Raw genomic sequence first — 57,247 nt, 5'->3', positions numbered from 1 at the left:
TGCCGCCCTGCCCTTCAAAATTAATGCTGCCATCTTTAACCGAATCGGCTATATCGAGAATGCGGACTTATTCTAATAAAAGCCATTCGTCAGCCATTCGAATTTAACAATCGTTGACCCTCACCCAGCCGATTCATTTCCTATAATCCAGACCAATTCGGGGTGACGGAATAAATCATCCGGTCATCCGTTTGTCTTCAACCCACTTGAACGGGATCCTTACATGAATCTTTCTCAGCGTCTGGCTGCAGAGGTATTCGGCACGTTCTGGCTGGTGCTCGGCGGGTGCGGAAGCGCCGTGCTGGCCGCAGCCTTTCCGGGCCTCGGCATCGGCTTCGCCGGCGTCGCGCTCGCCTTCGGCCTGACCGTGCTGACGATGGCATTCGCGATTGGCCATATTTCGGGTTGCCACCTGAATCCGGCCGTCAGCGTGGGCCTGACGGTCGCCGGCCGCTTCCCGGCACGCGATCTCGCGCCGTATATCGTTGCGCAGGTCGTCGGCGCGACGCTCGGTGCGTTCGTGCTGTACCTGATCGCGACCGGCAAGCCGGGCTTCGACGTCGTCGGCAGCGGCTTTGCGACGAACGGCTTCGGCGAGCGCTCGCCCGGCCACTACTCGCTCGGCGCGGCGTTCATCTGCGAAGTCGTGATGACGGGCTTCTTCCTGTTCGTGATTCTCGGCGCCACCGACAAGCGCGCGCCGGCCGGCTTCGCGCCGATCGCGATCGGCCTGTGCCTGACGTTGATCCACCTGATCTCGATCCCGGTCACCAACACGTCGGTGAACCCGGCCCGCTCGACCGGCCCCGCGCTGTTCGTGGGCGGCGAGGCGATCGGCCAGCTGTGGCTGTTCTGGGTCGCGCCGATCATCGGCGCGGCAATTGCGGGGATCGTCTACCCGCTGATCGCGGGGCGCGACGATGCCGTCGGCCTCGTGCCCGCATCCGCTCGCACCAGCGAATAAAACACTACGGGGTCACGCGAGCAGAGCAGCGAGCCTCACGCTGTCGAACAACATCGAGGCAGGTAATTTGAACGGGCGCCGCTGGCGCCCGTTTTTCATGGCCGCTCAGGAAGCGGTGACGCCGTCGAGCGTACCTTCCAGCGCGAACAGCGTGCGCAGGTGGCGGGCGACGCCCGCATCGAAGTTGTTGCCGATCCGCGGAATGTGCGGCAGGTGCGCGATCAGGTCGGGGTTCGCGTTGTTCATCATGAACGCGTGGCCGGCCGTTTCGAGCAGGTCGATGTCGTTCATGTTGTCGCCGAACGCGATGCAGTGGCCGGCGTCGACGCCGAGTCGCGCGAGCACCGTACGCAGCGCGCGGCCCTTCGACACGTTGGCGGTCATCACTTCGAGACAGTCGGGCAGCGAGTACGTGACGTACAGCGCATCGCCGAACCGCACGCGCATCTGCTCTGCAACCACCGCCAGATCGGCCGGCTCGCCGATGTACAGCACCTTCGCGATGTCGGCGCCGTCGTGCGCGGCCATGTCGATCACGTCGTACCGGAAGCCCGAATCCTGGTGGAATTCGAGCAGGTGCGGCGCGTCGCGGTCGATCAGCCAGCCGCGGTCGGTGAACAGGTTGACGATCACGCGCCCGTGCGCACCGGTCACGCCCGGCTGCACGAGGCCGCGGACGATCGCGGGATCGATGTCCTGCGCATGGATCGCCGTGTCGTCCGGCGCATGCACGCGCGCGCCGTTCGACGTGATCAGGTACGGCCGGATGCCCAGCACGTCGCGGATGCCGGCGACGTCCGCGTAGTGACGCCCCGTCGCGATCACGAACTGCAGGCCGTCGCGGTCGAGCCGGCGGACAGTCTCGATCGTGTACGGATCGAGCTGGTGGTCGCTGTTCAGCAGGGTGCCGTCGAGATCGGTGGCGATGACTTTGTACATGGGGATGGGGGAGTGGCGCGCAGGACGCTGCGGAGCCGCCATTTTAACGTCGTGCCCGGCCGGGCGCCGGGCGGTTGGGGGAATGGGCGCGACGCCCTGTTCTCCCCGCTCCGACCGGCTCGACCGTTCACCCTGCTTCAGCCGCCCTCAACGCCTGCAGCGCGAGCCGCAACGCGCCGTGCGCGGAATCGTCGAGCGGCGCGCGCAGCCGCGCCGCATGGCGTGCCGGCACGGCCGGTGCCAGCGCGTCGGCCAGCCCGCCGCACAGCGCGACCGGCAGCGCCTGCTGCGGATCGAGCGCGTCGATCATCTTGCCGATCTCGTCGCCGGCCTGCGCGATCAGCGCCGCCGCATAAGAATGGTCGCAGTGCGCGAACACGATCGGCGCGAGGCGCGCGTAGATCGTCTGGTTCGCATCGCACGACCACTGGACGAGCGCGTCGCGATCGTGCGCGCCCGTTTCCGCGAGCAGCGCGCCGGCAAACGCGTCACGCGGCACGCGGCCGTCGAGCGCCTGCTGCGCGTACGCGAGCGCGCGCATGCCGAGCCACGCGCCGCTCGCCTCATCGCCGGACGGAAAGCCGAAGCCGCCCGCGATGCGGCAGTCGCCCGCGGCGTCGAGCGCCGCCGCGATGCTGCCCGTACCGAGCGCGACGATGAGCCCCGGCGCACCGCCGTGCGCGCCGACGACGGTCGTATAGGCGTCGCTCTCGATCGCCAGCGCGTCGAGCGGCGCCTGCGCGCGGAACGCGGCGAGCCACGCGGCATTGTTGACACCCGCGAGCCCGCAGCCGAGCGCGCACTGCGACCAGTCGAACGCGAGCCCCGCCCGCGTGAATGCGTCGGCACAGGCCGCGCCGATCGATGCCCACGCGCGCTCGATGCCGAGGCCGAGCCCCGACGGGCCGCCGCGCCCCTGCGCGAGTTCGCGCCCGTGCCGGTCGGCGAGTACCGCGCGGGTGCCCGTGCCGCCGCCGTCGATGCCGATCGCAAAAAGGAATGCCGTCATGCGTTGATCCTGCTGATTCGAACAGGCGCCAAGCTTAACCGGATCGGTGCCGCGCGCCCATCTGCCGTTCGGCCAGCTATACCGTGAATGGGCCTTCCGCTATGCTGGCACGATCGAATCGACACTGGAACGAGGCCGGCGATGTCGCAGCGGTGCAACTGGGTAAAGACGGAAGCGGATGCTCACTATCACGATACCGAGTGGGGCGTGCCGTCGCATGACGATCGCCATCTGTTCGAGATGCTGATTCTGGAAGGCGCGCAGGCGGGACTGTCGTGGTCGACGATCCTGAACAAGCGCGCCGGCTACCGCGAGGCGTTCGCCGACTTCGATGTCGACGCGGTCGCGCGCTTCACGCCGAAGCGCATCGAGAAGCTGCTCGAGAACCCCGGCATCGTCCGCAATCGCGCGAAGGTCGAATCCGCGGTGACCAATGCACGGGCCGTGCAGCGCATTCGCGAGGATCACGGATCGCTCGCGCAATTCCTGTGGTCGTTCGTCGACCACACGCCGGTCCAGAACGCGTGGCAGTCGTATCGCGACGCGCCCGCATCGACTGCCCAGTCGGATGCGCTCAGCAAGGCGCTGAAGGAGTACGGCTGCAAGTTCGTCGGCTCGACGATCTGCTATGCCCTGATGCAGGCAACCGGGATGGTCAACGACCATGAGACCGGTTGCCCGTGTCACGCCCAATGCGCGGCGCTCGGCGGCAAGCAGCAGCCGGCACGGCGCCGCAAGGCGGGCTGACGGCGACGAAGCTCACGGGCCGGTCGGCTTGGCGCGCACCGGCACGTCAGCACGCGCCGCCAGGTGATCCGCGCAAGGCGAGCCCGAACGCGGCGCCGATTTCCCGGTGAGCACGTCGGCGGCCTTGCCCGTTGGCCGCCGTTGGAACCGCCGTGCCGCCATGCCGCCATGCCGCCATTCGACCGTCTGGCAGTCGATCGGCCACTTTTCCGCCACGATCTGCAATCTTTTCCGGCCCCGAAAAGCAAAACGGCGGAGCGGCTTCTTTCGAAGCACGCTCCGCCGTTTCGCGGCGAACCGTAGACGCTCTTAGTGGAGCTTCTTCGGCAGCATCTGGCTGCGCAGGCGCTTGTGCAGGCGCTTGACGGCTGCTGCCTTCTTGCGCTTGCGGACTGCGGTCGGCTTTTCGTAGGACTGGCGTTCGCGCAGTTCAGCGATCAGGCCATTTTTTTCGATAGCACGGCGAAAGCGGCGAATCGCCACTTCGAACGGCTCGTTTTCCTTCAGAAGAATCGTCGTCATGTCGTTCCTAAATTGCTTAAACGGTCAAAAACGTAGCGGCCAAGCGCCACGCACCGGCCATCCGGGCGTCCCCACAACAGGCGAAACGAGCGGAAATACGGCCTCGGAGGCCGGAAAAGAGAGGCACAAAGCACCGCGGGTACGCTTCACAAGCCGCGTGCAGCGCCGCGTTTGACTGCCAGCAGGAATGCCGAGACGGCATAGGCGTGACAGAAAATCTCAATTCAGCCCGCCATGATATCAGGTAAACATAGCTTCGCCTACCGGTTTACCACTTTTCCGTCGCAATCACGCATCGCAGGCGTTCGAACGCCTATCCGGCCTTGCTGCGAGCCGTTCGAGCCCTTTAAATGCGCGCCGAACTCTACCCAGACGCACCGCAACGCTGTGCTTCCTCACGACAAAATCGAGCCAAATCTTCGGCGCCCCTTCGATTTGGTTTCGAACCACCGAAGTCTGGCTCCGAGGCGGCCAATACTGAATGCACGCGCCCTTGGGGCTAGCAGGCGTTGCGCGCTTTCGACTTACTAGTAACAGGAAAATCGGCTGCCGGCTGCAAGCCCAGCGGCTACCGCGCCGTCTGCCATCTCCCAACCTATCCGTAGTACCCGCCCTCAAAAATGGGATTGATGTCCGCACCTCGTCGCTGAAACGCGATCCTCGTCCCGTCATTTCTCCGGCTTCAACGGTACTCCTTGTCAAAAAACCGAATCTGCCACATGCCTCGCCCTACCGCGCCCGGGATTCAACAGGCCAGTCATTCGTCCGATACGGCATCGTCGGTACGTCGACCGGCTGCCGCGTGGTGGCGCGGCAGGTGCCGCACACCGAACGACAGCGCTTATACAGGCGTCGAGGCCATGTTCGGCAAACCGCAGAGCCAGTTCGACCAGCCGGTACGCCAAAGCAACTTCGCATCTGCCCCTAAAGTTTCGTCGCATGGTCGCCGACAACCAAGAAAGGCGGGCGACGCAGGATGCCAAAAAGCGCGACGCCGAACACGAAACAGCCAAATTTAAACCGGGCGTTTTTCCAAAAACGAGGATAGAAATGCTGAATATCAACACCAACCTTTATTCGCAAACGGCGCAAACCAACCTGTCGAATACGCAGAACGCGCTGTCGCAGGCAATCAACCGCCTGTCGTCGGGCAAGCGCATCAATTCGGCAGCCGATGACGCAGCCGGCCTCGCAATCTCGACGACGATGACGGCGTCGATCAACGCGTACAACCAAGGCGTCGCGAACGCGAACAACGCGGTGTCGATGGCTCAAACTGCTTCGAGCGGCCTCTCGGCAATCACCGCCAACCTGCAACGTATCCGCCAACTGGCAGTTCAGGCTTCGGACGATTCGATCGGCACGGCCGCCCAGGCCAATCTTAATACCGAGGTGCAAGCGCGCCTCGGGGAAATTGACCGTATCGCCGGTCAAACGACCTACAACGGCATCAAACTGCTCGACGGCACCGCAGGCGCAAATCTGACGTTCCAGATCGGTGAAAAAGCAGGTCAGCAACTGAAAATGGATTTGAGCGCTGCCTATGACTCGGCAACGTTGACTGTGACCGGCGATGTCACATCCACGACGAACGCGCAAACCTTGATGGGCCAAGTCGATGCCGCCCTCAAAACGGTCAACACCGAGCAAGCCCAACTCGGCTCGAACATCAACATCTTCCAGGCCGCCATCTCGCAAACGACGTCGCAATCGACCAACCTGAGCGCCGCAAGCGCACAGATCACCGACGCGAACTTCGCACAGGAAACCGCCAACCTGTCGAAGGCTCAAGTGCTGCAGCAAGCTGGCATCTCGGTGCTCGCGCAAGCGAACTCGATGCCGCAGCAGGTTCTGAAGCTCCTGAACTAATCGTTCGGCAAGACGCTCACGTCGCGCATTTAGAAATGCGCAACGCGGGCGTCGATGCAGCAGCAAAAAGATGCTTACCCGGGGAAGGCGCCTTCGGGTAAGCATTTTGCACGTCGCGCTGTACATCAGGCACCGCGATGTCGATGCGCCTGACGGCGCACCTTTCAACAGACGGAGTCCTCGATGTCGACGACGAACATTTCCAGCACCACGGCCAACAGCGCGCTGACACAGGCGGCGCAGTCCATCATCAGCGGAGTGACGAACTCGAACACGGACACGTCCGCACTCGTTTCCGCGATGGTTACGGCCAAGATGGCCGCACAGACCACGCAGAACGTCAACCGGCAAAATCTCGACAACACCACGCTGTCGGCCATCGGCTCGCTCAAGTCGGCACTGTCCTCCCTGCAATCGGCGCTGTCCGGGCTCACCGACGGATCGGCTCTGGCGAAAACCACCGCCACCGCGAGCGGCAGCGGCCTGAGCGCCACCACGTCGACGGGCTCGGTCGCCGGCAGCTATTCGATTGCGGTAACGCAAGTCGCCACCGCGCAGAAGCTTGCACTGACAGCGGGCGTGCAGCCGTCCACCAAACAGCTCGGGACGGGCAGCCTCACCATCACGCTCGGCAGCGGCGCGCCGATGACCGTCGGAATCAACACCGGCAACAACACGCTCGCGGGCATCGCCAGCGCAATCAATTCGGCGAGTGGCAATCCCGGCGTGACCGCCACCGTCGTTACCGGCACGGATGGGTCGCACCTCGTGCTGACCTCGAACGTGACAGGGGCGGCGAACACGATCCAGGTATCGACCAATTCGACGGACGGGCTGGCCAGCCTCGCGACCGTCGACAGCTCGGGCGTCGCAACAAACAACTACGTCGAGAAAAACAACGCACAAGACGCGATGCTCAGCATCGACGGCATCACCAATATCCAGAGCGCCAGCAACACGATCACCGGCGCCATTACAGGCGTGACGCTCAACCTCGCCACGTCGGCGGCAAACACGACCCAAACCCTCACGGTCGCGGCGGACAACACGTCAGCGACCAACGCGATCAACGGCTTCGTCTCGGCATACAACTCATTCGTGAGCACCGCATCGTCGCTGTCGAGTTTCGACTCGACCGCCGCTGCCGGCAGCCAGGGCGGGCCGCTCATCGGCGATTCGATGCTGAATTCGATCGTCGGCTCGCTTGCGACAGCCCTTTCCAAGGGCGTAACAAGCGGCAGCAGCACCGTGAGCCTGAGCGCGATCGGCATCAACCTGACGCCGAACGGCACGCTCAGCGTCGATAGTGCGGCTTTGTCGAACGCCCTGACGTCCAATTCGGCGTCGGTAGCGACCGCCTTCAACGCGACAAATGGCATCGGCGCAGTGCTGAACAACAACATCACGTCGTATCTGCAGACGGGTGGGATCATCGATACGCGCGTCAACGCGCTGAACAGCGACCTCGCCGACGCGAAGACGCAAGCGAAGACCCTGCAAGCGTATGCGAATCAGTTGACCGATCAGTACAATGCGCAATTCACCGCCCTCAATACGCTCATGGCGCAGATGCAGAACAACTCGCAGTATCTGACGCAGTTGTTCGGCGGCACCAATAGCGCCGGCGCACTCGCCACCAACAAGTCATAAGGCCCACCGGATGTATCGAGCCGCGCGGTACTTTTGAAATGGCACTGGAGTGATCGTCACGATGGATCAACCCACATTACTCGCACGCGTGTGGCAACTGACGCAGGCAATCGAACATGCCGCGACGATGGCGGACTGGTGCGGCGCGGCGCGTCTCGCGGAAGCGCGCTCGCCCCTGCTGATGTCGCTGAGCGCACCGCAAACGCCCGATGCGCTGGCGATCATCCGCCGCATACAGGCGATCGACACAGCCATCGCGGCCGACGCGGAAACGACGCAGCGGGAGTTGCATGCGGAGTTTCAGGCCGCACTCGGACGGACCGAAGCTGCCGGCCGATATCAGCAGATCGCGCAACTGTAACTGCATTGCCACTGCATTGCCGCCAGGTACGTCGCGAGCGGCACTTCGCGCCGGACATTTACCTCCGGCCCGGCCATTCATCGCTTCGTTGCGATGAACGGCGTGCTCCGCACTAGCTCACCGACACCTCATCCCGCGCATGTTTGGCACACATCGTGATGAACGTTTCTTCCAGATTGCGGGCAAAGCCGTGGGGTCACATAGCGACGAAGCGAGCAGACGGTCGCGCAGCTCGTACGAAACGCCAAGGTATAGGCGCGAGCGAGGGACATGACTGCAGCGAAATTGCAGCAAAAAATCAGAAAAACCGTGGAAAAAGTACTGCCTGATAAGCTCGCACCCAGCGCAAGCCCTTGATTTATATAGACTTTCTTGGCGCGCCCGGCTGGGATCGAACCAGCAACCCCTGCCTTCGGAGGGCAGTACTCTATCCATTGAGCTACGGGCGCATATGACAGTGACGACAGCGAAACGACCCCAATAAACTGGCCGCCCACCATTGACAAGACCGCAAGGATACCCGGTTTCCCAAAACGCGTCCACCTTGCCCGCCGAAACCCCGTCAGGCCCGCAATTCGTGCGGGTAAACACGCGCCTTCGCGCCGCTCGCCGTGATGTAAACGTTCCGTCTATAATCGTCCGGACTCATTGGATCGCCAGCCATTTTGCCGTTGCACCGCGCTCACAATTCCTAATCACGGAGACGAGGCAAGCATGAGCGAAGCACCCCACGAATCTCCCGTCAAAACCCCCGGGCAGCTGATTGCCGTCGTCATCGCCTCATTCGCGATTCCGATCGCCCTGATCGTCCTGTTTGCCACTTATGCCAACCATGCGTTCCGTTCGGGCGCGGGCACGGATGCGCTATCCGACGAACAGGTCGCCGCGCGGATCGCACCGCTCGCGAAAGTCGACGTGAAGGACGCCAATGCGCCCCGCACGTACAAGACCGGCGAGGAAGTCTACAAGGCCGTGTGCGTGACCTGTCACGGCACGGGCGCCGCCGGCGCGCCGAAGTTCGGCAACAAGGACGACTGGGCACCGCGCATCTCGCAGGGCTTCGACACGCTGCTGAAAACGGCGCTGTCGGGCAAGGGCGCGATGCCGCCGCGCGGCGGCACGAGCCCCGACGACGTGAGCGACTATGAAATCGCGCGTGCGATCGTCTACATGGCGAACAACGACGGCGCGAACTTCCCCGAACCGGCTGCCCCGGCCGCCAATGCGGCACCGGCGGCGAGCGGCGCGGCGGGTGCGGCAGGCGCTTCGGGCGCCGATGCATCGAACGCGCAGGCCGCCGCTGCAATGGCCGCGATCGCCGCGATTCCGAAGGCCGGCGAAAAGCCCGCGGCCGCGCCGGCCAGCCCCGACGCCGCCTCCGCCGGCAAGGCGCTGTACACGCAGGTCTGCCAGGCGTGCCACGCGGCCGGCGTGCTCGGCGCGCCGAAGTTCGGCAGCAAGGAAGACTGGGCGCCGCGCCTGAAGGACTCGATGGATACCGTCTACAACTACGCGCTGCACGGCAAGGGCGCGATGCCGCCGAAGGGCGGGTCGAGCGCGTCCGACGCCGACGTGAAGGCGGCCGTCGACTACATGGTCAACGCGTCGAAGTAACGCCTGCCGGCCAGAAAAAACCCCCGCGGCGCACACGCATCGCGGAGGTTTCGTTTATCCGGATCGCCGGGGCGTCCGTGCGCCGAAGCGCGCCGCCTCACTTCTGCAACAGCGCCTTCAGGCTCGCGAGCCGGTCCTTCGGCGTCATCGGCGCTTCCTCCGGCGTGGGCGGCGGCGCTTCGTCGAGCCCCATCTCGGGAATGAAGCGCGACGGCTCGCACACGACCGTCTCGCGCGCCCGCTTGCGCTTCTTGCACCAGTTCAGGTGGAGGCTGCGCTGCGCGCGCGTGATCGCGACGTACATCAGCCGGCGCTCCTCCTCGATCCGCTCGTTGTCGATCGGGCCGTCGTCCTCGCTGCCGCCGCGGTGCGGCATGATGCCCTCCTCGACGCCGACCAGGAACACGTGCGGATACTCGAGCCCCTTCGACGCATGGACGGTCGACAGCCGCACGGCATCCGGATCCTCGTCCTTGCCTTCGAGCATCGACATCAGCGCGACGGTCTGGATCAGGCCGAGCAGGTTCTTGCCGGTGTCCGCAAGCCCGTCCGCGTTGTGGAAGCCGTCGGCCTCGCCGTCGACGGCTTCGGTCTCGGGCTTGGTGCCCTTGCGCTTCAGCCATTCGAGGAATTCGAGCACGTTCTGCCACTTCGACTGCGCCTGCCGCTCGTCGAACGCGTCGTACAGGTAGGCCTCGTAGTGAATGGCCTCCATCATGTCGTCGAGCACGACGGTCGCGGGCTCCTTGTCCGCGCGATCGGTCAGGCGCTGGATGAAGTCGCAGAACATCCTGAGCGGCTCGACCTGCCGCGCGGACAGCCGCGCCTCGATCCCGCCCATGTACACGGCCTCGAACAGCGACACCTTCGCCTGGCCCGCGAACGAGCCGAGCGCCTCGAGCGTCGTGTTGCCGATGCCGCGGCGCGGCGTCGTGACCGCGCGGATGAACGCGGGATCGTCGTCGGCGTTCGCGATCAGCCGCAGGTACGCGCACAGGTCCTTGATCTCGGCCTTGTCGAAGAACGACTGGCCACCCGACAGCACGTATGGAATCCGCTCGCGCCGCAGCACCTGCTCGAAGATTCGCGCCTGGAAGTTGCCGCGATACAGGATCGCGTAGTCGCGGAACTGCGCGCGCCGCTCGAACTTGTGCGCGGACAGCCGGAACACGACCGATTCGGCCTCATGCTCCTCGTCGTTGCACGGCGTGACGGTGATCGAGTCGCCCATCCCGTGCTCGGACCACAGCTTCTTCTCGAACAGCTTCGGGTTGTTCGCGATCACGTTGTTGGCAGCGGTCAGGATCCGCACCGTCGACCGGTAGTTCTGCTCGAGCTTGATCACGTGCAGCTTCGGGAAGTCCTTGCCGAGCTGCGCGAGGTTCTCGAGCGTAGCGCCGCGCCAGCCGTAGATCGCCTGGTCGTCGTCGCCCACCGCCGTGAACGCGGCGCGCGGGCCGGCGAGCAACTTCAGCAGCTCGTACTGGCACGCGTTGGTGTCCTGGTATTCGTCGATCAGCAGGTAGCGCAGCTTGTTCTGCCAGCGGTCGCGCACCTGCTCGTTCTTCGCGAACAGCTCGGCCGGCAGGCGGATCAGGTCGTCGAAGTCGACCGCCTGGTATGCATGCAGCGTCGCGACGTAGTTGCGGTAGACCAGCGCCGCCTGGTGCTCGTCCTCGTTGGCCGCGATCGTCATCGCCTCCTCGGGCATGATCAGGCCGTTCTTCCACAGCGAGATGGTGCTCTGGATCTTGCGGATCAGGCCCTTGTCGGTGGTGCCGATCTGCTCCTGGATCATCCCGAAGCAGTCGTCCGAATCCATGATCGAGAACTGCGGCTTCAGGCCGACGTGCTCGGCCTCCTGGCGCAGGATCTGCACGCCGAGCGAGTGGAACGTACACACGGTGAGCTGGTTGACGGGCACCTTGCGGCCTTCCTTGCCGGGCGTGGTGAGCGTCTTGCCCTCGAGCAGCTTCGACACGCGCTCGCGCATTTCGGCGGCGGCCTTGTTCGTGAACGTGACGGCCGCGATGTGGCGCGGCTCGAAGCCTTTCGCTTCGATCAGGTGCGCGATCTTCTGCGTGATCACGCGGGTCTTGCCGCTGCCCGCGCCGGCGAGCACGAGGCAGGGACCGTCGAGGTAGCGCACCGCTTCGTTCTGAGCGGAGTTGAGGCCTGCGGACATGATGGCGGATGATGTTGCGGTTGACGGCGAACGCCGGGAGGATGCCGCGCGCGACGGGCCTGGAATGCAGGCGGACACACGGGGCAGGACGCGCATGTTAACACGTCGGCGACGCGCTTTTCGGGAGCGCCGCCGGACGGGGCCGGGCGGGCAGGCGGTCGTTTCTCGGGCGGCGTGTGCCGGCTTTTCGTGCGGGCAAGCTGCCGTTTCGCCTTCTTGTCGGGTTCTTTATCCAGTCCTCGCCGATCCTTGTCCGGACGGCCAATCCGGCCCCATCCACGGCCCGATCGGTCACAATGGGCGGCCGTCGCGGTGGCAAGCCCGCGGCGGGACGCGCCCCCAACGCCGCCCGCGGGGTCGATGCGCGCAGCGCCCGGCGGTCCGACGCAAATTGCCGGCTGCGGCCGCGCACCTGCCGTGTCCTGCCGAGCATTTTGCCGAACGCGTCGGTGTGCGCCGCCGCGCCATGCCAAAATAGCCGGTCGTCCTCGCGCCCCAGCGGCGCGCCCTCTTTTCGTTTCGTACGCAGCCAGGGATTGCCATGTCGTCATTGCTCAGGATTGGTTTGATGGGTTTCGGTTTCGCCGGCGCGACGTTCCACGCGCCGGTGATCGCCACGAGCGGCCGCACCGAGGTCGCCGCGATCGCGACGGGGCAACCCGATCGCGCGCGCGCCGCCTTTCCGGGCGCCCGCATCGTCCCCGATCTCGACACGCTGCTCGGCCTCGACGATATCGACTGCGTGGTGATCGCCACGCCGAACGACACGCACTTCGCGCTCGCGCGCCAGGTGCTCCAGGCCGGCCGCCACGTCGTCGTCGACAAGCCCGTCACGCTCACGGCCGACGAAGCGCTCGCGCTTGCGCGGCTCGCGAACGCGCGCAGCCGCCTGTTCGCACCGTTCCACAACCGCCGCTGGGACGGCGACTTCCTCACCGTGCGCCGCATCGTCGAATCCGGCGAACTCGGCCGGCTCACCTATTTCGCGTCGCACTTCGACCGCTTCCGGCCGACGCCGCGCACGCGCTGGCGCGAGGAGCCCGCGCGCGGCGGCGGCCTGCTGCTCGATCTCGGCCCGCACCTGATCGATCAGGCGCTCGCGTTGTTCGGGCTGCCGGAAACGGTCAGCGCAACGGTCAAGACACGCCGCGACAACGGCACGGCGCCCGATTTCGTGCACCTGCTGCTCGGCTATCCGGACAAGGACGTCGCGCTGCATGCGAGCGCGCTGTCGGCGATCGAGCCCGCGCGCTTCACGCTGCACGGCACGCGCGGCAGCTACCAGAAGTTCGGGCTCGACACGCAGGAAGACCAGTTGAAGGCCGGCCTCACGCCGGATCACGTCGAGTTCGGCGGCGGCAACCCGCCCGGCGTGCTGCGCGTGCTCGACGGCGAGGTCGAGGTCGAGCGGCCTGTGCCGACGCTCGACGGGCAGTACGCGGAGTTCTATCGCGCGCTCGCCGCGTCGGTCCACGACGGCGCGCCGTTCCCGGTCACGCCGCAGGACGCAGTCGACGTGATGACGATCATCGAGCTCGCCGCGCAGAGCGAGCACGAAGGCCGCCGGGTACCGTTCGTGCGTCGCACCGTCTGACGGCCGCCGGCCGGGTCGTCGCCCCGGCCGCAGCCGCCACCTCGCGCCGCGCCGCGCCCGGCTGCGCGCCCCCGTCAGCCGCCACGGCGCCACGATCCCGAACATTCCGTTACAAATGGTGCGGGAACGAAAGTCAGCGGTCGTCCGGTCTGACGCGTTTCTCAAAAAGTCGATCCGACACCAAACCGTCAGGAGAATGTGATGCAACGGTTGATTCGCGCAGCGGCATGCTGCGTCCTGGTTTCCTCGCTCGCGGCCTGCGTCGTGCAGCCGCAGCGGCCGGCCCGACAGGCGCCCCCGCCCCCGCCGCGGCCGAATCCGCAGGTCGTCGCGAACGATCGCCTGCAGGAGGTCCAGGGCCGGATCGACAACCTGCACCGGCGCATCGACGCGCGCGTGAACGGCGGCTACTACCCGCCGCCGTACGGCGCGCAGCTGCACCACCGCCTCGACGTGATCCGCCAGGAAGCGAACGACATGTCGGGCCAGCACAACGGCGGCCTGTCCGGCGACGAGCAGCGCGTGCTGAACCAGGAACTCGACACGGCCGCGCGCGCGATCGGCGAGTAATCGCGGCCATGCCGGCGCCCGCCGGTGCCGGCAGAAGCGGCGGCGCCGCACGCCGCCGCTTGTCGCGAAGCGACATTCTTTTGCTCAAATTGACAATGCCCACCCGCTCGCGTACAGTCGCCCGCACGCGTCGGGAGAGCGTGTGACCGCGTAGCAGCAACGCCGGTCGCGCCGCCGAAGGGGCACACCCGCAAACTCTCAGGCAAAAGGACCGACCGCGTCGGGGAATCCCGTCCGCGCATTGCGCGGGCCGCACTCCCCGCACTCTGGAGAGCGGCAGTAGCCCGCAGCACATTGGCTGCGCGGGCAGGCTGCCCACCGAAGGGGCGCGCGTTCGCCGGCTCGTGGCCGCGGCGCAATCTCTCAGGTATCGAGGACAGAGGGGCATGTACCGGATCGTTTCGCAGGCCCCAAGGCCGCGACGGTCGGCACATGGCCGTTCTGACCCGCGCGCAAGCGCCTTGCCTGAGGCCTCGATGACTGCACTGAATCAAACCCCGCTCAACGCCGCGCACCGCGCGCTCAATGCCCGCATGGTCGACTTCGGCGGCTGGGACATGCCCGTCAACTACGGCTCGCAGATCGAAGAACACGAAGCCGTGCGCACCGACGCCGGCATGTTCGACGTGTCGCACATGTGCGTCGTCGATTTCACCGGCAGCCGCGTGCGCGCGTTCTTCGAGCACGCGATCGCGAACAACGTCGGCAAGCTCAAGATCCCCGGCAAGGCGCTCTACTCGTGCCTGCTCAATCCGCAGGGCGGCGTCATCGACGACCTGATCGTCTATTACTTCACCGAAGACTTCTTCCGCGTCGTCGTCAACGCCGGCACGGCCGAGAAGGACATCGCGTGGTTCAACCAGCTCAACGAACAAGGCGGCTACGGCCTGACCATCGCGCCGCGCCGCGATTTCGCGATCGTCGCCGTTCAGGGCCCGAACGCCCGTGAAAAGGTCTGGACGACGGTGCCCGCCGCGCGCGCCGCGACCAGCGAGCTGAAGCCGTTCAACGCCGCGCAGGTCGCCGGCACGCCGTTCGGCGACCTCACCGTCGCGCGCACCGGCTACACCGGCGAAGACGGCTTCGAGGTGATCGTCCCGGCCGTGCACGTCGTAGCGCTGTGGAACGCGCTGCAGCAAAACGGCGTGCGCCCGTGCGGGCTTGGCGCGCGCGACACGCTGCGCCTCGAGGCCGGCATGAACCTGTACGGCCAGGACATGGACGACACCGTCTCCCCGCTCGACGCGGGCCTCGCATGGACGGTCGACCTGTCGGCGCCGCGCGAGTTCGTCGGCCGCGCCGCGCTCGAGGCAAACGGCACGCGCGCCGCGTTCGTCGGCCTGATCCTGCAGAAGGAAAACGGCAAGGCGGGCGGCGTGCTGCGCGCGCACCAGAAGGTCGTCACGCCGCACGGCGAAGGCGAGATCACGAGCGGCACGTTCTCGCCGTCGATGCAGGAGTCGATCGCATTCGCGCGCGTGCCGGCGGCCGTCCAGGTCGGCGACACGGTCCACGTGCAGATTCGAGACAAGCAACTTCCCGCGCGCGTGGTAAAACTGCCGTTCGTGCGCAACGGCAAGGTCCTCGCTGCGTAACGACCGGGAGGCGACCGGGAGGCCGCCTGCCGCGAAGCCGGGAAATGGCGCCCGGCGCAACCACACCCGGCGCGCCCCGGCGGCGCGCCAGCATAACGAACACACCCTTTTATCCAGGAGCATCCGATGAGCAACGTCCCGGCCGATCTGAAGTACACCGACGAACACGAGTGGGTCCGCACCGAAGCCGACGGCACGCTGACGGTCGGCATCACCGATCACGCGCAGAGCACGCTCGGCGACATCGTCTTCCTCGAGCTGCCGCAAGTCGGCAAGTCGGTGAACGCGGGCGACGCCGTCGGCGTCGTCGAATCGGTGAAGGCGGCATCCGACATCTACTCGCCGGTGTCCGGCGAAGTCGTCGCCATCAACGAAGAAGCCGCCGACTCGCCGGAAGAAGTGAACAGCGACGCATACGGCGTGTGGCTCTTCAAGATCAAGCTCGCGGCCGGCGCCTCGACCGACAAGCTGATCGACGCTGACGCCTACAGCAAGCTGATCGACTAATTTTCCTTACCCGAACCGCGCGGGGCCGGCCTCGGCCCGCGCGGGACCAGAGTCACGCCATGAAGCTCGAACACCCGGACCGCCTGATGAACCGCACGCCCCTCTCGCTCGCCGCGCTCGAAACGCACGACGCGTTCGCAGAACGCCACATCGGCCCCGATGCCGCCAGCCAGCAGGCCATGCTCGACACGCTCGGCTTCGCGTCGCGCGCCGCCCTGATCGACGCCGTGATCCCGGCCTCGATCCGCCGCGCCGAAACGCTGCCGCTCGGCCCGTTCGCGCAACCGAAGAGCGAGGCCGAAGCCCTCGCCGCGCTGCGCGCCCTGGCGGACAAGAACCAGGTGTTCCGCTCGTATATCGGCCAGGGCTATTACGACTCGCACACGCCGGCCGTGATCCTGCGCAACGTGCTCGAAAACCCGGCGTGGTACACGGCCTACACGCCGTACCAGCCCGAAATTTCCCAGGGTCGCCTCGAGGCGCTCCTGAACTTCCAGCAGATGGTCGCCGACCTCACGGGCCTCGCGATCTCGAACGCATCGCTGCTGGACGAAGCAACCGCCGCGGCCGAAGCGATGACGCTGCTGCAGCGCACCGGCAAGCCGGCGTCGAACGTGTTCTACGTCGCCGACGACGTGCTGCCGCAGACGCTCGAAGTGATCCGCACGCGCGCGCTGCCGATCGGCATCGAGGTCAAGACGGGCCCGGCGGCCGACGCCGCGCAGGCGAACGCGTTCGGCGTGCTGCTCCAGTACCCGGGCGTGTACGGCGACGTGCGCGACTACCGCGCGCTCACCGAAGCGATCCACGCGGCCGGCGGCCATGTGGTCGTCGCGGCCGACCTGCTCGCCCTGACCGTGCTGACGCCGCCCGGCGAATGGGGCGCGGACGTCGCGGTCGGCAACACGCAGCGCTTCGGCGTGCCGATGGGCTTCGGCGGCCCGCACGCCGCGTACATGGCCGTGCGTGACGAATTCAAGCGCCAGATGCCGGGCCGCCTGGTCGGCGTGACCGTCGACGCGCAGGGCAAGCCCGCGCTGCGCCTCGCGCTGCAGACGCGCGAACAGCACATCCGCCGCGAGAAGGCGACGTCGAACGTGTGTACCGCGCAGGCGCTGCTCGCGATCATGGCGAGCATGTACGCGGTCTACCACGGCCCGCACGGCCTGAAGACGATCGCGCTGCGCGTGAACCGCATCGCGGCGCTGTTCGCCGCCGGCGTGAAGCAGCTCGGCTTCGCGACCGTCAACGACACGTTCTTCGACACGCTGACGATCGATACCGGCGCACGCACCGCGCAGGTCCACGAATTCGCGAAGGCCAAGCGCATCAACCTGCGTCGCGTGAGCGACACGCAAGTCGGCGTGTCGGTCGACGAAACGACGACCCGCGACGACCTCGCCGATCTCCTCGCCGTGTTCGCGCAGGCCGCGGGCGGCACCGCGCCGGCCGTGGACGCGCTGGACGCGGGCCTCGGCGGCGTCGCCGTGCTGCCGGCCGGCCTCGAGCGCACGAGCGCGTACCTGACGCACCACGTGTTCAACCGCCACCATTCCGAAACCGAAATGCTGCGCTACCTGCGCAGTCTGTCGGACAAGGATCTCGCGCTCGACCGTTCGATGATCCCGCTCGGTTCGTGCACGATGAAGCTGAACGCGACGTCGGAAATGCTGCCGGTCACGTGGCCCGAATTCGGCCGGATCCATCCGTTCGCGCCGGCCGAGCAGACCGTCGGCTACCGCGAGATGATCGACCAGCTCGAGCAGATGCTCGTCGCCGCGACCGGCTATGCGGCCGTGTCGCTGCAGCCGAACGCCGGCTCGCAGGGCGAATACGCGGGCCTCTTGATCATCCACGCATACCACGCATCGCGCGGCGAAGCGCATCGCGACGTATGCCTGATCCCGGCCTCCGCGCACGGCACGAACCCGGCGTCGGCGCACATGGCCGGCATGAAGGTCGTGGTCGTCGCGTGCGACGCGCAGGGCAACGTCGACATCGCCGACCTGAAGGCGAAGGCCGAGCAGCACGCGAACGATCTCGCGGCGATCATGATCACGTATCCGTCGACGCACGGCGTGTTCGAGCAGAACGTCCGCGAGATCTGCGAGATCGTGCATGCGCACGGCGGCCAGGTGTACGTCGACGGCGCGAACATGAACGCGATGGTCGGCCTGACCGCGCCGGGCCAGTTCGGCGGCGACGTGTCGCACCTGAACCTGCACAAGACCTTCTGCATCCCGCACGGCGGCGGCGGCCCGGGCGTCGGCCCGGTCGCGGTCGGCGCGCACCTCGCGAAGTTCCTGCCGAACCAGCGTTCGACCGGCTACGCGCGTGCGGAAGACGGCATCGGCGCGGTGTCGGCCGCGCCGTACGGCTCGGCGTCGATCCTGCCGATCTCGTGGATGTACATCGCGATGATGGGCGCGAAGAACCTGACCGCCGCGACGGAAACCGCGATCCTCAACGCGAACTACATCGCGAAGCGCCTCGCGCCGCACTATCCGGTGCTGTATTCGGGCCCGGGCGGGCTGGTCGCGCACGAGTGCATTCTCGACCTGCGCCCGCTCAAGGAAACGAGCGGCATCAGCGTCGACGACGTCGCGAAGCGCCTGATGGACTACGGCTTCCATGCGCCGACGATGAGCTTCCCGGTGCCGGGCACGCTGATGGTCGAGCCGACGGAATCGGAATCGCAGGAAGAACTCGACCGCTTCATCGCCGCGATGATCGCGATCCGCGAGGAAATCCGTGCCGTCGAGGAAGGCCGCGCCGACCGCGAGGACAACCCGCTGCGTCACGCGCCGCACACGGCAGCCGTCGTCACCGCGAACGAATGGCCGCACGCGTACTCGCGCGAGCAGGCGGCGTACCCGGTCGCGTCGCTCGGCACGAACAAGTACTGGCCGCCGGTCGGCCGTGCGGACAACGCCTACGGCGACCGCAACCTGTTCTGCTCGTGCGTGCCGGTGTCGGACTACGCATAACGCTGCCCGCGCTCCGGAGTCCGGCCGTGACCACACCGCACGCAACCCTCGGTTGCGTGCGGTTTTTGCGTCCGCTGCCTGCCCGATCGATTCACGCTTGCCCGCCAATCCGGCTAACATCACACGCGATCCAGCCAATCAAGGAGTTCCGCATGGTGCGTCCGATGTTTCCGGGCCAGGGTGCCACGCAGGAGCGGCCGCGCACGCGCCGCGTCGTGCCGCTGCTCGTCGCGTCGCTGTCGTTGGCCGCCGGCCTCGGCACGGCCGGCAGCGCGCGCGCGGCGATGAATTTCTGCGCGGCGCCCGCGTTGCAGGCGAGCGAGACGACGCAGGCCGAGCCGGGCGTGCAGGCACTGATCCGCAGCGTCGACGCGCGCATCGGCGAGCAGCCGAAGGCAATGGCGCGCGTGCACACCGAGGGCACGCTGCCGCACGAAGGCATCTACGACCAGAGCGTCGATGCGCTGAAGGACATGGAGCTGATGCGCGATGCCGCGCTCGCGTGGCGCGTGACCAATGCGCCGCGCTACCTGCAGCTCGTCGACCGCTTCCTGTCCGCGTGGGTGTCGACCTATCAGCCGGGCTTCAACCCGATCGACGAGACGCGCTTCGACAGCCTGATCATCGCGTACGACATGACGGCGAGCGCGCTGCCGGTCAAGACGCGTAACGCGACGGCGGCGTTCATCGCGAAGCTCGGCGCCGGTTACGTCGCGCAGATCGACGCACAGAAGCGCCCGCTCGCCGGCACCTGGCGCAACAACTGGCAGAGCCACCGGATCAAGCTGATCGCGCTGTCCGCGTTCACGCTCGGCGACCGCAAGATGATGAACGCCGCGCAGCGGCTGTTCGTCGAGCATCTCGCCGACAACATCGGCCCGGACGGCAAGACCTGGGATTTCGAGGAACGCGATGCGCTGCATTACGCGGTGTACGACTTGCAACCGCTGGTGACGGCCGCGCTCGCCGCGCGCCGCTTCAACCGCAACTGGCTGCGCGAGCGCGGCGCGAACGGCGCGACGCTCGCGGCCGCGCTCGACTGGCTCGTGCCGTACGCGCTCGGCGAGAAAACGCACGAGGAATTCGTGAATTCGCCGGTGCCGTTCGACGCGAAGCGCCGCGAGGCCGGCTTGCCGGGTTATACGGGGCAGTGGGACCCGAAAAACGCCACCGAACTCTTTCATCTGGCCGCGCGTCTCGACGGGCGCTATGCGCGCGTCGCGCGGCAACTCTCCCCCATGCCGCCCGCATGGCTCGCCGCGTGCCTGCCATTGCAGGCGCGCTAGCATTATTCTTAAAGCAAGGCAGGTATCAAGATGGCAGTCAGCGTGTTTGACCTCTTCAAGATCGGCATCGGCCCGTCCAGTTCGCATACGGTCGGACCGATGCGCGCGGCGCTGATGTTCGTGCAGGGCCTCGAGCGAGACGGGATGCTCGACGCGACGGCCAGTGTGAAGGTCGAGCTGTACGGCTCGCTCGGCGCGACCGGCAAGGGCCACGGCACCGACCGCGGCGTGATGCTCGGCCTGCTCGGCGACGCGCCCGACACCGTCGATCCCGAGACGATCGACGCGCGTCTGGAAGATGTCCGCAAATCGAAGAAGCTCGCGCTGCTCGGCACGCATCCGGTGCCGTTCGTGCTGAAGGAGAACATCGCGTTCTACCGGCAGGCGCTGCCCGAACACCCGAACGGCATGAAGCTGCGCGCGTCCGACGCGAACGGCGACGTGCTGGTCGAGCGCACCTACCTGTCCGTCGGCGGCGGCTTCGTCGTGACGGCCGGTGCGCCGAACACGAAGGTGCTGAGCGCGGCCGAGCAGATGACGCATCCGTTCCGCACCGGCGCCGAGCTGCTCGCGCTGACCGAGTCGACCGGCAAGTCGATCGCGCAGCTGATGTGGGAAAACGAGCGCGCGTGGCACACCGAGGAAGAGACGCGCGACGGGCTGCTGAAGATCTGGGCCGTGATGCAGTCGTGCGTGTCGCGCGGCTGCGGGATCGGCAACCCGGAAGCCGACGGCAACCTGCCCGGCCCGTTCCAGGTCAAGCGCCGTGCGCCGCAGCTGTATCGTGCGCTGACCGGCCATCCGGAGCGCGCGCTGCAGGATCCGCTGTCGATGGTCGACTGGATCAACCTGTATGCGATCGCGGTCAACGAGGAAAACGCGGCCGGCGGCCGCGTCGTCACCGCGCCGACCAACGGCGCGGCCGGCATCATCCCGGCCGTGCTGCACTACTACACGCGCTTCACGCCGGGCGCGAACGAACAGGGCGTGATCGACTTCCTGCTGACCGCCGCCGCGATCGGCATCCTGTACAAGCTCAACGCGTCGATTTCGGGTGCGGAAGTGGGCTGCCAGGGCGAAGTGGGCGTCGCGTGCTCGATGGCGGCCGGCGCGCTCGCGGCCGTGCTCGGCGGCACGCCGCGCCAGGTCGAGAACGCGGCCGAGATCGGGATGGAGCACAACCTCGGCCTCACCTGCGACCCGGTCGGCGGGATGGTGCAGATCCCGTGCATCGAGCGCAACGCGATGGCGTCGGTGAAGGCGGTCAACGCGGCGCGCATGGCGCTGCGCGGCGACGGCTCGCACTACGTGTCGCTCGACTCGGTGATCAAGACGATGCGCGAGACGGGCGCCGACATGAAGACGAAATACAAGGAAACGTCGCGCGGCGGGCTGGCGGTGAATATCGTCGAGTGCTGATGCAGGGTCCGGCGGTCATGCGGGTGGATCGATATCACGCATGACCGTCGGACACCATCACCGCCATCAATCGTTCAGCCAGTTCTCCAGCCGCAATCCCGGATAGCTGACGAAATCCCGCTCGTTGTTGGTCACGAGCGCGACGTCGAGCGACACCGCATGCGCGGCGATCAGCTTGTCGAGATGATCCTTCTTCCGCTGCTCGACGCCGACTTGCGGATATCGGGCATCACGGCCACTGCCGTCGCGCATGCAGCACGCGGAGGATCTCGACGATCCCCTCAGCCGGTCTGATGCGATACACGAGCACGTGGTTCGGCGCGACCACCAGTTCGCGCGTGCCTGCCACTCGCCCTTGCCGATACAGCTCTGCACGGGCCGGCAACGTGGCGGCCCTTTGTTCCAGCGGTTCGTCGAGTTCGATTGCGGCCTGCGGGTCGTCCTCGCCGATGTAGTCCATGATCGCGGCGCGATCCTCGTACGCCTTCGGATTCCAGTGCAGCGCGAAGGTCAAGAAGCATCCCCTCGCCTGCCCGCGAGCCGTTCACGCAGCGCCGCACGGCGCGACGCGAAGTCGGCGCTCACCTCCGCGTCGGGAATCGACGCGCGCGGGTCGTCCAGCGCCTGCTGCACCTGCTCGCGAAACCAGCGATCGTGGGCCGCCGCCTCGTGTGCCGCCCTCATCGCGGCCGCCCGATCGGGCCGGGTCGCCCGACCGGCCGCATCCGGGTCGAACTCCGACGCATCCACATCGAAACGGCTGATGCCGATGTCGCGCAGAAAGCCGACCAGCGTTTCAAAGCGGCGAAACACCCGCACGTCGCGTGCAACATCCACGCCCCCGAGCTCCCCGCGTTCCGACACTTTTCATCGGCCAGCGTGCCGGCGCCCCGACAACAGGCGTAATCTGTACATCCCGCTACCCAGGGAGACGGCAGCCCATGTCGCATTCCAAGGATCTCGAGCCGCGCGCCACCACCGGCGCGCGACTGCTCGTCGATGCGTTGCTCGCCAATCACGTCGAACGCGTGTTCTGCGTGCCGGGCGAGAGCTTTCTCGCCGTACTCGATGCGCTGGCGGACGACACCGCGCGGATCCAGACGGTCGTCTGCCGCCACGAAGCGGCGGCCGCGAACATGGCGGAAGCGGTCGGCAAGCTGACCGGCCGCCCCGGCATCGCGTTCGTCACGCGCGGGCCCGGCGCGACCCACGCGTCGATCGGCGTGCACACCGCATTCCAGGATTCGACGCCGATGATCCTGTTCGTCGGCCAGTGCGCGCGCGAGCACCTCGACCGCGAAGCCTTCCAGGAAATCGACTACCGCCGGATGTTCGGCCAGATGGCGAAATGGGTCGCGCAGATCGACGACCCGCGCCGCATTCCCGAATATCTGAGCCATGCCTTCCACGTCGCGACGTCCGGCCGGCCCGGCCCGGTCGTGCTCGCGCTGCCCGAGGACGTGCTGTCCGACGCGTGCGCGCCGCAGCCCGTCGTGCCGGCCGCGAAACGCGTCGCGGCGTCGCCGTCGGCCGCGCAGGTCGACGAGCTGCGCGAACGGCTCGCGCGCGCCGAGCGGCCGTTCGCGATCGTCGGCGGCAGCGGCTGGACGCCCGACGCATGCGCGAACCTGCGCACCTTCGTCGAGCGCTGGCAACTGCCGGTCGCGTGCGCGTTCCGCTTCCAGGACACCTTCGACAACGCGCACCCGAACTACGCGGGCGACGTCGGCCTCGGGATCAATCCCGCGCTCGCCAAGCGGATCCGCGACGCCGACCTGCTGCTGGTGCTCGGCCCGCGTCTCGGCGAAGCGACGACGGGCGGCTACACGCTGCTCGACATCCCGAAGACGCGCCAGACACTGATCCACGTGCACCAGGGCGCGGACGAGCTCGGCCGCGTGTATGCGGCCGACCTGCCGATCGTGTCCGGGATGCCGGAAATCGCGGCGCCGCTCGCGGCGCTCGAACCGCCGGCGCGCCCCGTGTGGGCCGGCACGGCTGCCGACGCGCACCGCGCGTACCACGAATGGCACGCGCCGCTGCCGATGCCCGGCGACGTCCAACTCGGCGACGTGATGGTGCAGTTGCGCGAGCGCCTGCCGCACGACGCGATCCTGACCAACGGCGCCGGCAACTACGCGATCTGGCTGCATCGCCACTTCGCGTACCGGCACTTTCGCTCGCAGCTCGCGCCGACCAGCGGCGCGATGGGCTACGGGCTGCCCGCGGCGCTCGCCGCGAAGTCGCTGTATCCGTCGCGGGCCGTCGTCGCGCTCGCCGGCGACGGCTGCTTCATGATGGCCGGCAACGAACTCGCGACCGCGATGCAGTACGGGCTGAACATCGTCGCCATCGTCGTCAACAACGGGCATTTCGGCACGATCCGCATGCATCAGGAGCGCAACTATCCGGGGCGCGTGCACGGCACCGGGCTCACGAACCCCGATTTCGCCGCGTATGCGCGCGCGTTCGGCGCGCATGGCGAGACGGTCGAGCGCACCGCCGACTTCGCGCCGGCACTGGAGCGCGCACTGACCTGCGGGCTGCCGGCGCTGATCGAGATCCGCATCCCGCAGGACGCCAGCACGCCGGCCGCGACGCTCGAGCAGATCCGCGAGCAGGGCCGCCGCGCACGCGGCGCGTGATCATGGAAATGCGCGCCGCGCCGGCCGGCCTCGCGCTGTCGCGCGACCACGCGCTGACGCACCCGGGCACGCTGCTCGCGCCCGACGGCACGCTCGTCGCCCCCTACGACCTCGAGCACGGCAGCGGCCCCGCGGAGGATCACGTGCCGGCCGCACCGGCGCTCGGCCTGCTGCACGCCGCCCACCGGCCGTTCCGGCTCGACTACGGCCGCACGGCGGACGTGTACGTGATCAACGGAATGGGCGTCGCGCTCGGCGACTCGGTGATCGGGCTGACCGCGCTCGCCGCGCTGCGCGCGATGCATCCCGGCCTGCGCTTCACGCTCTACCGGCCGGCCCGCGCGCCGCGCTACGTCGACGCGCTGTATGCGCTCGCCGCCGACGTCGTCGCGCCGTCGCGTGCGCTGCCGTGCGCCGCCGACGCACTGCCCGAGCACGCGCCGCGCATCGATCTCGGCAATCACCTGTACTGGCCCGCTTTCGCGCGACAACCGATGATCGACTTCTTCCTCGACGCGCTCGGCACGGACCCGGCCACGGTGCCGGCCACCGCGAAGCGCAATCGCTGGCTCGCGCGGCTGCCCCTGCCCGCCCTGCCGGCCGAATGGCGGCGGCCGTACGTGCTGTTCTGCCCGAGCGCGAGCACCGCGGTGCGCAGCGTGCCGCCGGCGCTGCGCGCGGCTTTCGTGGAGCGGCTCGCGCGGCGTTACGGGCTGCCGGTGGTCGGCTTCGGCCCCGTCGCGCATCCGGCCTATGTCGACGTGAGCCGCGACGCGGCCGATACCGCGCGCTTCATTGCCTGGGTCAGGGGGGCGAGCGTGCTGTTCGCGCCCGACACGGCCGCGCTGCATCTCGCCGACGGTTTCGACGTGCCGACGCTCGGCTGTTTCACGACGATCGGCCCGGCGCTGCGCGTGCGCGACTATCCGCACTGCGTACCGGTCGCGCTCGATGTGCCGGACGCATTGCACGGGCTGCATCGCAGCGAGCGGCCGGACGACCTCGCGGCGGTCGAAGCCGCTTACCGGGCGATCGACTGGGATGCCTTGCCGTGGCCTGCGCCGCGCGAAGCGGCGGCTACCGCCGGATAGGGATGGAGAAAAGGGAGTCGCCCGGATGACCGGACGCACCGCGGCATCCGCGCGCCGCCGCCCGCCTCACCCGGCCGCCACCGTCACCGCCCGCTCGCGCAGCGTCTCCGACGGCCGCTTGCCGAACAGCCGCCGATAGTCGGTCGCGAACTGGCTCAGGTGCCAGAAGCCCCACGCCTCCGCAACGTCCTGCACCGAACCGGCCGCCCGCCCGCACAGGTCGCGCCGCGCGCCGTTCAGCCGCAGCGTGCGCAGATAGGTCGCTGGCGCCATGCCGAGCACGTCCTGGAAACAGTACTGCAGCGTGCGCCGGCTCACGTGCAACTGCTCGCACAGCTCGGGCACGCCGACCGGGCGCGTGCGGTGTGCGAGCACGTACTCGCGCGCCTGCTCGACGATCCAGCGCCGTGTCGACGGGGCGCCGCCCGCGCCGTCGTCAACCGGTTGCGCACACGCGTCGAACAGCGCGGCCAGCACCTCGGCCTGCAGGTCGTCGCGCTGTGCGTCGGGCAGCGGCCCGCCCGCGGCCGCCGCGCCGTCGAGGCGGCCGCCGAGCAGCGCACACAGGCGCGCGAGCCGCATATCGCCGATCTGGATCACGCGCTGCGCGAACAGCCGCTCGTCGAGCGCACGGTGTTCGACTTCCTCCGCGTAGCGGCGCAGCACGTCGCCGCGCACGACCACGCCATAGATCGAGAACTGCGCGGGTGTCAGCAATTCGAATTCGACGTTGCCGGGCCGGAACGCGAGCGCGCCGGGGCCGATGCGGCACGCATCGACCCGCGCGGTGCCGTCGCTCGTCAGCGGGATGCCGAACCAGTACGCGTCGCCGCGCACCTCGCACGCCTGCCGCAGCAGGTGGCTGGTCGATTCGCGAAACAGCTTCATCGTGTCGAGCGGCAGCTCGGTCAGCGTGCCGACGAAGCGGCCGGCCGCGAGCTGGTCGTAGGTCTGCCGCCAGCCGATCAGGTTGCGCGCCTGCTCGTCGGCGTCGTGCGCGACGCTGACCACGGCCTGGCCGGCCAGCGCGTCGTCGCCCTGCGCGCTGCACCGCGTGTCCTCGGCCGTCGGCTCGGCCATGCACTCCACTCGTTGACCCATCATGTTCTCCTCACCCGCCCGGGACCACGTCCAACACGCAAGTCCCGTGCCGATCCGCGTTGTCCGGCGACAAGCCCGTCATTCAACGCCGTGCGGCCGATGCGCGCCATGCGGGCGCACCCGGAGGCGGCATGCCGCGCACCGCGCGGGTGCGGCATGCGTGCCGCCGGCCGCCCGGCGACGCGCTACGCGCCCGGCCGCAACCGCACGACCCGCGTGCCGCAGTTGCCGTACGCCTGCGCGACCGCCAGTTCGACGATCGGACTGCCCGCCGGCCAGGGCGCCGCGTCCGCTTCCGGCAGATCGGTGCGCAACGTCGCGCGGCCGTTGATCCGATAGCGGATGCCGCGCACGAAATCGATGAACAGCAGCCCGACGCCGCAGCCGTCGCACGCCAGCGCATCGAGCCGGTGGCCGCCGTGCGCCGGCAGCGCGAAGCGCAGCGTCTTCGTGTCGATCACGCGCACGACCGGCCATAGATCGCCGTTCGCGTCGCGCATGCCCTGCACGATGTCGCAGGTCATGCGCGACGGGGCCGGGCCGCCGCTCGTCGTGCCGACGAACATGAACGGCTGCGATTCGACGAACTGGCGCACACCGATGCTCAGCCGCGTCGTCACGACGTCGCTCATCCGCTCGGCTTCGTCGGCGACGCCGAAGCGGTGATGCGCGTCGAGCTCGCCCGCGTGAAACACCGGGTGACGCGGATAGGATCCGGGCAGTTCTGACATGCTGGTTTCCGTCGGGGCCATCGGGGTGCGATACGGGCACGATACGGGCGCGAACGCGCACCGGCCGGTGCGAATGCCGACGCCCGTATCGAAGGTCGGAACACGAAAACGGCGAAGTGCCGGACGAACCGGCGCCAGCGCATTGCCGCCTCGCCGCGGACGCCGCCCGACGGCCGAAGGCTGGACAGCCAGCGCCCGACCGCCGCACCTTCCACGGCAAGCCGGCACCGGACGCGTCGCCGCCGTCCGGCACCGGCCGCCGTACCGGGCAGCGTCGCGCTGCCGCCCGGCCGGCCCCGGCACTTCGCCCCCTGCTGCGGCGATCAGAAGAACCCGAGCGCCTCGGCCTGGTAGCTGACCAGCAGGCACTTCGTCTGCTGATAGTTCGACAGCGCCATCTTGTGCGTCTCGCGGCCGATGCCGGACTGCTTGTAGCCGCCGAACGCCGCGTGCGCCGGGTACAGGTGGTAGCAGTTGGTCCACACGCGGCCGGCCTCGACCTCGCGGCCCATCCGGTACGCACGCGTGCCGTTGCGCGTCCACACGCCCGCGCCGAGCCCGTAGAACGTGTCGTTCGCGAGTTCGATCGCCTCCTGCTCGTCCTTGAACGTCATCACCGACGCGACCGGCCCGAAGATCTCTTCCTGGAACACGCGCATCTTGTTGTTGCCGAACAGCATCGTCGGCTTCACGTAATAGCCCGTGCCGAGGTCGGCGGCCGGTGCCGTGCGCTCGCCGCCCGTCAGGCATTGCGCGCCTTCGTCGCGGCCGATGTCGATGTACGACAGGATCTTGTCGAGCTGCTGCTGCGACGCCTGCGCGCCGATCATCGTCTGCAGGTCGAGCGGGTGGCCGCCCTTGATGCGCTCGACGCGCGCGACGGCCTTCTCGATGAAGCGTTCGTAGATCGATTCCTGGATCAGGATCCGCGACGGGCACGTGCACACTTCGCCCTGGTTGAGCGCGAACATCGCGAGGCCTTCGAGCGCCTTGTCGAGGAACGCGTCGTCCTGGTCGAGCACGTCGGCGAAGAAGATGTTCGGGCTCTTGCCGCCCAGTTCGACCGTCGACGGGATCAGGCTCTCGGCCGCCGCGCGCAGGATGTGCTTGCCGACCGGCGTGGAACCGGTGAACGCGATCTTCGCGATCCGCTTGCTGGTCGCGAGCGCCTCGCCCGCTTCCTTGCCGAAGCCGCTGACGATGTTGATCGTGCCGGCCGGGAACAGGTCGCCGATCAGCTCCATCAGCACCAGCACCGACGCGGGCGTCTGCTCGGCCGGCTTCATCACCACGCAGCAGCCGGCCGCGAGCGCCGGTGCGAGCTTCCACGCGGCCATCAGCAGCGGGAAGTTCCACGGGATGATCTGGCCGACGACGCCGAGCGGCTCGTGGAAGTGATACGCGACGGTGTTGTCGTCGATCTCGGAGATGCCGCCTTCCTGCGCGCGGATGCAGCCCGCGAAATAGCGGAAGTGGTCGATCGCGAGCGGCAGGTCGGCCGCCATCGTCTCGCGCAGCGGCTTGCCGTTGTCGATCGTCTCGGCCACCGCGAGCAGCTTCAGGTTCTTTTCCATCCGGTCGGCGGCGGCGAGCAGCAGGTTCGCGCGCTCGGTGACCGACGTCTTGCCCCACTTGCGGCGCGCGGCGTGCGCGGCATCGAGTGCGACCTCGATGTCGTCGGCGCTGGAACGCGGCACGCGGCAGAACGGCTTGCCGTTGATCGGCGACACGTTCTCGAAATACTCGCCCTTCACCGGCGGAACCCACTTGCCGCCGATGTAGTTGTCGTACTGCTGACGGTACGGGTATTCGACGTCGAGGCCCAGTTGTTTCAGGTCAAACGGGTTCATACATGTCTCCTGTTCATCGTGCTTGTGTGAATGCAGCGCCGGTTGGATCGCGCTGCACGGTTTACGCAACATGCGTGCCAAACCGGGCGAGAACGGAACAGGAGCGGTGCGTCCGGGCGCCCGCCGGGGGCGATGCCGGCGCACCGAACACGAGTGTCCCGATTCTGAACACCGGGACGGCACAGCGGGTACGACGGGTGTTCGGATTTTTCACAGCGCAGCTGCGCACGCACCGCTGCGCGTCACGCTCGCCGCATGGCATGTCGCTTGCGTGCGGAACGCGGATCCGCACGCATCGGCCACGCGCCGACCGAACCATGAACCAACCGGGCCCCTTGAGCGACGATGTCGTCGCGTTCATCCATGAACAGGCATTCCTGATCGTCGCGACCGCGAACGCGGCGGGCGACGCCGACTGCTCGTATCGCGGCCGGCAGCCGCGCGCGGATGGTTCGTTCGCCCCGCTCGTCGACCTGCCCGATCGCCGCACGCTCGTGCTGCCCGACTTCGCGGGCAACAACCTGTTCAACACGATCGGCAACCTGCTCGTGAATCCGGCGATCGCGCTGCTGTTCGTCGATTTCGTCCGGCAGACGACGTGGCTCGTGCAGGGGCGCGCGACGATCGACGAAGAGGCGGGAAGCCGCGCGCAGCTGTGGCCGGATGCGCTGCGTTATGTGGTCGTTGACGTGGAAAGCGCGCACGCGCGGGCCGATGCGGAATTGCCGCCGCTCGTGCTGGCGTGAGGCGCCGCACCATGCCGTCGTTGCGGCAAGGCGCGCGTGCCTGGGCCGGTGAGGCGCTGCGGCCGCTCGTGCTGGCGTGAGTTGCCGCACCATGCCGCCGTCGCGGCAAGGCGGGCGCGCATGGGCCGATGAGGCGCTGCGGCCGCTTGCGCAAACGTGACGCGCCGGGTGAGTCGTCGGTGCAGGAGCGCGCCGGCGCCGTTCCCGATGAACGTGTGCCCGGCGACGCAACGCTCTACGGTCATTCGCGCGGGGCCGATCGTCGGTACGCGGATTCGCGCCATCGCAAAATGCCCGGGCGCGCGGTCCGCGATTGTCGACCTGCACGCCCCCGACGACGCCCCGCTCACCGCACACTCACCGCCCGCTTGCTTCCACGCAAGCCGGTTCGGTCCGGCGACGCGCCCGCGCGTCGGTATGCGCCTGTTCGCCGTCATCGCCGCGCGCTTCCGCCACTGCAGGCCGTGCACCGAGAAACGCGAACACCACCACCGCACACAGCACCGTGACGACCGCGAGCCCGATCAGCAGCCGATCGAATGCATGCACATAGCTCGCGAGCAGCGCCGCACGACCGACGCCCGGCAACCCGGCCGCCGCACCGGCGAGATCGCCGGTCGCGAGGCGCGCGGCCGCCCGCAGCGTCGCGTCGGATGTTCCCGTCGCCGCCTGCCGCAAATCGGCGTGCGCGAGGGTCGCCAGCACCGCGCCGGCGATCGCTAACGCGATCCCTTCGCCCGCCACGCGCGTCGTGCTGAAGATCCCGGTCGCCATCCCCGCGCGCTCCTTCGGCACGACGCTGACCGACAGCCCGTCCATCAGCCCCCACGGCATGCCGGCCCCGATGCCGATCGCGAGCATCGGCGCGATCGCCGCCGGCCCCGCGCCGCCGCGCAGCGCGACGCCCAGCCATACGAGGCCCGCCGCCGCGAGCAGGAGCCCGAGCCCCGAGATCACGCCGGCCGACAGCCAGCGCGTGAGCGTCGCCGCGACGAGCGGCACGACGAGCATCGGCGCGGAGATCGCGAGCATCAGCCAGCCCGCGTCGATTTCGCTGAAACCGTCGATGCCGATGAAGCGCAGCGGCAGCACGACGAGCAGCACGATGTAACAGCAGCAGGTCGACACCGGCAGCACCTGCACGCCGACGAAGCGCGGAATCCGGAACAGCGAGAGGTCGAGCATCGGCCGCGCGACGCGCGTCTCGATCGCGACGAATGCGCACGCGCCGAGCGCCGCGCCCGCCAGCAGCACAACGACGAGCGGATGCGTCCAGCCGCGCGCGGGTGCCTCGATCACGCCGAACGTGAACAGCGTGAGCGCGGCGGTGAACGCTGCGGTGCCGGGCCAGTCGAGCCCCGTCGCGTGCGGATCGCGCGACTCGTGCATGCGTGGCAGCCCGAACCCGAGCGACAGCGTGCCGGCCGCCGCGCCCGTGACGAAGATCGCGCGCCAGCCACCGTGCGCGATCAGCGAGCCGGCGAGCACCGGCCCGAACGCGAGCCCGATGCCGAAGGTCGTGCCGAGCAGGCTGAACGCACGCGTGCGCGCCGCGCCGTCGAACTCCTGCGCCAGCGCGGCCGTGCCGCCCGCGAGCGCCGCGGCCGCCGCGAGCCCTTGCGCGCCGCGCAGCAGGTCGACCGCGAGCATCGACGGCGCGAACGCGAGCGCAACCGACATCAGCGTGAAGCCGCCGACGCCAATCGCGAACACGCGCTTGCGGCCGAACTGGTCGGCCAGCGCGCCCGCCGCCATCAGGAAACTGCCGAACGCGAGCATGAACGCGTTGGTGATCCAGTTCATCGCGACCGGGCCGCCGTGCAGGTCGCGGCCGATCGCGGGCGTCGCGACCGCGCCGCCCGAAAACGACAGCGGCAGCGCGACGGCGGCCATGCAGACGGCGGCCAGCACCCACGCGCGCCGGCGTGCCGATGTGGCTGAATCGGCTGAAAACGGGTGATCCATCATTGCTCCTCGAAAAGCCGGCGCGGATGCGCCTCAAGCGCGATCAAGGATAATTTCGATTCAATCACCGAAAAACAATGCGTTGCTCCGTATATAACGGACTAAAATTCCTCAATTCACCGCATCGCATCCGCTCGCCCGCCTACGTCGATGGAAAACCTGAACGGCATCGCCGCCTTCGTCCGCACCGCCGAAGCGCTCAGCTTCGTCGCGGCCGGCCGCGCGCTCGGCATCTCGGCGTCCGCCGTCGGCAAAACGATCGCGCGGCTCGAGCAGTCGCTCGGCGTGCGCCTGTTCAACCGCACGACGCGGCGCGTCACGCTGACCGACGAAGGGCGCCATTTCTACGAACGCTGCCAGCGGATCCTCGAGGATTTTCGCGATGCGGAGGCGACCGTGACGGCCGCCGCGCAGCGCCCGCGCGGCAAGCTGCGCGTGAGCCTGCCGGTGATCGGCTACCGGTTCCTGCTGCCGGTGCTACCCGAATTCAGGCAGCGCTATCCGGACGTCGAGCTCGACCTGGATTTCAACGACCGGATGGTCGATGTCGTCGAAGGCGGCTTCGACGCGGTGATCCGCAGCGGCCCGCTGTCGGATTCGAGCCTGATGTCGCGGCGGCTCGGCCCGTTCGCGTTCGTGCTGTGCGCAACGCCCGCGTATCTCGCGCAGGCCGGCACGCCGCGGGCGCCGCGCGATCTCGAAGCGCACGATTGCGTGCGCTACTGTTTCCCGACCACCGGCAAGCTGCAGGACTGGGCGCCCGCCGCCGACGACGGCACGCCGCTGAAGCTGCGCACCGCGATGACCTGCAACAACATGGAAGCGCTGCGCGGCGCGGTGATGGCGGGGCTCGGCATCGGCTACATGCCCGATTTCCTCGCGCGCGACGCGCTGGACACGGGCGCGCTCGTCACGGTGCTCGACGACTACCGGATCGCGCCGGGGCAGTTCTCGATCGTGTGGCCGTCGAGCCGGCAGCTGTCGCCGAAGCTGCGCGTGTTCGTCGACTTCCTGTGCGAGCGGCTGTTCAAGTAGACAAGTAGACGGACGGCGCGGTCGCGCCATCGATCCTCACCAATCCGGGTCGATCCGAATCAATCCGCGCCGATCCGCTCCGCTTCCGCCTGCGGCAACAGCGCATCGCTGTCGTCCTTCAACCCGACGCCCGTGAGGCCGAGCCGGCGCGCGTGCGTCATCAGGTAATGCAGCTTGTGCGCGGCCGCGGCATGCGGCAGCCCTTCGGGCCGCACGTTCGAGATGCAGTTGCGCAGTGCGTCGTGACAGCCGACCTTCGGCGCCCAGGTCAGGTACACGCCGAGGCTGTCCGGCGAGCTGAGCCCCGGCCGTTCGCCGATCAGCATCGCGACGACCTGCGCGCGCAGCAGTTCGCCGATCTCGTCGCCGAGCGCGACGCGCGCCTGCGTCGCGACCACCACCGGGCCGATCCGCCAGCCGTCCGCTTCGAGCCGCGGGCACACGGCCTGCAGCAGCGGCAGCGCCTGCTTCGCGGCCGCGAACGCCGACAGCCCGTCGCCGACCACGAACACCACCTCCGGCGCGTCGTCGAGCGCCGCGCCGTAGCCGGCCAGCAGCGCGCGTCCGTCATCGGACAGCTTGCGGCCGAGATCGGGCCGGCGCAGGTAATGCTGGCGGTCGGGCGCCGCGCTCTGCACGCCGAGCGTCGCGAAGCCGGCCGCGTCGATCTCGCGGCGCAGCGCGTCCGCGTCGAGCGGCTGGTGCACCGCGTCGCGCGCCTGCGCGTGCGACAGGTTGAACGCGAGCAGCGGCGCGGTCGGCAGGCTGCTGCCCGCGCGGCCGAGCGCGATCCGCGCGTTCGTGAACGACTTCAGCTGCGCCCACGGGTTCTTTTCGACGGCGTCGCTCATGCCGAAATCCCCATCCAGTCGTTCGCGCCCGCGAGCAGCGGCACGCGCGCGCTCGCGGCACGCAGCGCGCCGTGCGCGTCGGCGATCTCCATCGTCTCCAGCCATTCCTCGAACTCGGGCGCGCGGCGCAGGCCGAGCACCTCGCGCACGTAGAGCTGGTCGTGAAACGACGTGCTTTGATAGTTCAGCATCACGTCGTCCGCGCCCGGGATGCCCATGATGAAGTTGATGCCGGCCGCGCCCAGCAGCGTCAGCAGCGTGTCCATGTCGTCCTGGTCGGCTTCCGCGTGATTCGTGTAGCAGATGTCGCAGCCCATCGGCACGCCGAGCAGCTTGCCGCAGAAATGATCCTCGAGCCCCGCGCGGATGATCTGCTTGCCGTCGTACAGGTATTCGGGCCCGATGAAGCCGACCACCGTGTTCACGAGGAACGGATCGAACTTGCGCGCGACCGCATACGCGCGCACCTCGCAGGTCTGCTGGTCGACGCCGAAGTGCGCGTTCGCCGACAGCGCGCTGCCTTGCCCCGTCTCGAAGTACATCAGGTTGTTGCCGACGGTGCCGCGCTTGAGCGACAACGCGGCCTCGCGCGCCTCGCCGAGCAGCGCGAGCGAGATCCCGAAGCTCGCGTTCGCCTTCTCGGTGCCCGCGATCGACTGGAACACCAGGTCGACCGGCGCGCCCTTCTCGATCGCCGCGATCGTGTTGGTCACGTGCGTGAGCACGCACGACTGCGTCGGCACGCCGTAGCGTTCGCGGAATCCGTCGATCATCGCGAGCAGCTTCACGATCGCCGCGAGGCTATCGGTCGCCGGGTTGATGCCGATCATCGCGTCGCCGCAGCCGTACATCAGCCCGTCGAGCATCGACGCGGCAATGCCCTTCACGTCGTCGGTCGGATGGTTCGGCTGCAGCCGCACCGACATCCGGCCGGCCAGCCCGACCGTGTTGCGAAAGCGCGTGACGACGCGGCGCTTGCGCGCGGCCGCGATCAGGTCCTGGTTGCGCATCAGCTTCGACACGGCCGCGACCATCTCGGGCGTGAGGCCCGGCGCGATCCGCTCGAGCGCGGCGCCGTCGGCCGCGGGCGACAGCAGCCAGTTGCGGAAGTCGCCGACGGTGAGGTGCGAGATCTCCGCGAACGCGGCCGCGTCGTGATCGTCGAGGATCAGGCGCGTGACCTCGTCGTGTTCGTACGGAATCAGCGCTTCGTTCAGGAACGCCTTCAGCGGCACGCCCGCGAGCGCGATCTTCGCGGCCACGCGCTCCTCCTCGCTCGCCGCCGCGACGCCGGCGAGCTGGTCGCCCGAGCGCAGCGGGCTCGCCTTCGCGAGCAGCGTCTTCAGGTCCGCGAAACGGTACGTGCGCGGACCGATCGTCTCCGTGTAGGACATCGTTCGAATCTCCTTGCCAGTCCTTGCCTCGCCTGACGCCGACGGCGCGCCCGTTCGACGGGGCGCGCCGCATGCCGTCACGAACGGCCGTTCGGGTCGGCCATCCTCATTCCTCGAGCAGCGCGTCGCCCGGTGCGCTCGCACGCTGCGAACGGGTCGCGAGGAAGTACGCGTAGCCGAGCGCGAGGAACGCGATGAACACCATCGCCACCAGCCCGTTGAAGTACACCATCGTCGCAAGGCAAATCAGGGCTGCAACGATCGCGAACGCCGGGAAGAACGGGTACAGCGGCGCGCGGAACGGTCGCTCCAGGTTCGGCTGCGAGCGGCGCAGCTTGAACAGCGCCGCCATGCTTACGATATACATCACGATCGCGCCGAACACCGACATCGTCACGATGTTCGCGGTGAGCGTCTGGCCGCCGAACTGGATCAGCTCGTCGCTGTAGATCGCGGCGATGCCGACCACGCCGCCCGCGAGAATCGCGCGATGCGGTGTCTTGAAGCGCGGATGCACCTTGCCGAGCCATTCCGGCAGATAACCTTCGCGGGCCAGCGCGAAGATCTGGCGCGAATAGCCGAGGATGATCCCGTGGAACGACGCGACGAGCCCGAACAGCCCGAGCCACACGAGCATGTGCATCCAGCCGCTGTTCGCACCCACGATGTACTTCATCGCCTGCGGCAGCGGGTCGTTGATGTTCGCGAGCTTGGTCCAGTCGCCCGCGCCGCCGGCGAACACCATCACGCCGATCGCGAGCGTGACGAGCGTCAGGATGCCGGCCACGTACGCGATCGGGATCGAGCGCTTCGGGTTCTTCGCCTCCTCGGCGGCCATCGCGACGCCTTCGATCGCGAGGAAGAACCAGATCGCGAACGGGATCGCGGCGAACATGCCGTGGAATGCGCCGACGCTGAAATGATCGGCGCCCGACCAGCCGCCCTTCATGAAGTTGCTCCACGCGAAGCCCGGCGACACGACGCCCATGAACACCAGCAGCTCGAAGATCGCGAACAGCGTGACGACCAGCTCGAACGTCGCGGCGATCTGAACGCCGACGATGTTCAGCGCCATGAACACGAGATACGCGCCCATCGCCGCGTGTTTCGGTTCGAGCCCCGGAAACTGCACGTGCAGGTACGCGCCGATCGCGAGCGCGATCGCGGGCGGCGCGAACACGAACTCGACGAGCGTCGCGGCGCCGGCGAGATAGCCGCCGGCCGGGCCGAACGCGCGGCGCGCATACGCGAACGGGCCGCCCGCGTGCGGGATCGACGTCGTCAGCTCGGTGAAGCTGAAGATGAAGGTGGTGTACATCGCCGCGACGAACAGCGCGGTGACGACGAAGCCCAGCGTGCCGGCGCTCGCCCAGCCGTAGCTCCAGCCGAAGTATTCGCCTGAAATCACGAGGCCGACCGCGATGCCCCACAGTTGCCAGGTCCCGAGCGTCTGCTGCAGCGCGGGCTGGCCGGACGACTTGGCGCCGGCGGCGGGCCGGCCATTCGACTCTGCTTTCATCGGATTCTCCTGAAAGGCGCCGGCCTGCGGGCCCGCGCGACTGAGAATCGATGCTAGAGAGTCATTAAACGACGTGTTATCGAAATTCGGCAAAGATGACGGCTGACGTTTCGCTGACGGCAACGGTGGGCGGTGGGCGGCTCTCCACGAGCGTCATACACACACCGTCCGGCCGCGCGAAGCGGCCGGACGGCCGACGCGTCACCAGCGTTACTGACCGCCGCCGCGCTGGTTGAACCAGCGGTCGAGCAGCTTGCCGGCCGCCTCGCGGCCGCCGAGGCCGAACGACAGCGCGACCGCCACCGCGATCGCGCCGAGCACGAGGCCGAACGCGAGCTGCACGATCTCGTTCGCGATGCCCATCGCGCGCAGCCCCATCGCGAACACCAGGCCGAGGATCGCGAACTGCGCGATCCGTGCGAACAGCACGCTGTGCTCGCGGTCGGCCTGCTCGATCACGCGGCGCGCGAGGCCCGCGAGCCACACGCCGATCACGAGGATCACGCCGCCCGTCAGCACATGGCCGCCGAATTCGATGAACAGCGTGACGACGTCGCGCACCTGCGTGAAGCCGAGCCGGTTCGCGGCCTCCACCGACGCGAACAGCATCGCGAAGAACACGATCAGCCGCGCGACCAGCACCGACGGCTGCAGGATCCCCGAGAACACGCGCTCGACGCCGAGCACGGCCGGCAGCCCGTCGGCGCCGGCGGCTTCCAGCAGCTTCTGCGCGAGCGACGCGACGAAGCGCGCGAAATAGAACGTGACGAGCACGATCACGATCGCCGCGACGATGTCGGGCACCGCGCCGAGGAACTGGTTCAGCATGTTGGTGGCGGGAATCGAGATCGCGTCGATCTTCAGCGCGTCGAGCGCGGAGATCAGCGTCGGCACGAACACGAACACGTAGACGATGGTGCCGATCAGGCTCGACACGCGCACCGGCGTCGGGCTGTCGAGGCCCTGCGTGAGGCGATCGGCGCCTGCGGCAACCAGCAGGTTCGTCACGAGGCCGCGCAGCACGCGCGCGACGACCCAGCCGACGAAGCCGATCACCGCGGCCGCGAACAGGTTCGGCACGATCGCGAGCAGCCTGTCGACCATCCCCTGCACCGGCGACAGCAGGCCGGACAGCGCGAACGACGCGAGAATCGCCGGCAGGAACATCAGGATCACGAGCCAGAACAGCACGTCGCCGAGATAGCCGCTCATCGGCTGCATGCCCGCGCTTTCGGACAGCTTGTCGTCGACCTTGCTCGCCTTCAGTGCACGGTTCGCGAGGCTGCGCAAGAGCGACGCGATCAGCCACGCGATCAGCGTCAGCGCCGCGCCGCCGATCAGGTTCGGCAGGTAGTTGACGATGTGGGTGACGAGCAGCGAGAACGGATTGGACACCGCGTACAGGTTGAGCACGTTGAAGATGCCCACCGCGGTGACGAGCAGCACGAGCCAGAACAGCCCGCCGGCGATGATCCGCTCGACGCGCGCGCCCTGGCCGGTGCTTTCGTTGATCCGCTGATCGACCTTCAGCGCGTTGAGCAGCCGGAGCGCGCCGGCCCGCACCGCGACGGCGATCAGCCAGCCGATCACCAGGATGCCGATCGCGCCGGCAATCTTCGGCAGGTATCCGCCTAGCGTGGTCTGCAGCGACGTGATGAAGCTGGAAGCATCCATTTCTTCTTCTCCCGAAAAACGTGGCGTTGCGATTGAACATCGACGAACTACCTGCGTACTTCGAAAACCGTGCGTTGCCGCCCCAAGCAACTTACCCGAGAAAAATGACGCGATCACCCGATTTCACCGTCTTTAACTTTAGACACATCTCGACGGGGACGAGACCCCATTTCGGCGAAATTAAAAAGGGGCAGATTTTGTTGGCCTACGCATCTCCGCAAGATTTATCAATCGGCGGCGTGCTACCGTGACGTCGATTCCTGCCGGGGGACGCACGCATGACCGTCGACACGAAAGCCGAAACGCCCGCGTGGACCCGCTATGCAGCACGCATCGCGCGCGTTCACGACCACATCCGCACGCACCTCGACGACACGCTCGACCTGAACCGGCTCGCCGACATCGCGTGCCTGTCGCCATATCACTGGCAGCGCGTCTATCGCGCGCTGTACGGCGAGTCGATCGTGCTGACGGTGCGGCGGATGCGGATCGTGCGCGCATCGGAGGACCTCGTCTGCACGGCGCTGCCGCTCGACGCGATCGCCCGGCGCGCCGGCTACGGTTCGACGCACGCGTTCGCACGCGCATTTCGGGATGCTTACGGCGTGCCGCCCGCGCAGCACCGGCGCGCCGGGGTTCACCGGCCGATCTATCCGTTACAGCGAGGAGAGGAGGACATGTTCAAGCATGAAGTCGAGATCCGGCGGCAGCCGGAACTGCGCGGTTACGCGGTGGCGCATACGGGCGCTTACCTGAAGGTCGGCGACGCGTTCGGGCAGATTGGCGCGTGGGTCGGGCAGCACGGGTTGATCGGCCCCGGCGCAAAGATGATCGGGATCTTCTACGACGATCCGGACACCACGCCCGAAGCGCAATTGCGAGCGAAAGCGTGCTTCGTGCCGGCCGGCGGCGCGCCGGACGTCGAGCCGACGCCGCCGGTCGAGCGCATCACGATCGCGGGCGGCGAGTATGCGGTGCTGCTGCATACCGGGCCGTATGCGGACCTCAAGACCGCTTACCAGTGGCTGTACGGCGACTGGCTGCGTCACTCGGGCCGCGATGCCGCCGATGCGCCGCCGTTCGAGCTGTATCTGAATACGCCGATGGATGCGGCGCCGGCAGACCTGCGCACCGAGATTCATTTGCCGCTGCGTTGAGCGGCAGGTCCCGGGTTCGGGGCTCGGGGCTCGGGGCTCGGGGCTCGGGGCTCGGGGCTCGGAGCGAGCCCGCACGCCGTGGCCCGGCGGCGCCCGTTGCAGGCGCCACGCCGCCCTTGGAGATCGGCCGTCACGCCGGCATCGAGGCCGACGATCGAGCCTTACCCGGCCTGCGTGCCGCAGCCCGGACAGAAGCGCGCGTCGGCGGCCAGCGCCGCGTGGCAGCGGCTGCACGCCTTGCCCCGCTGCGCTACACCGCACTGCGCGCAGAATCGCGCATCCGCCGCGTTGATGGCGCCGCAGCCCGCACAGGCGAGCTGACGCAGCGGCACGTTGCTGCCCGTGCCGCCCTGCGCGTCGGCCGACAGCTGCCAGCCCCAGCCGTGACGATCGCGGCCGCGCGCATCGTGGCCGCCATGACCTTCCCGGCCCGGTCCGCCGTGATGCCCGCCGCTACCGTGGCCGCTTCCATGCCCACCGCCATGACCGCCTCCCTGGCCGCCCAGGATCCGTTTCAGAAAGCTCATCGCCCGCTCCTCGTCACTGCGTCCGCGCGCTGTCGAACACGCCCGTCTTCGACAGCAGCCGCAAGCCGTTGCCGACGACGATCAGGCTCGCACCCGCATCGGCGAACACGGCCATCCACATCGTGCCGAGCCCGGCGACCGTCAGGCCGAGGAACACGATCTTCACGCCGAGCGCGAAGCCGATGTTCTGCACCAGCACGCGGTGCGTCGCGCGCGACAGCCGCACGAACGCGGGAATCTTGCGCAGGTCGTCGTCCATCAGCGCGACGTCGGCCGTCTCGATCGCCGTGTCGGTGCCCATCGCGCCCATCGCGAAGCCGATGTCGGCGCGCGCGAGCGCCGGCGCGTCGTTGATCCCGTCGCCGACCATCCCGACCGCGCCCGCGCCGCCCGCCGACAATTCCTCGACCGCCGCGAGCTTGTCCTCGGGCAACTGGTTGCCGCGCGCATCGTCGATGCCGGCCTGCTGCGCGATTGCCTGCGCGGTGTGCGGGTTATCGCCGGTCAGCATCGCGGTGCGGATGCCGAGCGCGTGCAGGTCGGCGATCGCCGCGCGGCTGGTGTCCTTGATCGTGTCGGCCACCGCGAAGATGCCGAGCACGCGCGTGTCGTCGACCAGCATCACGACGCTCTTGCCCTGCCGCTCGAGTGCGTCGAGCTTCGCCTCCAGCGCCGGCGAGCAGCGTTCGAGCTCCTCGACGAGCCGGTGGTTGCCGAGCCAGTAGCGCGCGCCGTCGATCGTGCCGCGCACGCCACGCCCGACGATTGCTTCGAATTCCTCAACATCGGAGAATGCTGCCGTCTGCGCGTCGCGCGCCGCCGCGGCGATCGCCTGCGACACCGGATGATCGGAGCGCGCCGCGAGGCTCGCGCCGAGATGACGCACGCGCGCCGCGTCGACGTCCGTCGCATGCAGGTCGAAATCGGTCTGCACCGGCTTGCCGTGCGTGATCGTGCCGGTCTTGTCGAGCGCGAGCCACGCGAGCTTGCGGCCTTCTTCCAGATACACGCCGCCCTTCACGAGAATCCCGCGCCGCGCCGCGGCCGCGAGCCCCGACACGATCGTCACCGGCGTCGAGATCACCAGCGCGCACGGGCACGCGATCACGAGCAGCACCAGCGCGCGGTAGATCCAGTCGTGCCACGCGCCGCCCATGACGAGCGGCGGCGCCACCGCGACCAGCAGCGCGACCGCGAACACGATCGGCGTATAGACGCGTGCGAACCGGTCGACGAAGCGCTGCGTCGGCGCCTTCGCGCCCTGCGCTTCCTCGACCGCGTGGATGATCCGCGCGAGCGTCGAGTTGGCGGCAACCGCCGTCACGCGATAGTCGAACGAACCCGCTTCGTTGATCGTGCCCGCGTACACCGCATCGCCTGCCGTCTTGTCGACCGGCAGGCTCTCGCCGGTGATCGGCGCCTGGTTCACCGTCGAGCGGCCCGCGACCACTTCGCCGTCCAGCCCGATCCGCTCGCCCGGCTTCACGCGCACGATCGCGCCGAGCGCGACCCGCGCGGCCTCGATCGTGCGCCACGTGCCGTCGATGTCCTGCACGGTCGCGGTGTCCGGTGCGAGCTGCATCAGGCCCTGGATCGCATTGCGCGCGCGATCGAGCGACTTCGCCTCGATCAGCTCGGCGATCGTGAACAGCACCATCACCATCGCGGCTTCCGGCCACTGGCCGATCGCCATCGCGCCCGTCACCGCGATGCTCATCAGCGCGTTGATGTTCAGGTTGCCGTTGCGAACCGCGATCCAGCCTTTCTTGTAGGTGGTCAGCCCGCACGTGAGCACGGCCGCGAGCGCCAGCACCGCCGACAGCCACACCGGCAGGCCGGCCCAGCTCACGGCCTCGGACGCGATCGCGGCGACGCCGGCGACCGCGAGCGGCCACCACGGCTTCGCGGGCGGCGGCGCGACCGGCGTTGCCGGCGCGTCGGCCGACGCGGCCTCCGGCGTCATCCCGAGCGTACGGATCGCGCTTTCGATCGCAGGCTGCGCACCGGCCACGTGGTCGACGGTCAGCATCCGCTGCATCAGGTTGAATTCGAGCGCCGACACCTGCTGCATCCCGCCGAGCTTCTTGCGGATCAGCGTTTCCTCGGTCGGGCAGTCCATCTGCATGATCCGGAACGCGGAGCGCACATGACCCGACGCGGTCGCGCGCGCGGCCGGCAGCGGTGCGAGCGTCAGCGCGGCGGGCGCGCAGCAGGCACCGGCCGCGTGGTCGTGGTCGTGGTCGTGATCGTGATCGTGATCGTGATCGTGATCGTGATCAGCATGGTCATGCGTGGCATGGCCGTGTGCCGCATGGTCGTGCGAGCACGCCGCGCCGTGCCCGTGCCCGTCGTCGTGCGCGTGGCCATGCGCATCGCCATGCCCGTCGCCGTGCGCGTGGCCGGCACGGTCACAGTGGTCGTGCCCGGCGAGGTGCGCCGATGCCTGATCGTGGTCATGGTCGTGGCCGCATCCACGCGACTGCCCGTCGCGCGCCGCCGCGTCGCCGTGCGCGTGCGCGTGCTCGCCGGCCGCCGACGCCGCGTCGCCAACGGTCGCCGCCTGCGGGTCGCGCGCATCGGCGCAGCAGGTCTCGGCGCCGCCGGCATGACGGTGTCGTGGGTCGTGGGTACGCTGCGCGTCGGTCATGACAACCTCCTCTATGGCTTGACGGAGTACAGTTAACACCCTGAAGCCACTACAAGGTCAACCCTTGCAAAGGAGAAAGCCATGAAGATCGGCGAACTGGCCAAGGCGGCCCGCTGCACGCCCGAAACGATCCGCTTCTACGAGAAGGAGGGGTTGATGCCGGATGCGGAGCGCACCGATTCGAACTACCGCAACTACACCGACGTGCACGTCGAGCGGCTGCGCTTCATCCGCAACTGCCGCGCGCTCGACATGGCGCACGACGAAATCCGCGCGCTGCTGCAGCTCACCGACACGCCCGCCGACCCATGCGATTCGATCAACGCGCTGCTCGACGAACACATCGGCCACGTCGATGCGCGCCTCGCGGAACTGACGCATCTGCGCGACCAGCTCACCGAATTGCGCCGCCAGTGTGTCGGCGAACATTCGGTCGAGGACTGTGGAATCGTGCACGGTCTCGCGACGATGGAAACCGTCGCGCCGGCCGCAAAGCGCTCGCACCTCGGCTGAAACCCTTGTCGAATATGATGGTCTAGTTGATACTAGTTATATTCTTACTAGACACAACATAACTATTCATGTCAACAAGCCGCCCGTCTCCGCTCGCACTCGCGGTCCTCGCGACGCTCACTGAAACGCCGATGCATCCATACGGAATGCTGCAGCAGTTGAAGGCGCGCGGCTACGACGAAGTCGTCAACGTGCGGCAGCGCACGAGCCTGTACCAGACGATCGACCGGCTGCTGCGCGACGGGTTGATCGCCGTGCACGACACCGAGCGCGACGGCGCGTTTCCCGAGCGCACGCTGTACACGCTGACCGAAGCCGGACATACGGCCGGCCAGGCATGGCTGCATGCGCTGCTCGCGGAGCCCGCGCGCGAGTTTCCGGCATTCGGCGCCGGCCTCGCGTTCCTGCCGCTGCTCGATGCCGACGATGCACGCCGGCAACTCGAGCGCCGCATCGCAGCGCTCGAAGCCGAACGCGAACGTCTCGAGTCGCTGCGCAACGCCGCGCAGAACGACCAGGTGCCGCGCCTGTTCCTGCTGCACAACGAGCATGCGCTCATGCTGCTGAACGCGGAGCTCGACTGGGCGCGCAGCGTCGTCGAACACGTGAAGATCGGCGCGCTGCGCTGGGTCGACGGCTGACGCGCAGCCATCGGCGCGCGCCGATCAAAGCACCTTGCCGGGGTTGAGCACGCCGACGGGATCGAGCGCGGCCTTCAGGCGCCGCATCAGGCCGATTTCCGCTTCACTGCGCGTGTGCGCGAGATAGGCGCGCTTGAGCATGCCGATGCCGTGCTCCGCCGACACCGAGCCGCCCATGTCCCGGACGACCGTGTAGACGCAGCGATCGATCGCATCGGCGTTGGCGTCGCGCATGCCGTCGAGCGATACGCCGACATGCACGTTGCCGTCGCCGACGTGGCCGAAGCACAGGCACACGATGTCGGGCCAGGCCGCGCGCAACGCCGCTTCGCAGCGCCCGGCGAACAGGCCGAGTTCGCCCGTCGGCAGGCTCACGTCGAAGTTCACCAGATGCGGCAGCGCATCGATTGCGAGGCCCTCGCGCAGCGTCCACAAGTCGCGCGCCTGCCGCTCCGACGTCGCCAGCGCCGCATCGTCCACGAGCCCCGCGTCGATCGCATCCGCCAGGCCGTTTTCCAGCGCCGCGCGCGCATCGCCGCCCGGTGCGCTCGTCGCGCACTCGATCAGCACCGCGAAGCCGCCGTCGCCCGCGAACGGCGCGACGACGCCGGGCGTATGACGCGCCACGTAGTCGTAGAAGGCCGGCCACATCGCTTCGAAACTGACGAGCTCGGGCAGTGCGCGCAGACGGTTCCACAACCCGACCACGGCATCGTAGCCGCGCACGCGACAGAGCGCGGTGGCCGGCGCGGCCAGCTTCGGATGCAGCCGCAGCACGGCACGCGTGACGATGCCGAGCGTGCCTTCGCTGCCGATGAACAGCTGCTTCAGGTCGTAGCCCGCGTTGTTCTTCAGCATCCGGTTCATCGACGACACGACAGTGCCGTCGGCGAGCACGGCTTCCAGGCCGAGCACCTGCTCGCGCATCATGCCGTAGCGGATCGCGCGCGTGCCGCCCGCGTTGGTCGCGAGCATGCCGCCGATCTGGCACGAACCGCGTGCGCCGAGATCGACGCCGAACGTGAAGCCCGCCGCGTCCGCTGCCTCCTGCACCGTCTGCAGCGGCGTCCCGGCGCGCACCGTCATCGTGCCCGCCGCCGCGTCGATCGACTCGACGCCCGCGAAACGCTCCATCGACAGCACGATCTCGCCGCCCAGCGCGACCGCGCCGCGCGCGAGCCCGGTGAGGCCGCCCTGCGGCACGACCGGCTGCCCGAGCCGCGTGCACAGCGCGAGCGTGCGCGACACGTCGTCGACGCTGCGCGGCCGCACCAGCGCACGCGGCCGCACGCCGGCCGGCTCGTTGTACGCGGTGAAGTAGCGCGGATCGATCTCGGCCGCCCGCGTGACCAGCGTGTCACCCAGCGCGGCGACTAGCGCCGCCTCGAGCGCGTCGTCCGCCGGCGCGGCTACATCGTGGCCGCCACGCGCGGCGGCCGTCTCCAGGCTCTGCATCGTGCGCGTCCGCTTACTTGGTGGAGATGTCGATGTCGCCGAAGTACTTCTGGCCGAGCGACTTCACCGTGCCGTCCGCCTTCAGCTTGTCGATCGCCGCATCGAGCTTCCCCTTCAGCGCGTCGTCGCCCTTGCGCAGGCCGAACGCGATCCCGCTGCCGAGAATCCGGTCGTCGCGCACCGGCTGGCCGACGAACGCGAAGCCCTTGCCGTCCGGGCGCGACAGGAAGCCGCGCTGGCCGGCCGGCGCGAGCACCAGCGTCGCGTCGAGGCGGCCCGACACGAGGTCGGCATACACCTGGTTCTGGTCCTGGTACGCGACGATCGACACGCCGGCCGGCTCCCAGTGCGCCTTCGCGTAGGTTTCCTGGATCGACGCCTGGAGCACGCCGACGCGCTTGCCCTTCAGCGCTTCCGGCGTCGGCAGCAGGCCGCTGCCGGTGCGCGCGATCAGCTGCGTCGGCACGCGGTAGATGATCGTCGTGAAGTCGATCGCCTGGCGCCGCTGCTCGGTCGCGTTCATCGCCGAGTTGATCGCGTCGAACTTGCGGCCCTGCAGCGCGGGAATGAGCCCGTCGAACGACGTCTCGACCCACTTGCACGACAGCTTCGCGGTCTGGCAGACGGCATTGCCGACGTCGATGTCGAAGCCCTGCAGGTCGCCGTTCGGCGCCTTCGACTCGAACGGCGGATATTGCGCCTCGAGGCCGAAACGCAGCGTTTGCCCGTCGGCCGATGCCGCGCCGGAGCCGAGCGCGCACGCGAATGCGAACGCGAGTTTGAGGGTGTGTGCATGCTTCATCGTGATCTCCTGGCTGGCCGGTCGGCGCCGCGCTTCGGCACGTGCGCCGGTCCCGTCCGTGACTTTCGGTGCGACGTACACGTCGCCTGCTTGGGTGCGGGCCGCGCCCGCGATTACAGCGAACGCAACCGCCGCGCGCCCTCGATCAGCGTCGCGTCGTCCTTCGAGAAACTGAGGCGGATCACGCCCGCGTCGGTGCCGTCGGTGTAGAACGCCGACAGCGGAATCGTCGCGACGCGCGCATCGCGGATCAGGCGCAGCACGAAGTCGCTGTCGCGCTCGTCCGAGAAGTGGCGGAACCGCGCGAGCATGAAGAACGAGCCTTCGCTCGGCAGCAGCTCGAAGCGCGACCCGGCCAGCTCGCGCGCCAGCAGGTCGCGCTTGGCCTGGTAGAACGCCGACAGGCCGAGATAGCTTTCCGGCCGCGCGAGGATCTCCGCGAACGCGACCTGCATCGGCGTATCGGCCGAAAACACCATGAACTGGTGCACCTTGCGAATCTCGTCCATCAGTTCGGCCGGCGCGACGCAATGCCCGACCCGCCAGCCCGTCACGTTGAACGACTTGCCGAACGACGACACGATCACGCTGCGCTCGGCCAGCTCGCGGTGACGCGCGACGCTCTGGTGCTGCGCACCGTCGAACACGACATGCTCGTAGACCTCGTCCGACAGCACCACGATGCCGGTATCGCGCGTGAGCTGCGCGAGCCGTTCGAGATCGTCGGCGGAGAACACGGTCGCGGTCGGGTTGTGCGGCGTATTGACGACGATCATCCGCGTGCGCGGCGTGATCGCGGCGGCCACTTCGTCCCAGTTCACGCGGAAATGTTCGGGCGACAGCTTGATCGCGACCGGCGTCGCGCCCTGCATCCGCACGATCGGCGCATAGCTGTCGAACGACGGCTCGAAATAGATCACTTCGTCGCCCGGATGCACGAGCGCGCTGATCGCCGCGTAGAGCCCCTCGCTCGCGCTCGCGATCACCGTGATCTCGGTGCCCGGGTCGTAGCGCGTGCCGTACAGCGCCTCGGTCTTCTCCGCGAGCCGTTCGCGCAGCGACGCGAGGCCGGCCATCGGCGCGTACTGGTTGTGGCCGTCGCGCATCGCGCGCGCGACGCCGTCGACGAGCGCCGGATCCGGCGCGAAATTCGGCGCGCCTTGCGACAGGTTCAGCGCATCGTGCTGTGCGGCAAGCTGGCCGATCACCGTGAAGATCGTCGTCCCGACGTCCGGCAGTTTCGAACGGGGCCTGGTGGCGCTTCGCATGAGTTCTCCTTCTGATGTCCTTCGGGCCGGCCCGTGCGATGCGCGCGGCCGGTCTCATCGGGGATGATTTAGCCCGAGCCAATATCGGCGGACAACCGAAAGTTCGTCATGGCGGCCATGCGTTTTTCTCATGAGCGGCCATACGCTTGGCTCGACGCCAAGGCCGAGTGACCGGCAATGCATGCGAATCGGGCATCTCCCTGGACGCGCGCGGCCACGCCGCGCGTCACGCGCCCGCGGCCGCCAGGTAGGCGCTCAGCACGGCCCGCAACTCGCCGCGCAACGCCTCGAGATCCAGTGCTGGCCCGAGCGTGAGCAGCGCCTGGGAGACGCCGCCGTAGCAGACCGCATGCGCCATCCGGGCGATCCCGTCGAGCCGCGCGGCCGGCGGTGGATCGGCGGCCTGCGCGAGCGCGTCGCGCCACAGCGCGACATAGGCGTCGTAATGCCGCCGGTACGCGGCGAGCGGCGACACCTGCCGCTCCAGCGCGAAAAACGCGCTCCACAGCGCGGCGTCGGCGCCGATCGCGTCGACCTGCAGGTCGGCGAGCGCGGCCGCGAGCTCGGCGCGCGGCGCGCCGCGCAGCCCGTGCGCCGCATCGCGCAGCCGGTCGGCCAGCGCCAGCACGCGCCGGTGGATGCACAGCGCGGCGAGGCTCTGCTTGTCGCCGAAGTATTCGTAGAAGGTACCGACGCTCACGCCCGCGACGGCCGCGATCTCGCGAATCGTCGCCTTCGCGTAGCCGCGCTCGAGCAAAAGCTGAACGAAGGCCTGCTGGAGCGCGTCGGACGTGGCCTGCGCGCGCGACTGGCGCGGCCGGCGACGCAGCGCGGGCGCGGGTTGCGCCGCCGGCTGGCCGGGCGGCGCCGGAACCTGAACATGTCGCGGCGGCATATTTGCTACTCTGAAATTCAGCGGAAACGCGTTTGACCGGCAGACCGCGACGCACGAGACCGGAGACAGCCCGATGACCGAATCGACCCAAGACGTCACGAACCAGTTCGACGAACTGGTCGACTATAACCTCTTCGCCACCGACGTCGCGCTGCGCGACGCACTCGCCCGCGCGGGCGCCGACTGGGCCGTGCCGCGGCTCGACGCGTACGGCGCGCGGCTCGGCAGCGCCGACACCGCACAGCTCGCCGACGAAGCGAACCGCCACGCGCCGGAACTGAACGCGTTCGACCGGCGCGGCCGGCGCATCGACCACGTCGACTTCCATCCGGCCTGGCACACGCTGCTCGGCATGTACCGCAACGAAGGCTTCGTATCGCTCGCGTTCCGCGACACGCGCCCCGGCCGCTGGGCCGCGACCGCGGCCGGCTTCTACCTGCACGGCCAGATCGAGGCCGGCACGCTGTGCCCGGCGACGATGACGCAGGCCGCGATTCCGGTGCTGCAGAAGGAGCCCGCGCTGTGGGGCCTGCTGCGCGACAGGCTGTACAGCGACGACTACGATCCGCGCGACGTGCCGGTCGCCGACAAGCGCTCGATCTGGTTCGGCATGGGGATGACGGAGAAACAGGGCGGCTCCGACGTGCGCGCGAACACGACGCTGGCGACCCCGGTCGGCGCGGGCGGGCGCGGCGGCGAATACCGGCTGCGCGGCCACAAGTGGTTCTTCTCCGCGCCGATGTGCGACGCGCACCTGGTCGTCGCGCGCACCGAAGCAGGCAGCCCGTCATGCTTCTACGTGCCGCGCTGGCGGCCCGACGGCACGAAGAACGCGGTCGAGATCCAGCGGCTGAAGAACAAGATCGGCAACCGCAGCAATTCGAGCAGCGAAATCGAGCTGAACGACGCATGGGGGATCATGCTCGGCGACGAAGGCCGCGGCATTCCGACCATCATCGAGATGGCCACCTACACGCGGCTGAACTGCGTGCTCGGCAGCGCCGCGATGCTGCGCCAGGGCGTCGTGCAGGCGATCGCGTACACGCGCCGGCGCCACGCGTTCGGCCGCGCGCTCGCCGAGCAGCCGCTGATGCGCACCGTGCTCGCCGACCTCGCGCTCGAAAGCGAGGCCGCGCTCGTGCTCGCAATGCGCCTCGCCGACGCGTTCGAGCGCGACGACGCGCCGCGCGAACGCGCGTGGAAGCGGATCGTCACGCCCGCCGCGAAATTCTGGGTCTGCAAGCGCGCGGTCGAGCTGACCGGCGAGGTGATGGAGGTGTTCGGCGGCAACGGCTACGTCGACGACGGGCCGATCGCGCGCCTGTTCCGCGAAGCGCCGGTCAACTCGATCTGGGAAGGCTCCGGCAACGTGATGTGCCTCGACGTGCTGCGCGCGGTGTCGCGCGAGCCCGACGCGGCCGCGGCGCTGCTCGCCGAACTGGCCGACCTCGGCGCCGGCGAACCGCGCATCCGCGCGGCGCTCGATACGCTGCGCGCGATGCTCGCGGCGCCGGCCGACACGCTCGAGGCGTCGGCCCGGGTGTTCGCGCAACGGCTCGCGCTGGTCGCGCAGGCGTGCCTGCTGCGGCGCGACGCGCCCGCGTTCGTCGCCGACGCATTCGTCGCCACCCGGCTCGCCGCGCCCGACTGGGGCCGCATCGCGGGCGGCTTCGACCCGCACGCGCTCGACGTCGGCGCGCTGCTGCAGCGCGCGTACCCGGCCTGACACGCCCGCTCGTCCTCCTCGCGTGGAGCCATGATGAACCTCGTCGCCGCCCTCGACCGCGCCGCCCGTGCGACGCCCGACAAGCCGTTCCTGATCCACGACGACACGGCGATCACGTACGCCGCCGCGCGCGAGCGCTCGCATCGCGCGGCGGCCGTGCTGAGCGCACTCGGCGTCGCGGCCGGCGACCGCGTCGCCGCGATGTGCCTGAACACGCCCGCGTTCGTCGACCTGATGTTCGGCGCGTGGCGGCTCGGCGCCGCGTTCGTGCCGATCAACCACAAGCTGCAGGCGCCGGAAGTCGACTACGTGCTCGAGCACAGCGGCAGCAAGGTGCTCCTGTTCGACGCGGCGCTCGCGCCGGTGCTGGCGCGCGTGATCCATCCGGTGCGGCGGCTCGTCACCGAAGGCGACGCCGCCGGCACGCCGAACTTCGACGCGATGTGCGCGGCGATGGACGGCGTCGCGGGCATCGAGCCGGCCGACGGCGACGTCGCGCAGATCCTCTACACGTCCGGCACGACCGGCCGCCCGAAAGGCTGCGTGCACAGCCATCGCACCGTGACGCTCGCAGCGATGCAGGCGGCGCTCGCGACCGGCATCGGCCGTAACGAACGCACGCTGATGGCGATGCCGATCTGGCATTCGTCGCCGCTGAACAACTGGTTCGGCGGCACGCTGTACGCAGGCGGCACCGTCGTGCTGCTGCGCGAATACCATCCGCTGCGCTTCCTGCAGGCCGTCGAGCGCGAACGCGTGACGCTGTATTTCGGCGCGCCGGTGTCGTATACGCTGCCGCTCGACACGATCGAGCGCTTCGCGGCGTTCGACCTGTCGAGCGTGCGCGCATGGCTGTACGGCGGCGGCCCGATCGGCGCCGCGCAGGCCGAACGGCTCGCGCATGCGTATCGCAGCCACGCGTTCTTCCAGGTGTACGGAATGACGGAAACGGGCCCGGCCGGCACCACGCTGTATCCGGACGAGCAGATCGCGAAGGCCGGCTCGATCGGTCGCCAGGGCGGCCCCGGCGTCGACCTGCGGGTCGTGCGGAGCAATGGCGCCGACGCGCTGCCGGGCGACACCGGCGAGATCTGGCTGAAGGCCGACAGCATGATGCTCGGCTATCTCGACGACCCGGCCGCGACGCGCGCCGCGTTCGCGCCGGACGGCTGGTATCGCACCGGCGACATCGCGCGGATCGATCAGGATGGCTACCTGTTCATCGTCGACCGGCTGAAGGACATGATCGTGACGGGTGGCGAGAACGTCTATTCGAAAGAAGTGGAGGACGTGCTCGACGCGCATCCGGACATCGCGGAAGCGGCCGTCGTCGGCGTCCCGCATCCGGAATGGGGCGAGACGGTCGTCGCGCACGTCGTGCTGCGCGCGAGCGCCGCGCCGGATGCGGATGCGCTGCGCGCGTTCTGCGGCGAGCGGCTCGCCGCGTACAAGATCCCGCGCGAATTCGTGTTCGCGGAAACGCTGCCGCGCACGCCGACCGGCAAGCTGCAGAAGTTCCTGCTGCGCACGCGGCGCGAGCGCGAGTAACGCCGAAGCCAAAGAAAAAGCCACCGGACCCGACGGCCCGATGGCTTTTTCGCACGCGATGCGGGACGGGGCATTGCGACGCCCCCGCCCGCGCTCACGCCATGCTTACTTGCCGCCGATGCTCTTCAGCGGCTTCCACTCGCCCTTCTCGACCTTGTACATCGTGATGCCGCCGTTCTTCAGGTCGCCCTTCGCGTCGTACGCGACGTGCGACGACGTGACGCCAGCCATGTCGGTCTTCGCGAGCACCGGCAGGTACTTCGCCGGATCGGTCGAATCGGCCTTCTTCATCGCGTTGAGCATCGCCATCGCGCCGTCGTACGCGTACGGCGAGTACGTCTGCACTTCTTCGCCGAAGCGCTTCTTGTACTTGTCGGCGTAGGTCTTGCCGCCCGGCATTTCTTCCAGCGGCAGGCCTGCCAGCGATGCGATCGTGCCGTCGGCCGCGTTGCCCGCGATCTTCAGGAACGTCGGCGTCTTCACCATTTCGCCGCTCATCAGCGGTGCGGTGATGCCGAGCGTCTTCATCTGCTTGACCATCGGCGCTGCCTGCGAATCCGCGCCGCCGTAGTAGACGAGGTCCGGCTTCGCGGCCTTCAGCTTGGTCAGGATCGCCTTGAAGTCGACCGCCTTGTCGTTCGTGAATTCGCGGTCGACGATCGTCGCGCCGCCGGCCTTCGCGGCCTTCTCGAACTGGTCGGCGAGACCCTGGCCGTAGGCCGTGCGGTCGTCGACGATCGCGATCTTCTTCATGCCGAGATCCTTCGACGCGAAGGTGCCCGCCACCGAGCCCTGCTGCGTGTCGGACGTCATCATGCGGAAGGTCGTCTTGTAACCCTGCTGCGTGTATTCCGGCGCCGTCGCCATCGCGATTTGCGGAATGCCGGCGTTCGCGTAGATGCGCGAAGCGGGAATCGTCGTGCCCGAGTTGAAGTGGCCGAGCATGCCCTTGATGCCGTCGTCGACGAGCTTCTGCGCGACCGTCGTGCCGGTGCGCGGGTCAGCCTGGTCGTCCTGCGTCTCGAGCACGAACTTCACCGGCTTGCCGCCGATCTTCGGGCTGGTCGCGTTGAAGTCTTCCAGCGCGAGCGCGATCCCGTTCTGCATATCCTTGCCGTAGTGAGCCTGGGCGCCCGTCATCGGCCCTGCGTAACCGATCTTCACGTCATCCGCATGGGCCGTCCCCGCCAGCGACATGACGGCGACGAACGTCGCGCCTGCCAGCTTTTTCATCGTGTGTTGCATAGCTTCTCCTTGGTACCAGGGTAAATGGAGCGGCTTCGGGATCGCCTTGCCGCTTCCTTTGATTGATCCGAACGGCAAGGATGGTCAGCCGATCGTCATCAAATTCGCATTGCCGCCCGCCGCGGCCGTATTCACGCTCACCGAGCGCTCGGTCAGCAGGCGCTCGAGCGCGTAGTCTTCCGCGTCGCCGTTCTCGAACGCGCCCGCCGACACGCCCTGCACCGACACGATCGGGCCCGGCCGCTGCGCGACGTCCTTCACGAGCGTCTGCAGCTCGTCGCTGTCGCCTTCGAATAGCACCGCGTCGAACGGCGCGTCGGCCTGCTTGCGCACGGCCGCATGCGCCTTCAGCGCAGCCGGCAACGCGGCCACCAGCGCCTCGCCCGCGGCACCGGCGAACAGTGCGCGGTTGCCGGTCGCCAGCACCGCCGCGAACTGCGCGCGCGCACCGCTCGGCGTTGCCGCGACACACAGCACCGTGCCGCGCGGGCCGAGTGTATACGTGTTTCGCTCGCCGGTCGGGCCGGTCAGCACCGCGGTCGCACCGGCCGGCACCTGCGCCAGGTAGCCGTCGCAGCGGGCGGCCAGCGCCGGTTCGCGCTGCTCGATCAGCCAGTCGCGCAGCGCGGTCAGCGCCGTCGCCGGGTTGCTGCGCTGTTCGCCATCGACCGCGCCGTCCGCGATCAGCGTCTGCGCGAGCGAACGCGGCAGGCCCGACGGACGCGTCGCGAGCAGGCGCTGCAGGTACAGCGCGCCGCCGGCCTTCGGACCCGTGCCCGACAGCCCTTCGCCGCCGAACGGCTGCACGCCGACCACCGCGCCGATCACGTTGCGGTTCACGTAGATGTTGCCGACGTGCGCGTTCGAGATCACGTGCGCGATCGTCTCGTCGATCCGCGTGTGGATGCCGAGCGTCAGGCCGTAACCCGTCGCGCGGATCTGCTCGAGCAGCTTGTCGAGCTGGCTGCGGCGATAGCGCACGACGTGCAGCACGGGGCCGAACACTTCGCGCTTCAGCTCGTCGATGCTGCCGATCTCGATCAGCGTCGGCGGCACGAACGTGCCGTGCGCGCAGGCTTCCGGCGACGGCAGCTGCGTGACGGTGTGGCCCTTGTCCTTCATCGTCGCGACGTGCGTGTCGATCGTCTGCTTCGCTTCGGCGTCGATCACCGGGCCGACGTCGGTCGACAAGCGGTCCGGGTTGCCGAGCGCCAGCTCGTGCATCGCGCCCTTGAGCATCGTCAGCGTGCGATCCGCGACATCGTCCTGCAGACACAGAACGCGCAGCGCCGAACACCGTTGACCGGCCGAGTCGAACGACGACTGCATCACGTCCGCGACGACCTGCTCCGCGAGCGCCGACGAATCGACGATCATCGCGTTCTGGCCGCCCGTTTCCGCGATCAGCGGAATCGGCTTGCCGTCCGGGTCGAGGCGCGCGGACAGCGTCTTGTTGATCAGGCGCGCGACTTCGGTCGAGCCGGTGAACATCACCGCGCGCGTGCGCGGATCGGCGACCAGCGCCGCACCGACGGTCTCGCCGGTGCCCGGCAGCAGCTGCACCGCGCCGGCCGGCACGCCGGCCTCGCGCAGCAGGCGCACGGCCTGGGCCGCGATCAGCGGCGTCTGCTCGGCCGGCTTCGCGAGCACCGTGTTGCCGGCCGCGAGCGCGGCGGCGACCTGCCCCATGAAGATCGCGAGCGGGAAGTTCCACGGGCTGATGCAGACCACGGGGCCGAGCGGACGGTGCGTGTCGTTCGAGAATTCGTCGCGGATCTGCGCCGCGTAGTAGCGCAGGAAGTCGACCGCTTCGCGGATTTCGGCGATCGCGTTCGGCAGCGACTTGCCGGCTTCGCGCACGATCAGGCCCATCAGCGTGTGCATCTGCGCTTCGAGCAGGTCGGCCGCGCGCACCAGGCAGTCGGCACGCGCATCGACCGGCGTCGCCTGCCAGATCGGTGCGGCGGCGACTGCGTGCGCGAGCGCCGCGCTCACGTGTTCGGCCGTCGCCTCGCTGACCGTGCCGACGATGTCGCGCTGATCGGCCGGGTTGCGCACGTCGCGCGCCGTGGCGTCGGCGAGCGCGTCGTCGGCGAGCATCGGCGCCGCGCGCCACGGATGATGCGCGCTCGCGAGCAGCGCGGACGACAGCGACGCGAGACGGTGTTCGTTCGACAGGTCGAGGCCCATCGAGTTGGGACGCTCGTCGCCATACAGGTGGCGCGGCAGCGGAATCTTCGCGTGCGGCGCGCCGAGCGGCACGACCTTCGACGCCTCGTCGACCGGATCGGCGACCAGTTCCTTCACCGACACGGTTTTATCCGCGATGCGGTTCACGAACGACGTGTTCGCGCCGTTTTCCAGCAGGCGGCGCACCAGGTACGCGAGCAGCGTTTCATGCGTGCCGACCGGCGCATACACGCGGCACGGACGGTTCAGCTTGTCGCGGCCCGTGACTTCCTCGTACAGCGGCTCGCCCATCCCGTGCAGGCACTGGAATTCGTACTGGCCCGGGTAGTAGTTCTGGCCCGCCAGGTGATAGATCGCGGCCAGCGTGTATGCGTTGTGCGTCGCGAACTGCGGGTAGACGGCGTCGGGTGCCGCGAGCAGTTTCTTCGCGCACGCGAGATACGACACGTCCGTGTAGATCTTGCGCGTGTAGACCGGATAGCCTTCGAGGCCGTCGACCTGCGCGCGCTTGATTTCGGTGTCCCAGTACGCGCCCTTGACGAGGCGGATCATCAGGCGGTGACGGCTGCGGCGCGCGAGGTCGATCAGGTAGTCGATCACGAACGGGCAACGCTTCTGGTAACCCTGCACGACGAAGCCGATGCCGTTCCAGCCCGCGAGTTCCGGATCGAAGCACAGCGCTTCCAGCAGGTCGAGCGACAGCTCGAGACGGTCGGCTTCTTCCGCGTCGATGTTCAGGCCGATGTCGTAGCGGCGCGCGAGCAGCGCGAGCGCACGCACGCGCGGCAGCAGCTCGCTCATCGTGCGGTCCTGCTGCGAGCGCGAGTAGCGCGCGTGCAGCGCCGACAGCTTGATCGAGATGCCCGGGCCTTCGTAGATGCCGCGGCCGCCGGCCGCCTTGCCGATCGCGTGGATCGCCTGTTCGTACGACGCGTAGTAGCGCTGCGCGTCCTCTTCCGTCGTCGCCGCTTCGCCGAGCATGTCGTACGAGTAGCGGAAGCCGCGCGCTTCGTACTTGCGGCTGTTGGCCAGCGCCTCGGAAATCGTCTCGCCGGTGACGAACTGCTCGCCCATCAGGCGCATCGCCATGTCCACGCCCTTGCGGATCAGCGGCTCGCCGCCGCGGCCGATCAGGCGCGTGAGCGCCGACGACAGGCCCGCTTCGCTGTTGGTCGTCACGAGCTTGCCGGTGATCATCAGCCCCCAGGTCGCCGCGTTCACGAACAGCGACGGCGCGTGGCCGACGTGCGAACGCCAGTCGCCCTTGCTGATCTTGTCGCGAATCAGCGCATCGCGGGTCGCGCGATCGGGGATCCGCAACAGCGCTTCGGCCAGACACATCAGCGCGACGCCTTCCTGGCTCGACAGCGAAAACTCGTGGATCAGCCCTTCGACGCCGCCGCCCGAGCTCTTCTCGCGCAGCGCCTCGACGAGCTGCGTCGCGAGCGTCTGCACGTCGGCCTGCAGGTTCGCCGGCAGGCGCGCCTGGCCGAGCAGGAACGGCACGCATTCCGGTTCGGGGCGGCGATACGCGGCCGTGATCGCCGCGCGCAGCACCGATTGCGGCTGCACGTTCTGGGCGAACTCGAGGAACGGATGCGGCGAGTTGTCGTCGTCACCGTCCGGCGTCTGGCCGTCGGCGAGCTCCGTCACGCCGCTGCTGCCCGACAGTTCGGGCGGCAGCTGGCCGTGCTCGATCCGCTCGAGGTACGCGAAGATCGCCTGCTTGATCAGCCAGTGGGGAGTGCGCTCGAGACGCGCTGCCGCGTCTTTCAGGCGCGAGCGGAGAAGGTCGTCGACTTTGACGCCAAGAGTCGTGCTTGCCATGGTGGGTTCGTGCGCCGGTGCGAGCCCGGCAATGTGGTGTGAGAGGATGCGCGAAATCCTACGGCACGCAATAAAAAGGTGCAACCGAATTAAGAGACTGGTTGCACCTCGAAGTTACTCAATATAATCAGCCACTTATAAGGTCGCAACCTAGGGGTTGCCCGTGGTCGGTGGATCGGTGTTTTCCCTGATCGAGGGCGAGTTGGCGCGCGTGGACAACCTTCGGTGTGCGCGGCCGAGGGGAAAGACGGGTTGCACTGGCCGGGTCGGCGGGTACCGCGGGCAGGTTTGGAACGCGCCCTGCGGAGATCGCATGCCGCTCGGCGCGGGCGGCGGGGTTGGCGGGTTGGCGGGTTGGCGGGTTGGCGGGTTAGCGGGTCGGCGGG

The 57,247-nt window shown here is 68.4% G+C and carries 45 protein-coding genes, 1 tRNA gene, 2 pseudogenes and 2 riboswitches; of the genes and pseudogenes, 23 read left to right on the top strand and 25 right to left on the bottom strand.

From position 1 onward, the window contains the following. Positions 1-223: 223 nt before the first annotated feature. Complete coding sequence (gene aqpZ / locus DID99_RS19135) at positions 224-964, top strand: aquaporin Z (protein WP_044849180.1); 741 nt, start codon at positions 224-226, stop codon at positions 962-964. Positions 965-1,069: 105 nt separating this feature from the next. On the opposite strand, the gene DID99_RS19130 is transcribed toward aqpZ, so the two are convergent. Together DID99_RS19130 and DID99_RS19125 are read right to left on the bottom strand one after the other, a co-directional pair. Further along, a complete protein-coding gene (locus DID99_RS19130) occupies positions 1,070-1,903 on the bottom strand; it encodes a Cof-type HAD-IIB family hydrolase (RefSeq protein ID WP_124520473.1) in 834 nt (277 codons plus the stop codon). Between the two features lie 127 nt (positions 1,904-2,030). Next, a complete protein-coding gene (locus DID99_RS19125) occupies positions 2,031-2,912 on the bottom strand; it encodes a BadF/BadG/BcrA/BcrD ATPase family protein (protein WP_124571379.1) in 882 nt (293 codons plus the stop codon). Between the two features lie 141 nt (positions 2,913-3,053). Between DID99_RS19125 and DID99_RS19120 the strand changes: the two genes are divergently transcribed. Then, positions 3,054-3,659: a DNA-3-methyladenine glycosylase I gene (locus DID99_RS19120; protein ID WP_124486856.1), complete on the top strand. Its 606-nt coding sequence runs from the start codon at positions 3,054-3,056 to the stop codon at positions 3,657-3,659. Positions 3,660-3,671: 12 nt separating this feature from the next. Here DID99_RS19120 and DID99_RS19115 read toward each other — a convergent pair whose 3' ends face one another. Both DID99_RS19115 and rpsU read right to left on the bottom strand, forming a co-directional pair. Beyond that, on the bottom strand, positions 3,672-3,884 hold the full coding sequence (locus DID99_RS19115) for a hypothetical protein (RefSeq protein ID WP_124571378.1): 213 nt from the start codon (positions 3,882-3,884) through the stop codon (positions 3,672-3,674). Between the two features lie 84 nt (positions 3,885-3,968). Further along, a complete protein-coding gene (gene rpsU / locus DID99_RS19110) occupies positions 3,969-4,181 on the bottom strand; it encodes a 30S ribosomal protein S21 (RefSeq protein ID WP_006401410.1) in 213 nt (70 codons plus the stop codon). 1,050 nt (positions 4,182-5,231) lie between these two features. Between rpsU and DID99_RS19105 the strand changes: the two genes are divergently transcribed. From DID99_RS19105 to DID99_RS19095, 3 genes are all read left to right on the top strand, one after another. Continuing rightward, positions 5,232-6,050, top strand: coding sequence for a flagellin (locus DID99_RS19105; RefSeq protein WP_124571409.1), 819 nt, complete (start codon positions 5,232-5,234; stop codon positions 6,048-6,050). A 183-nt stretch (positions 6,051-6,233) separates the two neighbouring features. Further along, positions 6,234-7,700, top strand: a complete 1,467-nt coding sequence (gene fliD / locus DID99_RS19100) for a flagellar filament capping protein FliD (RefSeq protein ID WP_124571377.1) — start codon at positions 6,234-6,236, stop codon at positions 7,698-7,700. 61 nt (positions 7,701-7,761) lie between these two features. Next, positions 7,762-8,061, top strand: coding sequence for a flagellar protein FliT (locus tag DID99_RS19095; RefSeq protein WP_124520513.1), 300 nt, complete (start codon positions 7,762-7,764; stop codon positions 8,059-8,061). Between the two features lie 373 nt (positions 8,062-8,434). Here DID99_RS19095 and DID99_RS19090 read toward each other — a convergent pair. Then, a tRNA-Arg gene (locus DID99_RS19090) sits at positions 8,435-8,510 on the bottom strand. Positions 8,511-8,775: 265 nt separating this feature from the next. Here DID99_RS19090 and DID99_RS19085 point away from each other — a divergent pair. Further along, entirely contained in the window at positions 8,776-9,675 is a 900-nt protein-coding gene (locus tag DID99_RS19085; protein WP_124667296.1) for a cytochrome c5 family protein, read from the top strand. Between the two features lie 97 nt (positions 9,676-9,772). Here the strand turns inward: DID99_RS19085 and DID99_RS19080 are convergent, their stop codons facing one another. Next, on the bottom strand, positions 9,773-11,860 hold the full coding sequence (locus DID99_RS19080; protein ID WP_124486852.1) for a UvrD-helicase domain-containing protein: 2,088 nt from the start codon (positions 11,858-11,860) through the stop codon (positions 9,773-9,775). A 541-nt stretch (positions 11,861-12,401) separates the two neighbouring features. Here DID99_RS19080 and DID99_RS19075 point away from each other — a divergent pair. The 7 genes from DID99_RS19075 to DID99_RS19045 all read left to right on the top strand — a co-directional run bounded on the left by DID99_RS19075 (position 12,402) and on the right by DID99_RS19045 (position 21,818). Continuing rightward, positions 12,402-13,454 carry an oxidoreductase gene (locus DID99_RS19075; RefSeq protein WP_044848371.1) on the top strand — a complete coding sequence of 351 codons (1,053 nt, stop codon included), beginning with the start codon at positions 12,402-12,404 and terminating at the stop codon, positions 13,452-13,454. A 201-nt stretch (positions 13,455-13,655) separates the two neighbouring features. Beyond that, the gene (locus DID99_RS19070) at positions 13,656-14,024 is read left to right on the top strand and encodes a hypothetical protein (RefSeq protein ID WP_044848372.1); all 369 of its coding nucleotides are present in this window, start codon (positions 13,656-13,658) and stop codon (positions 14,022-14,024) included. A gap of 121 nt (positions 14,025-14,145) precedes the next feature. Further along, positions 14,146-14,249, top strand: a riboswitch (glycine riboswitch). 31 nt (positions 14,250-14,280) lie between these two features. Then, positions 14,281-14,414: riboswitch (glycine riboswitch) on the top strand. Between the two features lie 86 nt (positions 14,415-14,500). Beyond that, complete coding sequence (gcvT, locus tag DID99_RS19065; RefSeq protein WP_124520466.1) at positions 14,501-15,619, top strand: glycine cleavage system aminomethyltransferase GcvT; 1,119 nt, start codon at positions 14,501-14,503, stop codon at positions 15,617-15,619. A 126-nt stretch (positions 15,620-15,745) separates the two neighbouring features. Then, the gene (gcvH, locus tag DID99_RS19060) at positions 15,746-16,126 is read left to right on the top strand and encodes a glycine cleavage system protein GcvH (RefSeq protein ID WP_044848374.1); all 381 of its coding nucleotides are present in this window, start codon (positions 15,746-15,748) and stop codon (positions 16,124-16,126) included. 59 nt (positions 16,127-16,185) lie between these two features. Then, positions 16,186-19,113 (top strand): aminomethyl-transferring glycine dehydrogenase, encoded by a 2,928-nt coding sequence (gene gcvP / locus DID99_RS19055; RefSeq protein ID WP_124486850.1) that lies wholly within the window; start codon positions 16,186-16,188, stop codon positions 19,111-19,113. Between the two features lie 152 nt (positions 19,114-19,265). Then, the gene (locus tag DID99_RS19050; protein WP_124571375.1) at positions 19,266-20,399 is read left to right on the top strand and encodes an alginate lyase family protein; all 1,134 of its coding nucleotides are present in this window, start codon (positions 19,266-19,268) and stop codon (positions 20,397-20,399) included. 30 nt (positions 20,400-20,429) lie between these two features. After that, positions 20,430-21,818, top strand: a complete 1,389-nt coding sequence (locus DID99_RS19045; RefSeq protein ID WP_124486848.1) for an L-serine ammonia-lyase — start codon at positions 20,430-20,432, stop codon at positions 21,816-21,818. A 66-nt stretch (positions 21,819-21,884) separates the two neighbouring features. Here the strand turns inward: DID99_RS19045 and DID99_RS19040 are convergent. From DID99_RS19040 to DID99_RS19030, 3 genes and pseudogenes are all read right to left on the bottom strand, one after another. Continuing rightward, positions 21,885-22,019, bottom strand: a pseudogene (locus tag DID99_RS19040) (VapC toxin family PIN domain ribonuclease); the annotation flags it as partial. Between the two features lie 28 nt (positions 22,020-22,047). Then, complete coding sequence (locus DID99_RS19035; protein WP_124486847.1) at positions 22,048-22,332, bottom strand: type II toxin-antitoxin system RelE/ParE family toxin; 285 nt, start codon at positions 22,330-22,332, stop codon at positions 22,048-22,050. Next, positions 22,329-22,640: pseudogene (locus DID99_RS19030) on the bottom strand (hypothetical protein); the annotation flags it as partial. The gene DID99_RS19035 and the pseudogene DID99_RS19030, both read right to left, overlap by 4 nt. A gap of 119 nt (positions 22,641-22,759) precedes the next feature. On the opposite strand from DID99_RS19030, the gene DID99_RS19025 reads away from it, so the two are divergent. Beyond that, the gene (locus DID99_RS19025; protein ID WP_124667295.1) at positions 22,760-24,463 is read left to right on the top strand and encodes a thiamine pyrophosphate-binding protein; all 1,704 of its coding nucleotides are present in this window, start codon (positions 22,760-22,762) and stop codon (positions 24,461-24,463) included. Positions 24,464-24,465: 2 nt separating this feature from the next. Beyond that, positions 24,466-25,554 (top strand): ADP-heptose--LPS heptosyltransferase, encoded by a 1,089-nt coding sequence (locus DID99_RS19020; protein WP_124571373.1) that lies wholly within the window; start codon positions 24,466-24,468, stop codon positions 25,552-25,554. A 66-nt stretch (positions 25,555-25,620) separates the two neighbouring features. On the opposite strand, the gene DID99_RS19015 is transcribed toward DID99_RS19020, so the two are convergent. From DID99_RS19015 to DID99_RS19005, 3 genes are all read right to left on the bottom strand, one after another. Continuing rightward, positions 25,621-26,655 carry a helix-turn-helix domain-containing protein gene (locus DID99_RS19015; RefSeq protein ID WP_124667294.1) on the bottom strand — a complete coding sequence of 345 codons (1,035 nt, stop codon included), beginning with the start codon at positions 26,653-26,655 and terminating at the stop codon, positions 25,621-25,623. Between the two features lie 185 nt (positions 26,656-26,840). Further along, entirely contained in the window at positions 26,841-27,386 is a 546-nt protein-coding gene (locus DID99_RS19010; RefSeq protein WP_124667293.1) for a hypothetical protein, read from the bottom strand. 323 nt (positions 27,387-27,709) lie between these two features. Beyond that, the gene (locus DID99_RS19005; protein WP_124486843.1) at positions 27,710-29,236 is read right to left on the bottom strand and encodes an aldehyde dehydrogenase family protein; all 1,527 of its coding nucleotides are present in this window, start codon (positions 29,234-29,236) and stop codon (positions 27,710-27,712) included. A 317-nt stretch (positions 29,237-29,553) separates the two neighbouring features. On the opposite strand from DID99_RS19005, the gene DID99_RS19000 reads away from it, so the two are divergent. After that, entirely contained in the window at positions 29,554-29,982 is a 429-nt protein-coding gene (locus DID99_RS19000) for a pyridoxamine 5'-phosphate oxidase family protein (protein WP_124486842.1), read from the top strand. A gap of 357 nt (positions 29,983-30,339) precedes the next feature. Here the strand turns inward: DID99_RS19000 and DID99_RS18995 are convergent, their stop codons facing one another. Continuing rightward, the gene (locus DID99_RS18995; protein WP_124667292.1) at positions 30,340-31,947 is read right to left on the bottom strand and encodes an MFS transporter; all 1,608 of its coding nucleotides are present in this window, start codon (positions 31,945-31,947) and stop codon (positions 30,340-30,342) included. Positions 31,948-32,097: 150 nt separating this feature from the next. Between DID99_RS18995 and DID99_RS18990 the strand changes: the two genes are divergently transcribed. Then, entirely contained in the window at positions 32,098-32,982 is an 885-nt protein-coding gene (locus tag DID99_RS18990; protein WP_124667291.1) for a LysR family transcriptional regulator, read from the top strand. Positions 32,983-33,041: 59 nt separating this feature from the next. Here the strand turns inward: DID99_RS18990 and eutC are convergent, their stop codons facing one another. The 4 genes from eutC to DID99_RS18965 all read right to left on the bottom strand — a co-directional run bounded on the left by eutC (position 33,042) and on the right by DID99_RS18965 (position 38,420). After that, on the bottom strand, positions 33,042-33,833 hold the full coding sequence (gene eutC, locus DID99_RS18985; RefSeq protein ID WP_044848389.1) for an ethanolamine ammonia-lyase subunit EutC: 792 nt from the start codon (positions 33,831-33,833) through the stop codon (positions 33,042-33,044). After that, a complete protein-coding gene (locus DID99_RS18980; protein WP_044848390.1) occupies positions 33,830-35,227 on the bottom strand; it encodes an ethanolamine ammonia-lyase subunit EutB in 1,398 nt (465 codons plus the stop codon). Before DID99_RS18980 ends, eutC begins: the two co-directional genes overlap by 4 nt. 106 nt (positions 35,228-35,333) lie before the next feature. Next, positions 35,334-36,746 (bottom strand): ethanolamine permease, encoded by a 1,413-nt coding sequence (gene eat / locus DID99_RS18975; RefSeq protein ID WP_124486838.1) that lies wholly within the window; start codon positions 36,744-36,746, stop codon positions 35,334-35,336. 210 nt (positions 36,747-36,956) lie between these two features. After that, positions 36,957-38,420: a mechanosensitive ion channel gene (locus DID99_RS18965; protein ID WP_124486837.1), complete on the bottom strand. Its 1,464-nt coding sequence runs from the start codon at positions 38,418-38,420 to the stop codon at positions 36,957-36,959. 278 nt (positions 38,421-38,698) lie between these two features. Between DID99_RS18965 and DID99_RS18960 the strand changes: the two genes are divergently transcribed. Continuing rightward, positions 38,699-39,577, top strand: coding sequence for a GyrI-like domain-containing protein (locus tag DID99_RS18960; RefSeq protein WP_124571368.1), 879 nt, complete (start codon positions 38,699-38,701; stop codon positions 39,575-39,577). A 161-nt stretch (positions 39,578-39,738) separates the two neighbouring features. Here the strand turns inward: DID99_RS18960 and DID99_RS18955 are convergent, their stop codons facing one another. Both DID99_RS18955 and DID99_RS18950 read right to left on the bottom strand, forming a co-directional pair. Beyond that, a complete protein-coding gene (locus DID99_RS18955) occupies positions 39,739-40,104 on the bottom strand; it encodes a zinc ribbon domain-containing protein (RefSeq protein ID WP_124571367.1) in 366 nt (121 codons plus the stop codon). Positions 40,105-40,117: 13 nt separating this feature from the next. After that, positions 40,118-42,223 (bottom strand): heavy metal translocating P-type ATPase, encoded by a 2,106-nt coding sequence (locus DID99_RS18950; protein WP_260444614.1) that lies wholly within the window; start codon positions 42,221-42,223, stop codon positions 40,118-40,120. 105 nt (positions 42,224-42,328) lie between these two features. On the opposite strand from DID99_RS18950, the gene DID99_RS37880 reads away from it, so the two are divergent. From DID99_RS37880 to DID99_RS18940, 3 genes are all read left to right on the top strand, one after another. Further along, positions 42,329-42,787: a hypothetical protein gene (locus DID99_RS37880; RefSeq protein ID WP_260444612.1), complete on the top strand. Its 459-nt coding sequence runs from the start codon at positions 42,329-42,331 to the stop codon at positions 42,785-42,787. 45 nt (positions 42,788-42,832) lie between these two features. After that, the gene (gene cadR, locus DID99_RS18945; RefSeq protein ID WP_014895515.1) at positions 42,833-43,264 is read left to right on the top strand and encodes a Cd(II)/Pb(II)-responsive transcriptional regulator; all 432 of its coding nucleotides are present in this window, start codon (positions 42,833-42,835) and stop codon (positions 43,262-43,264) included. Positions 43,265-43,332: 68 nt separating this feature from the next. Beyond that, a complete protein-coding gene (locus DID99_RS18940) occupies positions 43,333-43,905 on the top strand; it encodes a PadR family transcriptional regulator (protein ID WP_124520454.1) in 573 nt (190 codons plus the stop codon). A 24-nt stretch (positions 43,906-43,929) separates the two neighbouring features. On the opposite strand, the gene DID99_RS18935 is transcribed toward DID99_RS18940, so the two are convergent. From DID99_RS18935 to DID99_RS18920, 4 genes are all read right to left on the bottom strand, one after another. After that, positions 43,930-45,360 carry an FAD-binding oxidoreductase gene (locus DID99_RS18935; RefSeq protein WP_124667289.1) on the bottom strand — a complete coding sequence of 477 codons (1,431 nt, stop codon included), beginning with the start codon at positions 45,358-45,360 and terminating at the stop codon, positions 43,930-43,932. Between the two features lie 13 nt (positions 45,361-45,373). Beyond that, positions 45,374-46,162 carry an ABC transporter substrate-binding protein gene (locus DID99_RS18930; protein ID WP_044849065.1) on the bottom strand — a complete coding sequence of 263 codons (789 nt, stop codon included), beginning with the start codon at positions 46,160-46,162 and terminating at the stop codon, positions 45,374-45,376. Between the two features lie 113 nt (positions 46,163-46,275). Next, positions 46,276-47,430 (bottom strand): pyridoxal phosphate-dependent aminotransferase, encoded by a 1,155-nt coding sequence (locus tag DID99_RS18925; RefSeq protein ID WP_124667288.1) that lies wholly within the window; start codon positions 47,428-47,430, stop codon positions 46,276-46,278. A gap of 226 nt (positions 47,431-47,656) precedes the next feature. Then, the gene (locus tag DID99_RS18920) at positions 47,657-48,325 is read right to left on the bottom strand and encodes a TetR/AcrR family transcriptional regulator (RefSeq protein WP_124667287.1); all 669 of its coding nucleotides are present in this window, start codon (positions 48,323-48,325) and stop codon (positions 47,657-47,659) included. Positions 48,326-48,398: 73 nt separating this feature from the next. Between DID99_RS18920 and DID99_RS18915 the strand changes: the two genes are divergently transcribed. Together DID99_RS18915 and DID99_RS18910 are read left to right on the top strand one after the other, a co-directional pair. Beyond that, complete coding sequence (locus DID99_RS18915) at positions 48,399-50,051, top strand: acyl-CoA dehydrogenase family protein (RefSeq protein ID WP_124667286.1); 1,653 nt, start codon at positions 48,399-48,401, stop codon at positions 50,049-50,051. 33 nt (positions 50,052-50,084) lie between these two features. After that, on the top strand, positions 50,085-51,599 hold the full coding sequence (locus tag DID99_RS18910) for a class I adenylate-forming enzyme family protein (RefSeq protein ID WP_124667285.1): 1,515 nt from the start codon (positions 50,085-50,087) through the stop codon (positions 51,597-51,599). Positions 51,600-51,704: 105 nt separating this feature from the next. Here DID99_RS18910 and DID99_RS18905 read toward each other — a convergent pair whose 3' ends face one another. Further along, positions 51,705-52,844 carry a branched-chain amino acid ABC transporter substrate-binding protein gene (locus tag DID99_RS18905; RefSeq protein ID WP_124486827.1) on the bottom strand — a complete coding sequence of 380 codons (1,140 nt, stop codon included), beginning with the start codon at positions 52,842-52,844 and terminating at the stop codon, positions 51,705-51,707. Positions 52,845-52,928: 84 nt separating this feature from the next. Continuing rightward, positions 52,929-56,861, bottom strand: coding sequence for a trifunctional transcriptional regulator/proline dehydrogenase/L-glutamate gamma-semialdehyde dehydrogenase (gene putA / locus DID99_RS18900; RefSeq protein WP_124667284.1), 3,933 nt, complete (start codon positions 56,859-56,861; stop codon positions 52,929-52,931). Between the last annotated feature and the right edge of the window lie 386 nt (positions 56,862-57,247).

Source organism: Burkholderia sp. Bp8986 (assembly GCF_003854225.1).
Taxonomy (GTDB): Bacteria; Pseudomonadota; Gammaproteobacteria; order Burkholderiales; family Burkholderiaceae; genus Burkholderia.
Note: the sequence above shows the minus strand (reverse complement) of the source record. Positions and strands in the feature narration are given on the sequence as shown.

What these genes read in the sequence shown, in the direction of transcription:
- aqpZ (WP_044849180.1), top strand. Translation starts at nt 224, where the DNA reads ATGAATCTTTCTCAGCGTCTGGCTGCAGAGGTATTCGGCACGTTCTGG.
- DID99_RS19130 (WP_124520473.1), bottom strand. Translation starts at nt 1,903, where the DNA reads ATGTACAAAGTCATCGCCACCGATCTCGACGGCACCCTGCTGAACAGC.
- DID99_RS19125 (WP_124571379.1), bottom strand. Translation starts at nt 2,912, where the DNA reads ATGACGGCATTCCTTTTTGCGATCGGCATCGACGGCGGCGGCACGGGC.
- DID99_RS19120 (WP_124486856.1), top strand. Translation starts at nt 3,054, where the DNA reads ATGTCGCAGCGGTGCAACTGGGTAAAGACGGAAGCGGATGCTCACTAT.
- rpsU (WP_006401410.1), bottom strand. Translation starts at nt 4,181, where the DNA reads ATGACGACGATTCTTCTGAAGGAAAACGAGCCGTTCGAAGTGGCGATT.
- DID99_RS19105 (WP_124571409.1), top strand. Translation starts at nt 5,232, where the DNA reads ATGCTGAATATCAACACCAACCTTTATTCGCAAACGGCGCAAACCAAC.
- fliD (WP_124571377.1), top strand. Translation starts at nt 6,234, where the DNA reads ATGTCGACGACGAACATTTCCAGCACCACGGCCAACAGCGCGCTGACA.
- DID99_RS19095 (WP_124520513.1), top strand. Translation starts at nt 7,762, where the DNA reads ATGGATCAACCCACATTACTCGCACGCGTGTGGCAACTGACGCAGGCA.
- DID99_RS19085 (WP_124667296.1), top strand. Translation starts at nt 8,776, where the DNA reads ATGAGCGAAGCACCCCACGAATCTCCCGTCAAAACCCCCGGGCAGCTG.
- DID99_RS19080 (WP_124486852.1), bottom strand. Translation starts at nt 11,860, where the DNA reads ATGTCCGCAGGCCTCAACTCCGCTCAGAACGAAGCGGTGCGCTACCTC.
- DID99_RS19075 (WP_044848371.1), top strand. Translation starts at nt 12,402, where the DNA reads ATGTCGTCATTGCTCAGGATTGGTTTGATGGGTTTCGGTTTCGCCGGC.
- DID99_RS19070 (WP_044848372.1), top strand. Translation starts at nt 13,656, where the DNA reads ATGCAACGGTTGATTCGCGCAGCGGCATGCTGCGTCCTGGTTTCCTCG.
- gcvT (WP_124520466.1), top strand. Translation starts at nt 14,501, where the DNA reads ATGACTGCACTGAATCAAACCCCGCTCAACGCCGCGCACCGCGCGCTC.
- gcvH (WP_044848374.1), top strand. Translation starts at nt 15,746, where the DNA reads ATGAGCAACGTCCCGGCCGATCTGAAGTACACCGACGAACACGAGTGG.
- gcvP (WP_124486850.1), top strand. Translation starts at nt 16,186, where the DNA reads ATGAAGCTCGAACACCCGGACCGCCTGATGAACCGCACGCCCCTCTCG.
- DID99_RS19050 (WP_124571375.1), top strand. Translation starts at nt 19,266, where the DNA reads ATGGTGCGTCCGATGTTTCCGGGCCAGGGTGCCACGCAGGAGCGGCCG.
- DID99_RS19045 (WP_124486848.1), top strand. Translation starts at nt 20,430, where the DNA reads ATGGCAGTCAGCGTGTTTGACCTCTTCAAGATCGGCATCGGCCCGTCC.
- DID99_RS19025 (WP_124667295.1), top strand. Translation starts at nt 22,760, where the DNA reads ATGTCGCATTCCAAGGATCTCGAGCCGCGCGCCACCACCGGCGCGCGA.
- DID99_RS19020 (WP_124571373.1), top strand. Translation starts at nt 24,466, where the DNA reads ATGGAAATGCGCGCCGCGCCGGCCGGCCTCGCGCTGTCGCGCGACCAC.
- DID99_RS19015 (WP_124667294.1), bottom strand. Translation starts at nt 26,655, where the DNA reads ATGGGTCAACGAGTGGAGTGCATGGCCGAGCCGACGGCCGAGGACACG.
- DID99_RS19010 (WP_124667293.1), bottom strand. Translation starts at nt 27,386, where the DNA reads ATGTCAGAACTGCCCGGATCCTATCCGCGTCACCCGGTGTTTCACGCG.
- DID99_RS19005 (WP_124486843.1), bottom strand. Translation starts at nt 29,236, where the DNA reads ATGAACCCGTTTGACCTGAAACAACTGGGCCTCGACGTCGAATACCCG.
- DID99_RS19000 (WP_124486842.1), top strand. Translation starts at nt 29,554, where the DNA reads ATGAACCAACCGGGCCCCTTGAGCGACGATGTCGTCGCGTTCATCCAT.
- DID99_RS18995 (WP_124667292.1), bottom strand. Translation starts at nt 31,947, where the DNA reads ATGGATCACCCGTTTTCAGCCGATTCAGCCACATCGGCACGCCGGCGC.
- DID99_RS18990 (WP_124667291.1), top strand. Translation starts at nt 32,098, where the DNA reads ATGGAAAACCTGAACGGCATCGCCGCCTTCGTCCGCACCGCCGAAGCG.
- eutC (WP_044848389.1), bottom strand. Translation starts at nt 33,833, where the DNA reads ATGAGCGACGCCGTCGAAAAGAACCCGTGGGCGCAGCTGAAGTCGTTC.
- DID99_RS18980 (WP_044848390.1), bottom strand. Translation starts at nt 35,227, where the DNA reads ATGTCCTACACGGAGACGATCGGTCCGCGCACGTACCGTTTCGCGGAC.
- eat (WP_124486838.1), bottom strand. Translation starts at nt 36,746, where the DNA reads ATGAAAGCAGAGTCGAATGGCCGGCCCGCCGCCGGCGCCAAGTCGTCC.
- DID99_RS18965 (WP_124486837.1), bottom strand. Translation starts at nt 38,420, where the DNA reads ATGGATGCTTCCAGCTTCATCACGTCGCTGCAGACCACGCTAGGCGGA.
- DID99_RS18960 (WP_124571368.1), top strand. Translation starts at nt 38,699, where the DNA reads ATGACCGTCGACACGAAAGCCGAAACGCCCGCGTGGACCCGCTATGCA.
- DID99_RS18955 (WP_124571367.1), bottom strand. Translation starts at nt 40,104, where the DNA reads ATGAGCTTTCTGAAACGGATCCTGGGCGGCCAGGGAGGCGGTCATGGC.
- DID99_RS18950 (WP_260444614.1), bottom strand. Translation starts at nt 42,223, where the DNA reads ATGGACTGCCCGACCGAGGAAACGCTGATCCGCAAGAAGCTCGGCGGG.
- cadR (WP_014895515.1), top strand. Translation starts at nt 42,833, where the DNA reads ATGAAGATCGGCGAACTGGCCAAGGCGGCCCGCTGCACGCCCGAAACG.
- DID99_RS18940 (WP_124520454.1), top strand. Translation starts at nt 43,333, where the DNA reads ATGTCAACAAGCCGCCCGTCTCCGCTCGCACTCGCGGTCCTCGCGACG.
- DID99_RS18935 (WP_124667289.1), bottom strand. Translation starts at nt 45,360, where the DNA reads ATGCAGAGCCTGGAGACGGCCGCCGCGCGTGGCGGCCACGATGTAGCC.
- DID99_RS18930 (WP_044849065.1), bottom strand. Translation starts at nt 46,162, where the DNA reads ATGAAGCATGCACACACCCTCAAACTCGCGTTCGCATTCGCGTGCGCG.
- DID99_RS18925 (WP_124667288.1), bottom strand. Translation starts at nt 47,430, where the DNA reads ATGCGAAGCGCCACCAGGCCCCGTTCGAAACTGCCGGACGTCGGGACG.
- DID99_RS18920 (WP_124667287.1), bottom strand. Translation starts at nt 48,325, where the DNA reads ATGCCGCCGCGACATGTTCAGGTTCCGGCGCCGCCCGGCCAGCCGGCG.
- DID99_RS18915 (WP_124667286.1), top strand. Translation starts at nt 48,399, where the DNA reads ATGACCGAATCGACCCAAGACGTCACGAACCAGTTCGACGAACTGGTC.
- DID99_RS18910 (WP_124667285.1), top strand. Translation starts at nt 50,085, where the DNA reads ATGAACCTCGTCGCCGCCCTCGACCGCGCCGCCCGTGCGACGCCCGAC.
- DID99_RS18905 (WP_124486827.1), bottom strand. Translation starts at nt 52,844, where the DNA reads ATGCAACACACGATGAAAAAGCTGGCAGGCGCGACGTTCGTCGCCGTC.
- putA (WP_124667284.1), bottom strand. Translation starts at nt 56,861, where the DNA reads ATGGCAAGCACGACTCTTGGCGTCAAAGTCGACGACCTTCTCCGCTCG.